Annotated in this window: 40 protein-coding genes (1 of these 40 running past the window's edge); 18 read left to right on the forward strand and 22 right to left on the reverse strand. The window is 43.5% G+C overall.

Annotation, left to right across the window (positions count from 1 at the left end):
- The 4 genes from CKV74_RS03315 to mutS form a co-directional block, all read right to left on the reverse strand.
- On the reverse strand, nucleotides 1–1057 hold the start of the coding sequence (locus tag CKV74_RS03315) for a two-partner secretion domain-containing protein (RefSeq protein ID WP_007242396.1). It extends 3260 nt beyond the left edge of the window; the window shows 1057 of its 4317 coding nt (coding positions 1–1057); its start codon is at nucleotides 1055–1057; the stop codon falls past the left edge of the window.
- 194 nt (nucleotides 1058–1251) lie between these two features.
- Nucleotides 1252–2847 (reverse strand): ShlB/FhaC/HecB family hemolysin secretion/activation protein, encoded by a 1596-nt coding sequence (locus tag CKV74_RS03320; protein ID WP_007242379.1) that lies wholly within the window; start codon nucleotides 2845–2847, stop codon nucleotides 1252–1254.
- A 226-nt stretch (nucleotides 2848–3073) separates the two neighbouring features.
- Nucleotides 3074–3703 carry a response regulator gene (locus CKV74_RS03325; protein ID WP_007242408.1) on the reverse strand — a complete coding sequence of 210 codons (630 nt, stop codon included), beginning with the start codon at nucleotides 3701–3703 and terminating at the stop codon, nucleotides 3074–3076.
- Between the two features lie 89 nt (nucleotides 3704–3792).
- The gene (gene mutS / locus CKV74_RS03330; protein ID WP_007242384.1) at nucleotides 3793–6366 is read right to left on the reverse strand and encodes a DNA mismatch repair protein MutS; all 2574 of its coding nucleotides are present in this window, start codon (nucleotides 6364–6366) and stop codon (nucleotides 3793–3795) included.
- 173 nt (nucleotides 6367–6539) lie between these two features.
- Here mutS and lptD point away from each other — a divergent pair, with 173 nt between their 5' ends.
- The gene (lptD, locus tag CKV74_RS03335) at nucleotides 6540–8882 is read left to right on the forward strand and encodes an LPS assembly protein LptD (protein WP_007242438.1); all 2343 of its coding nucleotides are present in this window, start codon (nucleotides 6540–6542) and stop codon (nucleotides 8880–8882) included.
- A gap of 49 nt (nucleotides 8883–8931) precedes the next feature.
- On the opposite strand, the gene CKV74_RS03340 is transcribed toward lptD, so the two are convergent.
- From CKV74_RS03340 to rimO, 4 genes are all read right to left on the reverse strand, one after another.
- On the reverse strand, nucleotides 8932–9873 hold the full coding sequence (locus tag CKV74_RS03340) for an alpha/beta fold hydrolase (protein WP_095176738.1): 942 nt from the start codon (nucleotides 9871–9873) through the stop codon (nucleotides 8932–8934).
- Nucleotides 9874–9927: 54 nt separating this feature from the next.
- Complete coding sequence (asd, locus tag CKV74_RS03345) at nucleotides 9928–11043, reverse strand: aspartate-semialdehyde dehydrogenase (protein WP_007242473.1); 1116 nt, start codon at nucleotides 11041–11043, stop codon at nucleotides 9928–9930.
- A gap of 147 nt (nucleotides 11044–11190) precedes the next feature.
- Complete coding sequence (locus CKV74_RS03350) at nucleotides 11191–13089, reverse strand: UDP-glucose:protein N-beta-glucosyltransferase (protein ID WP_007242414.1); 1899 nt, start codon at nucleotides 13087–13089, stop codon at nucleotides 11191–11193.
- A 20-nt stretch (nucleotides 13090–13109) separates the two neighbouring features.
- The gene (rimO, locus tag CKV74_RS03355) at nucleotides 13110–14447 is read right to left on the reverse strand and encodes a 30S ribosomal protein S12 methylthiotransferase RimO (RefSeq protein WP_039847809.1); all 1338 of its coding nucleotides are present in this window, start codon (nucleotides 14445–14447) and stop codon (nucleotides 13110–13112) included.
- Between the two features lie 134 nt (nucleotides 14448–14581).
- Here rimO and CKV74_RS03360 point away from each other — a divergent pair, with 134 nt between their 5' ends.
- Together CKV74_RS03360 and CKV74_RS03365 are read left to right on the forward strand one after the other, a co-directional pair.
- Nucleotides 14582–15295 (forward strand): MgtC/SapB family protein, encoded by a 714-nt coding sequence (locus tag CKV74_RS03360; RefSeq protein WP_007242464.1) that lies wholly within the window; start codon nucleotides 14582–14584, stop codon nucleotides 15293–15295.
- A gap of 426 nt (nucleotides 15296–15721) precedes the next feature.
- On the forward strand, nucleotides 15722–20176 hold the full coding sequence (locus CKV74_RS03365; protein ID WP_095176739.1) for a S6 family peptidase: 4455 nt from the start codon (nucleotides 15722–15724) through the stop codon (nucleotides 20174–20176).
- 187 nt (nucleotides 20177–20363) lie between these two features.
- Here CKV74_RS03365 and gyrB read toward each other — a convergent pair whose 3' ends face one another.
- Nucleotides 20364–22790, reverse strand: coding sequence for a DNA topoisomerase (ATP-hydrolyzing) subunit B (gene gyrB / locus CKV74_RS03370; protein ID WP_095176740.1), 2427 nt, complete (start codon nucleotides 22788–22790; stop codon nucleotides 20364–20366).
- 161 nt (nucleotides 22791–22951) lie between these two features.
- On the opposite strand from gyrB, the gene CKV74_RS03375 reads away from it, so the two are divergent.
- The 4 genes from CKV74_RS03375 to purT all read left to right on the forward strand — a co-directional run bounded on the left by CKV74_RS03375 (nucleotide 22952) and on the right by purT (nucleotide 26117).
- A complete protein-coding gene (locus tag CKV74_RS03375) occupies nucleotides 22952–23551 on the forward strand; it encodes a beta-phosphoglucomutase family hydrolase (RefSeq protein ID WP_095176741.1) in 600 nt (199 codons plus the stop codon).
- Nucleotides 23552–23597: 46 nt separating this feature from the next.
- Complete coding sequence (locus CKV74_RS03380; RefSeq protein ID WP_007242405.1) at nucleotides 23598–24080, forward strand: YqaA family protein; 483 nt, start codon at nucleotides 23598–23600, stop codon at nucleotides 24078–24080.
- Nucleotides 24081–24422: 342 nt separating this feature from the next.
- The gene (luxS, locus tag CKV74_RS03385; RefSeq protein WP_007242500.1) at nucleotides 24423–24926 is read left to right on the forward strand and encodes an S-ribosylhomocysteine lyase; all 504 of its coding nucleotides are present in this window, start codon (nucleotides 24423–24425) and stop codon (nucleotides 24924–24926) included.
- Nucleotides 24927–24935: 9 nt separating this feature from the next.
- On the forward strand, nucleotides 24936–26117 hold the full coding sequence (gene purT, locus CKV74_RS03390) for a formate-dependent phosphoribosylglycinamide formyltransferase (RefSeq protein ID WP_095176742.1): 1182 nt from the start codon (nucleotides 24936–24938) through the stop codon (nucleotides 26115–26117).
- Nucleotides 26118–26190: 73 nt separating this feature from the next.
- Here the strand turns inward: purT and pdxH are convergent, their stop codons facing one another.
- The 4 genes from pdxH to ansB form a co-directional block, all read right to left on the reverse strand.
- On the reverse strand, nucleotides 26191–26823 hold the full coding sequence (gene pdxH, locus CKV74_RS03395) for a pyridoxamine 5'-phosphate oxidase (RefSeq protein WP_095176743.1): 633 nt from the start codon (nucleotides 26821–26823) through the stop codon (nucleotides 26191–26193).
- Nucleotides 26824–26922: 99 nt separating this feature from the next.
- A complete protein-coding gene (locus CKV74_RS03400) occupies nucleotides 26923–27567 on the reverse strand; it encodes a hypothetical protein (RefSeq protein WP_007242359.1) in 645 nt (214 codons plus the stop codon).
- Nucleotides 27568–27672: 105 nt separating this feature from the next.
- Nucleotides 27673–28974 (reverse strand): anaerobic C4-dicarboxylate transporter, encoded by a 1302-nt coding sequence (locus CKV74_RS03405; protein WP_007242457.1) that lies wholly within the window; start codon nucleotides 28972–28974, stop codon nucleotides 27673–27675.
- A gap of 154 nt (nucleotides 28975–29128) precedes the next feature.
- Nucleotides 29129–30178, reverse strand: coding sequence for an L-asparaginase 2 (gene ansB, locus CKV74_RS03410; RefSeq protein ID WP_007242350.1), 1050 nt, complete (start codon nucleotides 30176–30178; stop codon nucleotides 29129–29131).
- A gap of 201 nt (nucleotides 30179–30379) precedes the next feature.
- On the opposite strand from ansB, the gene cpdB reads away from it, so the two are divergent.
- Nucleotides 30380–32350 (forward strand): 2',3'-cyclic-nucleotide 2'-phosphodiesterase, encoded by a 1971-nt coding sequence (gene cpdB / locus CKV74_RS03420; protein WP_095176744.1) that lies wholly within the window; start codon nucleotides 30380–30382, stop codon nucleotides 32348–32350.
- Between the two features lie 231 nt (nucleotides 32351–32581).
- Here cpdB and pckA read toward each other — a convergent pair whose 3' ends face one another.
- The gene (gene pckA / locus CKV74_RS03425) at nucleotides 32582–34198 is read right to left on the reverse strand and encodes a phosphoenolpyruvate carboxykinase (ATP) (RefSeq protein ID WP_007242443.1); all 1617 of its coding nucleotides are present in this window, start codon (nucleotides 34196–34198) and stop codon (nucleotides 32582–32584) included.
- A gap of 423 nt (nucleotides 34199–34621) precedes the next feature.
- Here pckA and CKV74_RS03430 point away from each other — a divergent pair, with 423 nt between their 5' ends.
- The 3 genes from CKV74_RS03430 (at nucleotide 34622) to CKV74_RS03440 (ending at nucleotide 40790) form a co-directional block, all read left to right on the forward strand.
- The gene (locus tag CKV74_RS03430) at nucleotides 34622–37615 is read left to right on the forward strand and encodes a TonB-dependent siderophore receptor (protein WP_197691644.1); all 2994 of its coding nucleotides are present in this window, start codon (nucleotides 34622–34624) and stop codon (nucleotides 37613–37615) included.
- Nucleotides 37616–37808: 193 nt separating this feature from the next.
- Complete coding sequence (locus CKV74_RS03435; RefSeq protein WP_007242433.1) at nucleotides 37809–39890, forward strand: TonB-dependent receptor domain-containing protein; 2082 nt, start codon at nucleotides 37809–37811, stop codon at nucleotides 39888–39890.
- Between the two features lie 42 nt (nucleotides 39891–39932).
- On the forward strand, nucleotides 39933–40790 hold the full coding sequence (locus CKV74_RS03440) for an alpha/beta hydrolase (RefSeq protein ID WP_039847825.1): 858 nt from the start codon (nucleotides 39933–39935) through the stop codon (nucleotides 40788–40790).
- Between the two features lie 44 nt (nucleotides 40791–40834).
- Here CKV74_RS03440 and hslO read toward each other — a convergent pair whose 3' ends face one another.
- The 7 genes from hslO to CKV74_RS03475 form a co-directional block, all read right to left on the reverse strand.
- On the reverse strand, nucleotides 40835–41698 hold the full coding sequence (gene hslO / locus CKV74_RS03445; protein WP_007242505.1) for an Hsp33 family molecular chaperone HslO: 864 nt from the start codon (nucleotides 41696–41698) through the stop codon (nucleotides 40835–40837).
- Between the two features lie 194 nt (nucleotides 41699–41892).
- Entirely contained in the window at nucleotides 41893–43002 is a 1110-nt protein-coding gene (locus tag CKV74_RS03450) for a porin (RefSeq protein WP_095176746.1), read from the reverse strand.
- A gap of 151 nt (nucleotides 43003–43153) precedes the next feature.
- On the reverse strand, nucleotides 43154–44113 hold the full coding sequence (rfaC, locus tag CKV74_RS03455; protein ID WP_007242313.1) for a lipopolysaccharide heptosyltransferase RfaC: 960 nt from the start codon (nucleotides 44111–44113) through the stop codon (nucleotides 43154–43156).
- Nucleotides 44110–45015 (reverse strand): DMT family transporter, encoded by a 906-nt coding sequence (locus CKV74_RS03460; protein WP_007242494.1) that lies wholly within the window; start codon nucleotides 45013–45015, stop codon nucleotides 44110–44112. The genes rfaC and CKV74_RS03460 overlap by 4 nt, the downstream gene beginning before the upstream one ends.
- A gap of 29 nt (nucleotides 45016–45044) precedes the next feature.
- Complete coding sequence (gene waaF / locus CKV74_RS03465) at nucleotides 45045–46088, reverse strand: lipopolysaccharide heptosyltransferase II (protein WP_007242347.1); 1044 nt, start codon at nucleotides 46086–46088, stop codon at nucleotides 45045–45047.
- Nucleotides 46089–46254: 166 nt separating this feature from the next.
- On the reverse strand, nucleotides 46255–47100 hold the full coding sequence (locus CKV74_RS03470) for a 23S rRNA (adenine(2030)-N(6))-methyltransferase RlmJ (RefSeq protein ID WP_007242367.1): 846 nt from the start codon (nucleotides 47098–47100) through the stop codon (nucleotides 46255–46257).
- Nucleotides 47101–47157: 57 nt separating this feature from the next.
- Nucleotides 47158–49776, reverse strand: coding sequence for a penicillin-binding protein 1A (locus tag CKV74_RS03475; RefSeq protein WP_095176747.1), 2619 nt, complete (start codon nucleotides 49774–49776; stop codon nucleotides 47158–47160).
- A gap of 99 nt (nucleotides 49777–49875) precedes the next feature.
- Between CKV74_RS03475 and pilM the strand changes: the two genes are divergently transcribed.
- From pilM to nfuA, 7 genes are all read left to right on the forward strand, one after another.
- Complete coding sequence (pilM, locus tag CKV74_RS03480; protein ID WP_007242451.1) at nucleotides 49876–50631, forward strand: pilus assembly protein PilM; 756 nt, start codon at nucleotides 49876–49878, stop codon at nucleotides 50629–50631.
- Between the two features lie 8 nt (nucleotides 50632–50639).
- On the forward strand, nucleotides 50640–51152 hold the full coding sequence (locus tag CKV74_RS03485) for a hypothetical protein (protein WP_007242358.1): 513 nt from the start codon (nucleotides 50640–50642) through the stop codon (nucleotides 51150–51152).
- Entirely contained in the window at nucleotides 51149–51676 is a 528-nt protein-coding gene (locus CKV74_RS03490; protein ID WP_007242489.1) for a hypothetical protein, read from the forward strand. Before CKV74_RS03485 ends, CKV74_RS03490 begins: the two co-directional genes overlap by 4 nt.
- Nucleotides 51673–52038, forward strand: coding sequence for a hypothetical protein (locus CKV74_RS03495; RefSeq protein ID WP_007242378.1), 366 nt, complete (start codon nucleotides 51673–51675; stop codon nucleotides 52036–52038). Before CKV74_RS03490 ends, CKV74_RS03495 begins: the two co-directional genes overlap by 4 nt.
- A gap of 36 nt (nucleotides 52039–52074) precedes the next feature.
- On the forward strand, nucleotides 52075–53469 hold the full coding sequence (locus tag CKV74_RS03500; protein WP_408607456.1) for a type IV pilus secretin PilQ: 1395 nt from the start codon (nucleotides 52075–52077) through the stop codon (nucleotides 53467–53469).
- 72 nt (nucleotides 53470–53541) lie between these two features.
- The gene (locus CKV74_RS03505; RefSeq protein ID WP_007242316.1) at nucleotides 53542–54237 is read left to right on the forward strand and encodes a ComF family protein; all 696 of its coding nucleotides are present in this window, start codon (nucleotides 53542–53544) and stop codon (nucleotides 54235–54237) included.
- A 77-nt stretch (nucleotides 54238–54314) separates the two neighbouring features.
- Nucleotides 54315–54899 (forward strand): Fe-S biogenesis protein NfuA, encoded by a 585-nt coding sequence (nfuA, locus tag CKV74_RS03510; protein ID WP_007242387.1) that lies wholly within the window; start codon nucleotides 54315–54317, stop codon nucleotides 54897–54899.
- A gap of 223 nt (nucleotides 54900–55122) precedes the next feature.
- On the opposite strand, the gene hypF is transcribed toward nfuA, so the two are convergent.
- Complete coding sequence (gene hypF, locus CKV74_RS03515) at nucleotides 55123–57411, reverse strand: carbamoyltransferase HypF (RefSeq protein WP_095176749.1); 2289 nt, start codon at nucleotides 57409–57411, stop codon at nucleotides 55123–55125.
- Nucleotides 57412–57671: the final 260 nt, after the last annotated feature.

A 57671-nucleotide genomic window follows, 5' to 3' on the forward strand; every position in this document is an offset into this window, starting at 1 on the left:
TGCCAAGATGAACTTGTGCCCCCTGCAGTTTAGTTTCTTTGGCTTCAATATTGGCACCGGAAATCGCGATCAAGCCTTCATTTTGAATGGTCAATTTATCGGTTTTTACGCGGGTTGCACGATATTCTTCCTGGCTACCACCATTGCTTTCCATCACATTGACGGTACCTTGTCTGCCTTTGCTGGTTTGGCCTTGATTACGGTTACGTTGCACGTCGCCTTTCAAGACAGTATTCGCACCGGTGAATGCGACTTCTTTGGCTTCTAAGTCGGCTCCTTGGGCGGTGATGGTGGCACGGTCATCGGTGGAGTGAATGCGGATTCGACCGGCTTGCATACTTCCGGCGATTTTACCATCTAATACTTGGCCGGTTTTCTCAACGGTAGTAATGCTAAGAGCACCATCTTGGGCGCGGGCTAATTTATTGCGACCTTGAATTACATTAACGCCTTGTTCGGTTTTAATTTCACCGTTAATACTAACTTGTGGGGCGATAAAATCGATTTCACTACCTTGTGCGGTGATTTTGCCATTGGTAGTTAGGGCATTAGAACCGGTGACATCATAGCCTTGTAGTTGACCTTCGGCCACTTGTGGTTTACCGACTACCATGGAGGCGCGCGGAGTATTAATAAAGCCACCACCTTCTACGCTAATTCCGTTCGGGTTGGCTAATACATAATCCGCTTTATCACCAAAGATCTCTTGGGTTCCGGCGATTTTCGAAGGGTTGCGGCTGATGACTTCATTGAGGATAACTGTTGCGGATTGGGTTTGTAGGTGAGGGTTAGCTTTTAATTGACCGGCGAGTTGGGATTGGCCTGCTTGGCGGGAGTTATTGAGAACTGCCCCGGCTTTATCCACGTTGTACTTATTGTATTTATTGTGAGATAAGCCACTATCACTCGGTTTGGCGATATTGATAATTTCTACGCCCTGTTGTCTGCTTACCTGAGTTGCACCATCGGCTGGTGCAATTTCCGCCCAGCTTGTTTGTGCGGCGCAACCAAGAGCGATTGCCAAAGAGAGTTTACTAAGAGTGTGAACTTTAGACATTTTAGTCACCTTATATTTATGGATAGATATAAAACAGGCGGTGTGTCTTCTTTTATGGGGAGCGATGCACGCCGCCTGCGCTGAAAAAACGTTGAGTATTAAAGCAAAATTCACCTGGTTAGACCACTATAAGAAGGAATTTAAAAAGTGATCTATTTCACAAAAATGAAAATAAGTCTCAACTAAATATGGCGTTAGAATTTGTAACTGAGATTGAACAACCACAATCGTTGCTGCTTAACCCCTTGGGTTGGCGTAAATAAACGACCGTTTGCCCATTCCAAATTGAGTTGCCAATGTGATTGTTGCAAATTGAATCCAACGGCATAAGCCAGCGCCTTTTCACTATGTGAATCTGCTACCGTTGAACGTTGAATTCCCACATCGAAGCCGAGATAAGGACTGATAGTCAAGCCGTTAATTTCTTTTACCCAGGCAAGATTATTATGCAACACCAGATTTTTTTCGGCTGAGGTGGAATAATCATTGAGCCCTCGTACCCGATAACGGGAGGTTAAATCTTCCTGCTTAACGGATGGTAAATAATCTCGGCTATATTGTCCGGTGAGTTGATGGGTATGGCGAAATAGTTGTTTACCAATGGCTTGATAACGGTCGAATTTGAGTTCGCCATTCCAGCGCGAAAAATAGCGTTGTAGCGGTTCTGTGGCGGTATCTTTGCTACGTTCATAACGTAAATCGGCCACTAGCGAAGCTCCGTTAAAGAGTTGTAAATGGTTTAGGCCAAGGGAAACGGAAGTCAGTTTCGGGCTTTGTAATTCCAAAACCTCACCGGCCAAGCGATTTTTGCCATCGATGCGTTCTACTTGTAGCGATGCCGTTGAAATATGGTTTTCGCCCCGATGAATAACCCGTTCAATGGACAATCCGGCCTGTACGGTACGGCCCTTTTGTTGCAAGCTGAGCGATTGCAATGGCAATTGGTTTTTAAATTGGGAAAGGGAAATAAAGCTATTAAACGTCCAATAGCCGTAAGGTAACGAATAATAAAGCAGCGCCGAACGGCTGAATTTGTGACGGGATTTTAAGGTAGTAGCGAGATTCAGATAGAGTACATCGGATAGTCCAAAAGGATTGCCCAACACAATATTGGCTTTACTTTGGAATCGATCATAGGTTTTGGAGGCAAAGTTATCCAAGGCGAGGGAGGCGCTGATTGGAGTACTGCGCTGATTATCAAAGGCTAGCGCAATTTCACCATTTTTAGCCGGCAACACATCCACACTGACCTTATTGCCAACGATTCGATTTGCCTGATCCAAGGCTTGATCCAAATCCTGAATACGTAATGGCTGGCCTAATGCATTTGGCATTAATTGATTGATCCTAAAACCATTATCCGGACTTTCAAGCTTCGCGATTCGTCCTTCAAACACATGTACTGTAAGGGCCCCTGAATGATCGTCTTCAAACTGCAACGGATTATGCACATAACCGGCAGCCAAATAAGCAGCGGTCAGATCGCGGCTGAGTTGATTAAGTCGTTGTTCGTTAAGGCATTCGCCGGCCTGTGGTGTGAAAGGTGTCGGATCAATCAGGGTTACTCCGACAAAGCGTACGCGTTGATAATCTAAACAAACCTGTGATAAATCTTCGCTGATGGCTTGTTGGTTGGTGGTTTGGTGTTGGTGTTGGCTCAGCCAACGTTGTTGGGTATGTTGTTGGAGTTCCCAAAATTGATTGCGCGTCTGTTGCAGTGCTTCACTGCTATCATCTGCCCAAGCAGGCAAAGCGGCAAGTAATAATGTACCGATGAGAATTTTATTCATGATTTTCCTTTATTATAAAAATAAGTCGTTCCTTGGGTCGCTAAGTTTAGTGAAAAAATCAGAGTGAGAAAATCGGCTTTTTTAGTTTTTTTGACACTTCTAATAAAATCAATAACTTAGCTGTTATTTTTGGACAAACTCGAGAAATCTAAGGGGCGTTTATATTCGCTAGAGAGATATTTGGACAAAAAGAAAGGGTGCCTTAGGCAGGCACCCTATGAAAAGATTAGCGACCGTTACGCTCGAAATAAAGCACGGTAGCTGCAACACGGGAATGTACGTTAAGTTTGCGCAATAGGTTGCGGATATGAACCTTAACGGTTTCCTCAGAAATAAATAGTTGGCCGGCGATTTGTTTATTGGAAAGGCCGGTGGCGATTAAGCGCAATACATCCATTTCACGCTCGGTTAGAGTGTCAATTGGATCCTGAACTTGCTTGCGTTCCAATAGCAAGTTTTTAATCGAATCGCTTAAAATTACCTCGCCTTGTGCGATGCGTTTGATTTGTGACAATAGTACATCCGGTTCGGTATCTTTCAATAAATAGCCGTCCGCACCTGCATCAATTAAGGTATAAATATCGTTTTTTGCATCGGAAACGGTGAGGATGAGAATTCGCGCATCCACCTCTTCCGCGCGCAAGCCTTTCAGGGTATCCAAACCGGATAGGCCTTTCATATTAAGATCTAAAATGATTAAGTCCGGCTGGGTTTGTAATGCTACGGTAATCCCTTCCGCACCATTTCCCACATCGGCGACCACTTCAAAACAATCATCTAACTCAACCAATTGTTTAATGCCGCGACGCATTAGCGGATGGTCATCAATAATCAATACTCTTAATTTCTCTTGCATAATATCCCCGACGGTTTGTCGGCTCCTCATTTTGGGTTAGCAGCTGCTATTCTAGCGATAATTAATGGGGGTTCCAAATAGATTTTCGGCTATAGCAATTTTTTTAGCTGATATAAATAAGCCAAGGCCTGTTTGGGACTGAGCTCATCAGGATCGAGCTGTTCAAGGGCTTCGCGTAAGGCATCCGGTTCGCTGTATAGCGCCAGCTCACCCTGTTCATGTTGCAATTGGCGCAACTCTTGTAATTGTTTATCGCCTTGGTGGGCGCTGAGGCTTTCCAGTTGATGCAGTTTTTGTTTGGCTAATTTCACTACTTGTGGTGGTACACCAGCTAAAGCAGCTACCGCCAAACCATAGCTTTTACTTGCTGCGCCTTCTTGTACGCTGTGTAAGAACGCGATGGTATTGTTGTGTTCTAGAGCATCCAAATGAATATTGGCAACCCCCGGCAGACTCTCCGGTAAGGCCGTCAGCTCAAAATAATGGGTAGCAAATAGGGTGAGCGAGCGGATTTTACGAGACAACCATTCTGCACAGGCCCAAGCTAAGGAAAGCCCATCATAGGTTGACGTACCTCGTCCAATTTCATCAATAAGCACCAAACTTTGAGCGCCCGCCTGATGCAAAATATTAGCCATTTCTGTCATTTCTACCATAAAGGTTGAGCGTCCAGAGGCCAGATCATCGGAGGCTCCGATGCGTGTGAAAATACGATCGATTGGACCCAAGCATGCACTGTCCGCCGGTACATAGGAACCGATATGAGCTAATAAGGCAATCAGTGCGGTTTGTCGCATATAGGTACTTTTACCGCCCATATTGGGGCCGGTAATAATGAGTAAATGGCGTTCGTTATCGAGTTTCAGCGGATTAGCGATAAAAGGTTCTTTGATTACCTGTTCTACGACCGGGTGACGCCCTCCCTCAATATGTACACCGATGACATCACTAAATTGTGGTGCCACGTAATTTAAGGTTGCCGCCCGTTCCGCCAGATTGCTTAATACATCCAGTTCGGCTAAGGTTTGTGCGGCCAATTGCAAGGCACCTAAACGCGGTAATAGTAAATCGAATAATTCATCGTACAGTTGTTTTTCCAAAGCCAATGCTGCGCTTTTGGATTTAAGTACTTTATCTTCATATTCCTTTAATTCGGGAATGATATAACGCTCGGCATTTTTTAAGGTTTGCCGACGCACATAATGAATTGGTGCCTTATGGGCCTGTCCGGCACTAATTTGAATGTAGTAGCCATGTACTGCGTTGAAGCCAATTTTTAAAGTATCGATACCGGTAGCCTGGCGTTCACGCAATTCTAATTGTTCCAAGTATTCTGTGGCTCCGGTTGCCAGACTACGCCATTCATCCAATTCTGAATGATAGCCTGCGGCAATTACGCCACCATCACGAATTAACAGCGGTGGATTTTCGCCAATCGCCCGTTGTAGCAGATCCCATTCTGCGGAAAAGTCTTCAATTCGGGCAAACAATCGTTGGCTTTGTGGGGCATCAACAGCCTGTAATGCTGTAGCAAGATGTGGTAATTGGCTTAAGGCGGCCCGTAATCGGGTGAGATCCCGTGGGCGGGCACTACGTAACGCCACACGAGTTAGAATTCGCTCCATATCCCCGACATTGTGTAGTAATGGTTGAAGCGTATCGGGTAAATCTGCTGCAATTAGCTCGCCGATTGTTTGTTGGCGTTGTAATAGGGTTTGCCGTTGACGAATTGGTTGATGCAACCAGCGTTTCAGTAGTCGGCTACCCATAGGAGTGACGCATTTATCCAACACCGAAGCAAGAGTATTATCGGTTCCACCGGCAAGATTTTGGGTGAGTTCCAGGTTGCGTCGGGTTGCAGCATCCAATTGGATAATATCCTGTTTGGCCTGCAGACTGATGGATTGAATATGCGGTAGCGCACCGCGTTGGGTTTCTTTGGCATATTGCAATAAACATCCTGCGGCAGATAAGCCTAGCGGTGCTTTTTCTACTCCAAAGGCGCGCAAGTCTTTTGTGCCGAATTGACGATTTAGCTCGTTGATAGCGGTGGATAATTCAAATTCCCAAATTGGTCGTCGCCGTAGCCCTGAATAAGGGGTGAGTAACGCCATTTCTTGAAAATCTTCACAATATAGTAATTCTGCCGGGCGTAGCCGTTGTAATTCAGCCGCAAGTGTGGCGGTATCGGCAGGTTCGCATAGTTGAAAGCGCCCTGAAGCCATATCTAAGCTAGCTAAGCCGAATTTATCGCGTTCTTGATATAACGCCACAATTAAATTATCCGTACGTTCTGGCAAGAGCGCTTCATCACTGACTGTCCCAGGAGTGACAATGCGCACGATTTGACGTTCCACCGGGCCTTTAGCTGTAGCAGGATCACCGATTTGTTCGCAAATGGCCACGGATTCACCCAATTGCACCAATTTTGCCAAATAGCCTTCTACTGCATGATAAGGTACTCCTGCCATCGGAATAGGCTGTCCGGCAGATTGGCCACGTTTAGTTAGCGAAATATCTAACAAGGCTGCAGCTTTTTTGGCATCGTCATAAAATAATTCATAAAAATCCCCCATCCGATAAAACAGTAAAATTTCCGGATTTTGTGCTTTGAGTTGCAAATATTGCTGCATCATTGGCGTGTGTTGGGCGAAATTATCCATGGCGTCCTCGGCTGACATTTGAAAGGGCGGTATTATACCCGCTTTTGCTTTTTTGGGAAAAAACCGTATTGGGAGGAATTTAGTGGGCATAAAATCGCCCTCTAACACGCTAGGATTAGTACGTTTTTTCCAGTATAATTCGCGCCACTTTTAGCCAACTCCAGAACCGAATTATGAAGACTAAATACACTCTCATTTCGCTCTCCATTTTTACCGCGCTCTATAGCCAAGCGGGCTTTGCAGACTTGCGTGAGCAGTGTTTGTTGGGCGTTCCGAAATTTACCGGCGAACCGGTTCAGGGCTCCATCAATGATCAACCCGTTTATATTGAAGCCGATGATGCTTTGATTAATCAACCAACTTCAGCAGTTTATCGTGGGAATGTTGATCTTAAACAGGGTACTCGTCATTTGGTTGCCGATTCAGTGGAGGTGACGCAACAGGGTGATGCTAATAATTTGCAGAGAATTGCCCGTTTGCAAGGCGGCTTTGATTTCAAAGATGATCAAATTAATTTAAAAGGACAGGATGCGGAATTTAATTTAAATAGCCGTGACGGTAATGTGACCGGCGCTGATTATCAGTTGGTAGGTCGTCAAGGGCGCGGTACCGCACAGGATATCGAATTGCGTAATAATTATCGCCTGTTCAAAAATGCGACCTTTACTTCTTGCTTACCAGGTGACAATGCTTGGACAATTGATGCTAAGGAAGTGAAACAACACATCCAAGAAGAATATGCCGAGATGTGGCATGCCAAATTCAAGATTTTAGGCGTACCAGTATTTTATACACCATATTTGCAATTACCGATTGGTGACCGTCGCCGTTCCGGTCTATTGGCTCCATCTGCCGGTTCTTCTAGCCGTGATGGTTATTGGTATGCTCAACCAATCTATTGGAATATTGCACCGAATTATGATGCGACCTTTACACCGAAGTATATGTCCCATCGTGGTTGGCAAATGAATGGTGAATTTCGTTATCTGACCCATCTGGGGGAAGGCAAAATCGCCGGTGAGTATTTAAATCGCGATCGCTATAAAGACTACGTAAGTGAAAATCGGAAACGTCATTTATTCTATTGGAATCATAGTTCAGCATTTTTAGAAAACTGGCGATTGAATATCGACTATACCAGAGTTAGTGATAAACGTTACTTCACCGATTTTGACTCCGAATATGGTTCCAGTACCGATGGCTATGCCGATCAATATGCGCGTATCGCCTACTATCAGCCACACTGGAATTTCGCCGTTTCGGCTCGTCAATTCCAGGTATTTGATGAGGTGGATATCGGACCTTATCGGGCTCTGCCGCAAATTGACTTTAATTATTATAAAAATGATTTGGCCAACGGTTGGTTGGATTTCAAATTATTCTCTCAAGCGGTGCGCTTTGATAATGACAGTGCTTTAATGCCGACTGCGTGGCGTTTCCACGTAGAGCCAAGTTTAAACTCGAACTTATCGAATAATTACGGTAGTTTAAATATTGAAACCAAACTTTACGCGACCCATTACAATCAGAAAAAAGGTAATGGCGCTGGCGCTGAAGATGTTCAAAAATCGGTAAATCGGGTACTTCCACAATTGAAAGTGGATTTACAAACGGTGTTGGCGACTGAGAAAACATTATTTGAGGGATATAAACAAACTCTTGAGCCACACGTGCAATATTTATATCGTCCGTATCGTGATCAAAGTAATATCGGCTCTAGCCAAGTAAGTGATTATTTAGGTTATGGTTACGATTCTGCATTAGTACAGCAGGACTATTATTCACTGTTCCGTGATCGCCGTTTCAGCGGATTGGATCGCATCGCCTCAGCAAATCAGGTAACAGTTGGCGGTACGACCCGTTTCTTTGATAAAACAGCGGCCGAGCGTTTTAATTTCTCTGCCGGACAAATTTATTATTTAACGGACTCACGGATCGATGATAATTCCAATAATGATGCGCCGAAAGGTTCTTCAGCTTGGGCGTTGGAATCTAATTGGCGTATCAGCGACCAATGGAATTGGCATGGTAGTTATCAATATGATCCGCAAACTCGCCATGCGGCATTAGCGAATAGCAGCATTGAATTTAATCCGTCGAAAAATAACTTGATACAGTTAAATTACCGCTATGCTAGCAAAGATTATATCAACCAAAACTTAGGTGCTTCAGCGAACCGTTACAATCAGGATATTAAGCAAATTGGTCTGGTTGCCGCTTGGGAAGTTAACGATAATTGGGCGGTTGTGGGGAAATATTACCAAGATATCGCTTTGAAAAAACCGGTAGAGCAATATCTAGGCGTGCAATATAACAGCTGTTGCTGGTCGGTTGGAGTTGGTGCCCGTCGCTATGTAACCAGTCGCCAAAATCAACAGCCTAATGAAGTGCTATACGATAATAGCTTTGGTTTTACCTTTGAATTGCGTGGTTTAGGTAATAATGATCATCAAAGCGGTATTCAAGAAATGCTGAGAAAAGGTAAACTACCTTATATTCAGGCTTATAGTTTATAAATAGAAAATAAAAACCGTATTTGTAAAAATACGGTTTTTTTGCTTTGGATTAAGTGTTAAAAAAATCGTGGATTTGCTGCATCACCGAAGCACGGATTTCATCCCGTTCAAATAAAATCTCATGCTTGGCATGTGTGATTAAGCGATACTCCGCTTGTGGAAATAGTGTTGTCAGCATTGGTAAATGTTGATTATTCACAATCTTTTCTTTTTCTGCTTGTAAAATCAGTACCGGGATTTCAATTCTTGGAAGGATTTTCGGTAATCGTTTAATTGCATTTAAACATAGGTGTACCCAGCGGAAAGTTGGGCCGCCTAAGTGAATTTCCGGATATTTGCGATTAATTCGATTCATCCATTTCATACGGGTTCGACAATGGCTGAGTTCGTTGTTGTCCAAGTGTGTTGGTCGATATGCGCCCTTGCCGAATACATAACGACGCCCTTGACCTGCGGCTATCATTAGACCAATTAGCAACTCATCGCGCAATGGACTTTTCAACGGTACACCGAAAAATGGTGAGGACAGTACTGCTTTATTGATGCGATGATCAAAATCGGCCAAGTAATAGGTGGAAATCAGTGCTCCTAGTGAATGGGCAAGTAGGTATTGCTGTTGGTAGTGTCGGCTTTGAACGGCTTTATCGATAATCTTAGCCATATCTGCTGCATAAAAACGAAATTCGTCCAGATGTCCTCTGTCACTGCCAATAATGAGGCGTTCCGAATACCCTTGACCTCGATGATCAAACAACAATACATCAAAGCCTTGTTGGTAGAAGTCATGAGCCAGTTCTGTCCATTTCAACATATTTTCTGCTCGACCATTAACCAAAATCATTAATTTTCTGACCGCGCTTTCGGGATGAACCAAATGACGATAAGCCAGTTTGATATTTCGCTCACCATAAAGATATTGCGTAGGAAATTGTTCAAAAAAAGGCAATAATTCTGCTAGGGCAAATTGATGAAAACAGGATTCTCGGCTCATGATTTTTCTAATGAAAAGGGCGTAGTGAATACGCCCTTGTGGAGAAAGTAAAGCTTACGCTACCAATTGTTTTAAGATACGGCGAACAGGCTCAGCCGCGCCCCATAATAATTGGTCACCTACAGTAAAGGCAGCTAAGTATTCCGGACCCATTGCCAGTTTACGTAAACGACCAACCGGTACGCTTAATGTACCTGTTACTTTAGCCGGTGTTAATTCACGTAATGTGGTTTCTTTGTCGTTTGGAATTACTTTCACCCATTCGTTGTGAGCTGCTAAAATTTGTTCGATTTCTTCTAATGGTAAGTCTTTTTTCAGTTTGATGGTGAACGCTTGGCTATGGCAACGTAATGCACCAATACGTACGCATAAGCCATCGACAGGGATTGGGTTGTCGCTTAAACCTAAGATTTTGTTGGTTTCTGCATAGCCTTTCCATTCTTCTTTAGTTTGCCCGGTTTCTGGAAGAAGTTTGTCAATCCAAGGAATTAAACTACCACCTAATGCCGCACCAAAGTTATCTGTTGGGAAGCTATCAGAACGCATTTCTGCAGTCACTTTACGTTCAATATCTAAAATTGACGAAGCAGGGTCTTTTAATTCGCTTGAAACTGCTTGTTCTAATAAACCCATTTGTGAAAGTAATTCACGCATATTTTTTGCGCCTGCACCAGAAGCCGCTTGGTAAGTTGCGACAGATACCCATTCCACTAAATCTTTCTCAAATAAACCACCGATAGCCATCAACATTAAGCTCACGGTACAGTTACCACCTACGAAGGTTTTAATGCCTTTTTTCAAGCCTTCAGAAATCACGTGTTGGTTTACCGGATCAAGTACGATAATTGCATCATCTTTCATACGTAGTGCGGAAGCAGCATCAACCCAATACCCGTCCCAACCTGTTGCTTTTAATTTTGGATAAACTTCATTGGTATAGTCGCCACCTTGGCAGGTTACGATAATGTCTAATTTTTTAAGTTCTTCAATGTCGAATGCATTTTTAAGCTCACCAGCCTCTTTACCTGCAAATACAGGCGCTTTTTGACCTGCTTGAGAAGTGGTGAAGAAAACAGGATTGATATTGGCAAAATCTTGCTCTTGCACCATACGATCCATTAATACGGAACCGACCATTCCGCGCCAACCGATAAAACCGACGTTTTTCATATTTTTTCCTTCTTTAATGTTGTGTTAAACGGCTCTATTAATTACAAGATAGCGCCTGCAAAAGCAAGTGTTTTGTCTACAGGCTAGAGAGAAATTTGATTTTGCTTAGGTGTTTAACAAAAAAATCCCCTATTCGGGGATTTTTATTTATTTTTTAGCTTTTTTCTTTGTGGATGATTGGGTTTGCAAATTGGTTACTTTCCATTCATCAACTTTAGCTAACAGGACTTTACCTAGTGGGCTTGGATCACCGGTAAATAGTGTTTTCAGACCATTATTTTCAATAATATGGCGGCGTAATTGCAAACGCTCTTGGTGATTTTCCGCTAGACGGATTGCGCGTTCCACGTATTCATCAACGGTTTGTGCGATTAGCCATTCCGGTAAACCAAGACGTTTAAATAGTCCTTCATCGATATGTTCATGTACTTCCGGCCCAGTTTTACACACACCAACTAAACCTAAAGTCACCATGTCGATAATACCGTTGGTGTTACCGAATGGGAATGGATTCACCATCATGTCACAATTTTGGAGGATGCTTAAATATTGGTGATAAGGCTTATGTGGATAAGCGGTAGCATCATCCCCCAAATAAGACTGAATAAAACGAGCCACATACGGATGGGTAACCCCGCTAGATTGGCCAAGGGCAAAATGGAAATGTACTTTTACTTTGGCTCGATCGCGAATTGCTTTTAACGCCTCTAAGAAATACGGGTTAAGTTTCATCGTAGTAGACGCGATACCGATATTGACCACTTCCGGATTTTCACGCAGTTGGTACGCTATATTTTGCGGTGCTAATGAAGATGGTACATAAGGCAAGGCATCCTTTGGCAAGCGCAGTAAGGTTTCGCTAAAACATTCTTCGGAACCAACATAATCGTCTTCAACGATAACGTATTCGATAAAATCGGAATAGGTGGTTGCTGGGTGGCCAAGGGCTATGACTTGTACTGGGGCTAAACGGGTATTGCTGGCAAAGATAGTAAGCATATCCATCCCGATACTTGGCATATAAAACACCGCTGCACCATTTTCTTCACAGATGGCTTTGAGATTATTGAGTCTCTCAAAAATGTTATTACCCTTGATGAGATGAAATTCATCAAACACAGCTCGGCCAGCCTCATCTACTGCGTCATTACCAATACCGATTAAATGAAAGCGCTCACGGGCGGCAATCATTGAGGTGGAATGGGTACGATAAATGGAATGGGAGGAATGGAAATGCTCTAACAGCACGACCATCACCGGTTTACCATTACGCTCACCCAATTTACGCACATCGCGGTCAGTCCAGTCGCCGGCCAGTAAATGACGACGAATGACTTGGTTTAATGCATGTTTTACCTGATGTTTATTAGCGGCGATATCATAGCTACAATGCATGTAGACATCGTGGGAAATCGCACTCGGTAAATTATTAAGGTTTTCGATTTGCGCCAAGTATTTCGGAAACCATTGTAAAAGAGTTCCACGTTTGCCAAACGCCTCAGAGGTACCGATAAAGCGTGGTGATTGCAGCGCAAAACAGAGGGATGCACATAATTCCGGATCCAGATTCCATAATGCATCAAGATTCAAGGACACATTAGATTCCGGCAAATACATAATACAGAATTTAATCAATGAGGATTTGCTTGGATCAATATGGATATCCAATGGGTTTTCCGGATTTGGATTACGATTGTAGGTTTGTAATATGTGGTCAGCATTAATGTAAGGTGAGCTGGCAAAAATCATGCACAGCCAGCGTTGCAATGTAAGAAAACGTAGTGCCCCGGATTCAGAAATCTCCAATTTGGGATCACGGAATAATTCGCTGGTGGCATTAGCCATACGGGTACAAAAATGACGGATTTGTTCCTGCGGTAAATTATTAAGTTGTTGCGGAAAGTCGATCTCAATACCTTCAATACCTCCGAAATTGCTATCGACCTGAGTCAAAATATCCAATAAAGCGACACAGGCTGCTTCGTAGTTTCGGGCAGCGACCTCTTTTTCAAACTGGATTACGCTTGGATTTTGTTGTTCCGTCATAATGGATTTCCTCTTAATTATTAACAATGACCCCAGAGATCATATTCATCTGCATCGGTAATGGTGACTTGAATAATATCGCCCGTTTTTACCGGCATGCTGCTTTGATTATCAACATACACCACACCATCGATTTCCGGAGCATCAGCTTTGGAACGGCCGATAATACCTTCTTCATCAATTTCATCCACAATCACATCAAGGGTTTTGCCAATTTTTTGTTGTAGGCGTGCGGCGGAAATTTCTTGCTGTAATTGCATAAAGCGATGGAAACGTTCTTCTTTTACTTCTTCCGGCACTTGGTCGGCCATGGTGGTAGCATCGGCACCTTCCACCGGGCTAAATTTAAAGCAGCCTACGCGATCTAGTTGTGCTTCCTTCAAGAAATCCAATAGCATTTGGAAATCTTCTTCGGTTTCCCCAGGGAAACCGACAATGAATGTGGAACGCAGGGTTAAATCCGGACAAATTTCCCGCCATTGCTTAATGCGCTCTAAGGTGCGCTCGATTTTACCCGGGCGTTTCATCGCCTTTAAGATTTTCGGACTGGCGTGTTGCAATGGGATATCCAAATAAGGCAGCAATAGCCCCTCTGCCATTAGTGGAATTAAATCATCCACATGCGGATATGGGTAAACATAGTGCAAGCGTACCCAAATGCCTAATTTACCGAGCTGTTTGCAGAGGGTCATTAGGTCATTTTTAATCGGCATACCGTTCCAGAATGCAGTTTTTACGCCACCTTGCTGGCGTTGCGTATCCATTGCATAGGCGGATGTATCTTGCGAGACCACCAACAATTCTTTTACACCGGCTTCAGCCAAGCGTTTGGCTTCATCCAGTACTTGGGTAATGGAACGGCTTTCCAAATCACCACGCAATGATGGGATAATACAGAAGGTGCAACGGTGATCACAGCCTTCCGATATTTTCAAATAGGCGTAATGTTTCGGGGTCAGTTTTATCCCCTGTTTTGGTAGTAATCCCAAATACGGATTGCTCGCTGGTTTTGGCACATATTTGTAGACTTGTGCCATTACCGTTTCATAACTGTGTGGCCCGCTGACTTCCAATACTTTTGGATGCACTTGACGGATTTGATCTTCTTTCGCGCCAAGACAACCGGTTACGATAACCCGTCCGTTTTCTTGCAAAGCCTCACCAATGGCTTCAAGGGATTCCTGTACTGCGCTATCGATAAAGCCACAGGTGTTGACGATGACTAAATCGACATTTTCATAACTGGGTACGATGTTATAACCATCGGCACGCAGCTCGGTTAAAATACGTTCGGAGTCCACCAAATTTTTAGGACATCCTAAACTCACAAAGCCGATATTCGGCGTTGAATTCGACATAAATTCTGTTTCCAATCAGTAAAAAGCGCTAGATTTTACTCAATTTTTAAACAAAAGGCGATAAACAAAGGCAACCCAAGCGAATTTAGCGTAAACTACAGCGCTCTTTATTTTGTAGCTAAACCAAGGACCCAATGGACAATTCTCTTTTTTTGCAATTTCTTAGTAATTCCAATCACGCCATTATTCTCGGCAAAATGGCAATGGCATTAACCCTCGGCTGTATCATCGGCTTAGAACGGGAACTGAAAAGTAAACCCGTAGGGGTGAAAACCTGTGCAATTATTGCAGTAACGACCTGCGTGCTGACCATCGTTTCGATTCAGGCGGCAGAGCATTATGCGCAGGTTTCAGATAATATTCGTACCGACCCAATGCGACTAGCCGCTCAAGTAATTAGTGGTATTGGTTTTTTAGGCGCGGGGGTAATTTTGCACAAGAAAAATGATGCAATTTCCGGTTTAACCACCGCGGCAATTATTTGGGCCGCTGCAGCCATTGGCGTGGCTACGGGCGCGGGTTTTATGTTCGATGCGATTATCGCGACTCTGATGATTTTGGTGGCTATTCGTTTAAGCCCATTGGTACAACGTTTTGTGCGCCGTAAACGGCATAAACGCCACACTCGTCTGATCATTCAGCTATCTAGCGTACAGGCTATTGGCAAGGTCACAGACTTATTGCTAAACCACCAATATCGGATTGAAAACTTAAATCTTAAGGATTTAGAAAATGGCGAAGTGCGCTTACAGGTGCGTTGCCAACCGATGGATAACACGATGCTGAAGGAAGTCTATTTGTTACTGAAATCGGAAGCAGAGGTGTTGGCTATCGAGCTGGAAAGTTAAGCTACAACGCCCTATCGAAAATAGAAGTTTTTGTAGAAATCAACCCTAAGTTATTGATTTTATTAGGGTTGGTTTAAAAATCCAAAAATCAGCCTATTTTTTCTCACTCCAGTCACAGTTCTGCTTAAGTGACACCATTCCTACACCATCAGGATTGCGATTCCTGACCTTCTTAAGAATTATTTTTATTTTCATTGTGGGTATTTTTTCTTTTTGGGATCAGTTACTTATCTTTATTTTTTATTTGCTGTCGGCGGTTAAATGCGCAATAATGCCAAGGCTGCTTAAGTTGTTTGGGCGGCTTTTTCGTTTTATCGGCAAAATGCCTGAAAAACAACATAAGCATAATTATAAAAGTCGAAGGCGGCCTTTAGGCTGACACTATCGGCAATAAAAATAAATTTTAATCTCTAAGGTAATAAACAAATGAAAGGACTTAATCTCTTAAAGCCTTCCTTGGCTGCACTCGCAGTTTCTGTAATTTGCGCTTCCGCGCAGGCCTCAATCGTGCGTAACAATGTCGATTATCAGTATTTCCGTGACTTTGCCGAAAACAAAGGTATTTTCCGCGTTGGTGCGAGCAATATTGGTATTTATAACAATCAAGGACAGTATGTCGGTACGATGTTACCGAATGTACCAATGCCGGATCTTGCGGTTACCAACCGTCGTCAAGGTATTGCCACCCTGTTTCACCCGCAATATGTTTCTAGTGTTAGACACATCAGCGGCTATTATGGCGAGGTGCAATATGGTGCAGATAGCAATAATCCGGACAATCATCACTTCGATTATTTAGTAGTTGAGCAAAATAACCACCCAGGATTGGATTTCCAAACGCCACGTTTACATAAACTGGTTACCGAAGTGGCACCAATTGCGGTGAATACGGTAGAGTCCCGTCAAAATGCGTTTTTAGATAAAGCGCGTTATCCGTATTTCGTGCGTGTTGGCTCCGGTCTTCAAAAATCCCGTAATCAATATGGACAAAACCGTGATGTAGCCAGTTTCTACCAGTATTTAATTGGCGGTACCCCGATGCGTCCGGTGAGTTCCGACATTTCCAAAGCACAATTTGATGGCAATCTCTTTAATGATGGATTATCAACCTATGCCCTACCAGGAGATAGTGGCTCCCCGTTGTTTGTCTATGATGCGTGGGAAAAGCGTTGGAAATTGGCGGGTAATTTGGCCACTTATTACGGCGAGAACGATTCCCGCAATGATTATACGGTTGCTCAAAACATATATATGGCAAATGCCATTAAAGATGATGAAATTGATTTTCCTATTCGTGCCCAAACGATTTACTGGAAAGGCGATGGTGCTTCAAGTTCAAAATTAAAATTAGCGGATCCGGCGAAAAAACATCTGGATACCAATACCGATCGCCCGTCTCTTGCCAACGGTAAAAGTGCACACTTTAGCGGTGTAGATGGCAGTGAAATCGTTTTACAAAACACTATTAATCAAGGAGCCGGCGCACTTTATTTCAACAACAATATGACCGTGCGTGCCGAGAATAACAATGATACTTGGACTGGCGCAGGTGTGGTGGTTAACGCTAATAAAACCGTTGACTGGCAGGTTAAAAATCCACAAGGTGACCGTCTCTCTAAATTAGGGACTGGTACTTTATTGGTAAATGGGAAAGGCAAAAACCTTGGCGATATTAGCGTGGGGGAAGGTACCGTAATTTTGGATCAAAAAGCTGAAAACGGTCAGCAACAAGCCTTCAATCAAGTGGGTATCACCAGCGGTCGTGGTACAGTCGTGCTAGCCAATGATAAACAGGTTAATCCGAATAATATTTACTTTGGTTTCCGTGGTGGACGTTTGGATCTGAATGGTAATGCCTTGAACTTCAATTACATTCAGAATGCTGATGAGGGTGCCAAAATTGTCAACCATAACCGCAATCAAGCAGCTTCCGTTACCATTGGAAAAGAGTTAACTGAAAACGAATTAGAATGGGTAAATTGGAGTAAAAAACCACAGACTGCATTGGGAATTTATGAGTATGTGAATACCCATAGAAATAACCGTACCGATTATTTCCGCTTGAAACCAAACGGTAATCCAAATCAGTTTTTCCCACTTGATCAAAATTCCAGCAATGATTGGGAATTCTTAAGTAGCGATAAAGCTGAAGCAATTAAAAAACTCAGTGCCGCTCACGCATTGGCAACATTCAGTGGTAGTTTTGGCGAAACCGATGCTAATCGTCCGAATGGTGCCTTGAATGTCACCTTCAATCCAAGCAATTCAAATAATTTATTATTGCTAAATGGTGGTGCGAATTTAAACGGCAATTTGAGTGTTGCCAATGGCCACATGGTACTTGCCGGTACTCCGGTAGAACATGCTTACGACTATTTGCAAAATCGCGAAGTGATTCGTGAAAACGAATGGACGGATCGTCAATTTAGTGCCCGCGAATTTAATGTTAACGGCAATGGTGTGTTGGAAAGCGGCCGTAACGTGACTCAATTAAACGGTAACTTTAATGCCAAGGAACAAGGTCAAGTGAAATTAGGCTTTGTGCGTGGTGAATCGAAAAATTGTTATCGTTCAAGCCATAGTGGAGAAACCCGTTGCGAAAATAATGCTTCTTTGAGCGATGGTGTATTTAATCAATTGCCGACCACCCAAGTGAAAGGTAATGTAAATCTTCAAGGCCAAAGCCAATTACAATTAGGCAAAGCTCATTTACATGGACAAATTCATGCGGACGATAACACTCGGGTGAATTTAAAACCGCAAGCCCAATGGACTCTAACCGGCGCAAGCCAAGTGGGTCATTTAGCTCTTGCGGCCGGTAGTCAGGTAACCCTCAATGCCCGCTATGATGAAGTTGCCAATAATTACAAAGGTCATGTGGATTTCAACCAACTGACGGTTAATGGCAATTTATCCGGTTCCGGACATTTCCGTTTCTTGACCAATGTGGCTGCGCATCGAGGCGATAATATCGTAGTCAATGGCTTAGCTAGTGGTGCATTCTTACTTACGGTGAAAAATACTGGTCTTGAACCGAACGAAGTTAGCCCATTAAGTTTGGTGAAATTGAATAATCCGCAACAACGCCAAGAAAGCGTGCGCTTTGCCTTGGAAAATGGCTATGTGGATTTAGGGGCTTATCGTTATATTTTAGCGAACAACAATAACGATTATCGCCTTTACAACCCATTACGTGATGCGGAATTACACAACAATCAATTGCCGCAACGTAGTCAGCAGGAAAGTAAGGCTGAGTTTGAGGCTGTGCGTAAGGAAATTCAGGAAAAACAACGTGAGTTGAATAGCTTGAATGCGCAGTATGAACGGGCGAAAAGAGAGCATAATGCAAATAATGCGGAAATTACCCGTTTGCAAAATAGCATTAATCAAACCGATGCCAAATTACGTAAGGTGGTGAATGAATACAACAATATTAACCACAAACGTACTGCAAGACGTAATTGGTTGTATAGTCAATACAATCAATTACAGGCTAATTTAAGTCAACAAAACAGCAAGTTGGCTACTGCTAAGGACAAAGCAGCAGCTTCACAAAGCTCGCAGGATAGTGCGATGGCCTTGGTGACTAAATTACGTCAGGAAATCAGCGGTTTGACTGAACAACAAAACAGCTTGCGCCAAGAAATGGCAGGTCATGGCAACAATAACTATGCGGCCAGCATTGCGAAGGCGCGTGAATTGTGTGCTGCTCAAGGGTTAAATGATGAGATTTGCCGTAAAGTTGCAAAATTGGCCGGCCCGGGCGATGCCAGCTCCTTTGAGGAGGCCTTAGATGCGGCAGTTAGCCAATTGGAGGCTGCCGATCAGGCGCTTAACGTAGCGAATAGTCAAGGCAACCCACTAGCGATTGGTGATGCAGAGAAAGCGGTAGAACAAGCGGCACAAGCTGTATTGGCAAATTTGCACAAAGCCTATTCAAGCTTGGCTGAAATTGAGCAATTCCTAGCCGCCCAAGCCAACTCGGTGAGTATGCCGGTACAAGCCGCGTTAATCAGTCGTTACTCTAATACGGCACTATCCGAAATGTCGGCTAACGTGAATGCCGCGTTACAAATCGGACGTAACCTGGATCGTCACTTGTTAAGCCAAGACAAGTCCAATGTTTGGGTGAATACAGAATCGACCAAGCAAAATTATCATTCCGATTTCTATCGCCCATATAAACAAACCTTAACACTCACACAAATCGGTGTGGCACAAGAGGTTAATGACAATGTTCAAGTCGGTGCAGTATTGTCTCATTCCCATGCATCCAACCGTTTTGATGAGAATGTCAGCGGTAAAGGTCGTTTGCTCAGCTTAAATGGTTATGTGAAAGGTCATTGGGATAACGGATTGTTTGGCAGTCTTGATCTTGGTTATGGCCGTAGCCGTAACACCATCGACTTTGATGGTCAAAGCAACGTCTTCCACCGTAATATTTTTAGCGTGGGTGCGAATGTTGGCTATCAATGGCAAGGTTGGGTGAATATTCAACCATCGGTAGGCGCACGTTACTATCGCATGTCAAAAGCGAACTACCGTTTATCGGAAGCAAATATTGAAAGTCGTGCGCTGAATTTGATGACCTATCATGCGGGATTACAATTAAGTAAAACCCTTGATTTGGGGGGCTTCAAATTGACTCCAAGCATTGCCAGCTACTATAACGATGCTCGTCAACGTAAAATGGCCGTAGATGGTGCATTAGCGGTGAATAATGTGGCATTGCAACAACAATTCGGGCGCTATTTCAGCCACGAAGTTGGGGTTGGCGCACAATGGAATCAATGGCAGTTAAGTGCTCAAGTTGGCATGCTGAAAGGTTCTGATATCACCCGTCAACGCTATGCTGCAGTTAAACTCGGCTACACTTGGTAAGACAGAAGGGGCATTGACCGGCGTTAATGCCCATTTTTAAAACACCTCTAATAAAATCAATGACTTACGTTTGGTTTTTAGAAAAACTTTGTTTTTCCTGAGGGCGTTGATAAAGGCCTGAAAGAGCTATCACAATAAAAATAAAAAGCCGCATTATTTAGTCATGCGGCTTTTTTGTTGGCTAGAATTAAATATCTAAATTCGCGCGTAATGCGTTGAGTTCGATAAATTCACGACGTGGTTCCACTTCATCGCCCATGAGGGTCGTGAATAATTGATCGGCGGCCACGGCATCCTTAATCGATACTTTCAACATGTTACGGGTACTTGGATCCATAGTGGTTTCCCAAAGTTGCTCCGCATTCATTTCGCCCAACCCTTTATAGCGTTGGATTTCCAAGCCACGACGGGATTCTTTCATCAACCATTCAACCGCTTGTTCGAAACTCCCAACTGGTTGAACTTTTTCTCCACGGGTAACGTAGGCGCCAGCTTCTAACAATCCGTTGATTTGGCTACCAAAAGCCATAATTTTGGCGAATTCGTTACCGCTGATGAAGTCGAAATTCAGGAAGTAATCGGTATCGATACCGTGTTTGCGTACGGTGATCACCGCTTCATAAAGTTGACGTTCCGCGTTGAATTGGGTTCTGGCGGAATATAAATTGGCGTTAGTTTCTTTTTCACCGAGGTAAGCCACAAAGGCATTTGCCCAGTCGGCCACGGCACTTTCCTGACGCATTAATTCAACATTTAATGGCGCTTGATATACTAAACCTTGTAATAACGGCTCTGGATAATAACGGCTTAAACGGTGAATGAGTTTTTGTACCGCATTATATTCAGCAACCAATTTTTCGAAGGCTAAATCATTCATAGCCGGTGCATCAGCACTGATATGCAAACTCGCGCCGTCCAAGGCAAGCATTAATTCATATTGCACCATCTCATCGTTATCTTTGATATAACGCTCCTGTTTGCCTTTTTTCACTTTATACAATGGCGGTTGTGCGATATAGACGTAACCGCGTTCGATAAGCTCCGGCATTTGACGATAGAAGAAGGTCAATAACAGGGTACGGATGTGCGCACCATCGACGTCCGCATCGGTCATGATAATGATGTGGTGATAACGCAGTTTGTCTGGGTTGTATTCATCACGACCAATACCGCAACCAAGGGCAGTGATCAAAGTGCCAACCTCTTGTGAGGATAACATTTTGTCAAAACGGGCTTTTTCTACGTTTAGAATTTTCCCTTTTAACGGCAAAATTGCTTGGGTTTTTCGATCCCGTCCGGATTTTGCACTACCGCCCGCAGAGTCACCCTCCACCAAGTAAAGTTCGGAGAGCGCAGGATCTTTTTCTTGGCAATCGGCTAATTTTCCCGGTAGGCCGGCGATGTCCAATGCGCCTTTGCGGCGGGTCATTTCACGCGCTTTACGGGCCGCTTCACGAGCTCGGGCTGCAGTGATAATTTGGTTCACGATGATTTTCGCATCGGCCGGATTTTCCAATAGGTATTCCTGCATCCGTTCATTCATTGCCGATTCCACCGCACCTTTTACTTCGGAGGAGACTAATTTATCTTTTGTTTGTGACGAGAATTTTGGATCTGGCACTTTTACCGAAACGATAGCAACCAAGCCTTCACGGGCATCATCACCAGAGGTGGTAATTTTTTCTTTTTTAAGCAACCCTTCAGTTTCCATATAGCTGTTCAGGCTACGGGTTAAAGCACCGCGGAAACCGGCCAAGTGGGTACCACCATCACGTTGTGGAATATTATTGGTAAAGCAATAAACGTTTTCATTGACACCATCATTCCATTGCAGAGCAACTTCTACACCAATGCCATCTTTTTCACCGGAAAAATAGAATGGTTTAGGATGGATCGGGTTTTTGTTTTTGTTGAGATATTCCACGAAGGCTTGAATTCCCCCCTCGTAGTGGAAATGATCCTCGGTACCATCACGTTTATCGATTAGGCGGATAGATACACCGGAATTTAGGAACGACAATTCCCGGAGGCGTTTGGCAAGGATTTTATAATCGAAGGTGGTAACAGCGAAGATTTCTGAACTTGGCCAGAAACGTACGGTAGTACCGGTCGCCTCGGTGTCACCAATTACCGCAAGCGGTGCTTCCGGTTCACCCAAGTGATAGATTTGTTCATGCACGTGACCTTGACGGCGAATAGTTAGCTGTAATTTATCGGATAGCGCATTCACTACGGAAACACCCACGCCATGTAAACCGCCGGAGACTTTATAGGAGTTATCATCAAATTTACCACCGGCATGCAATACGGTCATGATAACCTGTGCCGCCGAAACGCCTTCTTCAGGGTGAATATCGACCGGAATACCGCGACCGTCATCTTGCACGGAAACGGAATTGTCGTCATGAATCGTAACGATAATATCGGAACAATGGCCGGCAAGGGCTTCGTCGATAGCGTTATCTACGACCTCAAACACCATGTGGTGCAAACCCGTTCCATCATCGGTATCACCGATATACATTCCCGGACGTTTACGAACCGCATCAAGACCTTTCAAAACTTTAATACTGGATGCGCCATAAGCATTTTCGGTAACCGGAGTCTCTGACATATTTTCTCTCTGTTTTTTATACTCAAAAGTGCGCGAATTATAGCAAAAGATGGGCGCTTTAGCGAACCAAAAGTAAGGGCGGTTTGCATTGCTTTTTTGTCATTTCGCTTTCGGAGTCTGCCAATTTAATGCACAATAGCGCAAATTTGAGGAAATAAATTATGTTTGAAAAGACCATTCTAGACGGATATGCAGGATTAATTTTTGATATGGACGGTACACTGATTGATACCATGCCGGTACATGCGCGTGCGTGGGGCTTGGTGGGAGAACAGTTTGGTTACCGGTTTAATAGCCAAATTATGTATGATTTAGGCGGTGCCACGGTGCGAACTATCGCTGCTGCAATTATGCAGGAGGCCGGTATGCCACAGCAGCATTTGGATGAAGTGGTGTTGGCTAAACGTAAATTATCTTACGAGCTGCTTCCGAAGGAATCTAAATTACTACCAACATTTGATATCGTTCGTCATTATCATCAACAAAAACCAATAGCTTTAGGTTCGGGATCCCATCGTCAGATGATCAATATGTTGATGCAGAAACTCGATATTGGGCATTACTTTGATGCGATTGTGAGTGCGGATGATGTCGCACACCACAAACCTCATCCGGAGACCTTTTTACGTTGTGCTGAACTTGCTAAGGTAGAGCCTACCCGTTGTATTGTATTTGAAGATGCAGATCTCGGCGTGCAGGCCGGATTAAGTGCCGGTATGGATGTGTTTGATGTAAGAACACAAGAAATTATTAAGGCATAATGATGACCAGACTTATCCATTGCTTAGTTACGCATATTAAATTTTAATGTGGGATATATTTTCCTTTGATTTTTGGCAAACCTTAGCGGCGCAACATAGTTTATGGCTGATGTTTGTTGCTGCCTTTCTGAGTGCAACAGTGCTTCCTGGTAATTCAGAGGTCGTTTTTATTGCTTTAGTGACGCCGAAAGTGATAGACGGTAGTTTTTGGAATGGCGATTTATTGGAATTGTTGATGATGGCTGCGGTGGGAAATACTTTAGGTGGCCTGACCACCTACTGGCTTGGTCGTTTGCTTCCGGCTCCTTCCCTGAGTACTGAAAAGCGATCCTTTGCTTGGGCAATTGAAAAGCTGCAGCGATTTGGCATTTGGATGTTGCTATTGAGTTGGTTGCCGGTAGTCGGTGATGCGCTTTGTGCAATGGCCGGTTGGTTAAGATTGAATGGATTGTATGCTGGAATACTGATATTTCTTGGTAAGACTTTGCGTTATATTGCTTTATTATTGATTACTTTCCCTTTTTTATGATGTTGAATTAATTATGAGCAAAAAAAAGCCCTTCAAGAAGAAGGGCGAATAACCTAAGGAACCAATTTTATTAAAACAACTGCAAGTTGCTTGCCCTATGAGACTAGCTCTAACAAGAAAAGTTCAAATTTTTTCTAAAAAATAGAAAAAATTCTAAAAAAAAGCCCTTCAAGAAGAAGGGCAAATAACCTAAGGAACCAATTTTATTAAAACAACTGCAAGTTGCTTGCCTCATAAGACTAGCACGAAAAAGAAAAGTTCAAAGAAATTGTAAAAATATGTAAAAAAATTTACAAAAATTTGCAATCAATTTACAACACACTGATTTTAAAGGAAATTAATATGCCATTGCTCGATAGTTTTAAAGTGGATCACACTCGTATGAACGCCCCTGCCGTGCGCGTTGCCAAGACTATGCGTACGCCAAAGGGCGATAACATCACCGTTTTCGACTTGCGTTTTTGCATTCCCAACAAAGAAATCCTACCACCTAAAGGAATTCATACCTTAGAGCATTTATTTGCAGGTTTTATGCGCGACCATTTAAATAATGATAGTGTAGAAATCATCGATATTTCGCCAATGGGCTGTCGTACAGGTTTTTACATGTCATTAATAGGTACGCCAAAGGAACAACAAGTCGCTGATGCATGGTTAGCCTCCATGAAAGATATTTTAACTGTACAAGATCAAAATCAAATTCCTGAACTAAATGAATACCAATGTGGTACTTACACCGAGCATTCTTTAGAAGAAGCACATGATATTGTTAAAAATGTGATTGCTCGCGGTGTGGGGATTAATAAAAATGACGATTTAGCACTTGATGAATCTTTCTTAAAATAAGGACACAACATGACAACCCTAGGTACAGCATTAACTCCGAACGCCATCAAAGTGATGATGCTTGGTTCCGGTGAATTAGGCAAAGAGGTGGTGATTGAATTACAACGTTTAGGCGTGGAAGTAATTGCCGTCGATCGTTATGAAAACGCTCCGGCACAACAAGTCGCACATCGTGCTTATACGATTTCTATGCTAGATGGTGCAGCACTTAAAGCCTTAGTGGAAAAAGAGCACCCTGATTACATCGTGCCGGAAGTGGAAGCCATCGCCACCGATACGCTGATTGAACTAGAACAAGCCGGTTTTAATGTTGTTCCTACCGCCAAAGCCACCAAGCTGACGATGAATCGCGAAGGCATTCGCCGTTTAGCTGCCGAAGAGCTTGGCTTACCAACCTCACCTTATCAATTTGTCGATAACTTTGCTGACTTCCAAAGTGCGGTTGAAAAAATCGGTATTCCTTGCGTAGTGAAACCGATTATGTCTTCATCCGGTCATGGTCAAAGTATTTTGAAATCTAAAGATGATTTACAAAAAGCCTGGGATTATGCCCAACAAGGTGGTCGCGCAGGTGCGGGACGCGTGATTGTAGAAGGGTTTGTTAAATTCGATTATGAAATCACCTTACTCACCGTTCGCCATATCAACGGCACCAGCTTCTTAGCGCCAATTGGCCACCGTCAAGAAGATGGCGACTATCGCGAATCTTGGCAACCACAAGCCATGTCTGATGTCGCTTTGAAGAAAGCACAAGAGGTGGCAGAAAAAATTACTACCGCATTAGGTGGTCGCGGTATTTTCGGGGTGGAAATGTTTGTATGTGGTGATGATGTTATCTTCAATGAAGTCTCCCCACGCCCACACGATACCGGCATGGTGACGCTAATTTCTCAAGAATTATCCGAATTCGCCTTACACGCCCGTGCGATTTTAGGCTTACCCATTCCTGAAATTACCCTCATTAGTCCATCTGCCTCAAAAGCGATTGTGGTAGAAGGCCAATCGCAAAACGTACAATTTGGTAATATTGCAGAGGTGTTGGCTGAACCGCATACTAATATTCGCATTTTTGGTAAAGGCGAAGTCAATGGCCATCGTCGTTTAGGTGTGCTACTCGCTCGTGATATTTCCGTGGAAAAAGCATTGGAAAAAGTGGCTCGTGCTTATGCGAAGTTAGAGGTGAAATTATAAAATTTTCCATATATTCCATATAGAAGAAAGGCATACTTGTTGAAAGTATGCCTTTTTTATTATTTAGCATTGCTTAGGGCGATAGTCGTTCTTTAATCCACTGGTTATCCTGAAGTTGATAGCAAATGCGATCATGCAGACGGCTTGGGCGACCTTGCCAAAATTCAACGCGATCGGGGATAACCAGGTAACCGCCCCAGTGTGGGGGGCGAGGCACATTTAATGGATGTTTGGCAGCAATCAGCGCAGCCCTGGCGAGTAAAGCTTTATGGCTTTCAATAACTTCACTTTGGTGGCTGGCCCAAGCGCCAATGCGGCTAGTGTAGGGTCGCGAAGCAAAGTAGGTATCAGATTCAGCTTCCGGCAATTTTTGTGCTCGGCCTTCAATCCGCACTTGACGTTCCAATTCCGGCCAGAAAAAAGTCATTGCCACAAAAGGCTGATGGCCAATGGCGCGGCCTTTACGGCTGTGATAATTGGTGAAAAAAACAAATCCCTGCGCATTTACTTCCTTGAGCAACACAATTCGACTGCTTGGGCGGCCATCTTCATTCACCGTCGCAACATTCACCGCAGTTGGTTCATTCACTTGCGCCTTGATGGCTTCCTGCAGCCATTGTTCGAATTGTGTCAAGGGATCTGCAGCGCAATCCTCTTTGGAAAGCGACTGTTTACTGTAATCTTCACGAATATTATGTAAATCCATCTGCTAACTCCTGCTATGCAACGCCCCTTTAATTTGAAGAGTTTTCTTAAAAATAAACTCTAAGTCATTGATTTTATTAGGGTTGGTTTAAAAATCAAATTAGGGCTCAAAAGCATCAAAGGTGAGCTCGTAATTATCGCCATCACGCGTGTATTTAATGTAGCGCGGGAACTGTTCACCAACATACTTACGCACCAAAATGTCTTTATCCCCGGTTTTGAAGGTATAGGTAATTTCGGTGATTTTTTGACCATTGTTAACGACTTCAGCCTGTGATTTATTTACGTGCACGTTTTCCATTGGGTAAAGTTTTTTACCGTTGGTGATTTGAAAGCTGTTCGGTAATTTATCGTAATAGCTTAATTGGAAAGCCATGGTAAATAAATCGAAGGTTGGTAGTTTGAGTTCTTCGGTTTTCAGACTGTCTTTGACTTTACCAAATTCAATGCTATTTGGTGAAATTTTAGCGGTGGCATAAAGTTTGCCGTTGCGGGAGTCTTGATAATTCACCATTTTGAATTGGTCGGCAGTTTGTGCACCGCGTGAAGCAAAAATAATGTTGTACAGCGGAATATTAATTTTTGCATTTACCGAATATTGACTGCCGGTAGCTTTAAAGTGCACGTAGGCCGGCATTAAATAATTTGAACTGTATTTAATGTTGTAATCCACTGCCGCTTGGCTAAATGGTGCATAAGCCAGTAGGGCAAGAAAGGTGCTTTTAAGTAGGGTTGTGAATTTCATCTGTTTTCCTTCTGGTTTAAAAGTCTTTGTTAGAGTGATTATAGTGGATTTAGTTCGCCATAAAAAAACCATCCCCAAAGGGATGGTTTTGCGTAAGTCTTAAAATTAGAGTACTAAACCTGCCACAAAGAAACCAAGAGCCACAGACAAGCTGATAGCAATAATACCCGGAATCAAGAATGGGTGGTTGAATACATATTTACCAATACGAGTGGAACCAGTGTCATCCATTTCAACCGCGGCAATTAGAGTTGGGTAGGTTGGTAGGATAAACAATGCAGAAACCGCTGCGAAGGCTGCCACTGCTGCTTCCGGAGAAACACCCAACAATAAGGCGGTCGGATAAAGGGCTTTGGCGGTAGCTGCTTGAGAGTAAAGCAAGGTACTAGCAAAGAATAAGATAACAGCCAAGCTCCAAGGGTATTTAGTCAAGAATTCAGAAGCCACTTCTTTGATTTCATTGATATGGCCTTCAACGAAGGTATTACCTAACCAAGCTACGCCTAACACACAAATAACCGCGGACATACCGGATTTGAAGGTTGCCGCGTTAGTGATGTTACCCGTATCGACTTTACAAGATAAAGTGATGATAGCGGCAGTTGCCAACATGAAAGAAATGATCGCATTATCACGGGAAAGAATTGGATTTTCGATTAAACCCACGGTTTTACTGATAGCTGTTGCATAAAGCATAACTACCACGATGGCGGCGATAAAGATCCCAACGGAACGTTTTGCATAAGGTTTAATTTCGATTTTCATTTCACCGCGCATGGTGATTAAACCTTTAGCTAAGCGCTCTTGGTAAACAGGATCGTCTTTCAATTCTTTGCCTAAGAAGTTACAGAACACGGCTGTAATCATACAGGCCACATAAGTGGTTGGGATCCAAATACCGAGTAATTGTAAGTAGCTTAAACCGAAATGTTGCTCCAATGAGGTGGAAAGGAATACCACTGCAGCGGAAATTGGTGAAGCGGTAATCGCGATTTGTGAAGCAATAACTGCGATGGATAATGGACGGGAAGGACGGATACCTTGTTCTTTAGCGACTTCGGCAATTACCGGAAGGGTTGAGAACGCAGTGTGTCCGGTACCGGCCAATACGGTCATAAAATAAGTGACGGTCGGCGCTAAGAAGGTGATGTGTTTTGGATTTTTACGCAAAATGCGCTCAGCAACTTTAACTAAGAAATCCATACCACCGGCAACCTGCATTGCGGCGATAGCCATAATTACAGACATGATGACCGAAATAACATCGAAAGGAATTGCACCCGGTTTTAAGCCTAATAGGGAAAGTGCTACAACACCCATACCCCCCATAAAACCGATACCGATTCCGCCTAATCTGGCCCCTAGGTAAATGAAAAATAGGACCACTAACAGTTGAATCCAAATCATAATTTTCTCCTAAATTTATTATTGGTTTTCAATACCGTGGCTATACTACCAATAAAGGCTTAGCCCCGCTATAACTTAGATCAAAAAACCACTAGGCAAACCTGTGATTCAGTCGAAGAAAGGGCCGTTCCAAGGAACGGCCACAATGTTTTGTTTAGAAATCTTCGAAATATTGTTGGATGACTTTCGGGTCTTTGGTTTGGGTGAGTGCTAATTGCAACAATACCCGTGCTTTTTGCGGATTAAGTGTACCTGAAGCAACGAAACCATATTGGGAATCATCGACTTCCGCATCACGGGTAGTATAACCGGTTGGTACACGGGAAGAACGAACTACAGCGACTCCGTTTTTCGCAGCATTGGCTAATAATTCAAAGTTACCTGCATTGACGTTACCATTGCCAACCCCGGCTGAAACGATACCTTGATAACCTGCATCCAATAAGGCTTTAAGTGGCTCGGTAGGTGCATTGGAATAAGCATAAACAATACCGACTTTTGGTAACGCATCTAATTTATCAACATTAAATGGCGTATTCACGGTATGTTTGCTTTCCGGAGCACGTTCGTAATCTACTTTACTGTTATGTACATAACCTAAGGTACCAAAATTCGGTGAATGGAAGGTTTGTACTGCCGTGGTACTCATTTTGGTAACATCACGAGCGCCTAATACTTCGTCATTCATCGCAACCAATACCCCGCGGCCAGCTGATTTTTTGTCAGTTGCAACAACGACAGCATTATAGAGATTTAATGGACCATCGGCACTTTTTTCAGTAGCCGGGCGCATTGCCCCAACTAATACAATCGGTTTTTCACATTTAGCGGTGAGATCTAAGAAGTAGGCGGTTTCTTCCATGGTATCTGTACCATGAGTAATTACAAAGCCATCAGTATTTTTACATTGTGCATTGATGGCTTTGGCTAATTTTAACCAAACTTCATCATTCATATCCTGTGAGCCAATTTTAACGATTTGCTCGCCCTTTACATTGGCAATTTGTTTGATTTCTGGTACAGCCTCAATTAGCGTATCCACACCTAAAGCACCAGCTTTATAAGCCGAGGATACCGCTGTTTCACCGCTGCCGGCAATAGTGCCACCGGTGGCTAAAATAGTGATGTTTGGTAACTCTGCAGCATTAGCGGTTGCCATGCCTAAGCCTAAGATCACGGATAATGCCAATTTCTGTAATTTCATCGTTTGTCTCCTTGATGTGAAAATAACGCCCAGTATCTTCTAACTATTTTAAAGTAGAATAAATACTGATTCACAACAAGTATGATCAGGATCACATTTTTTAAAATCAATTGTTGAGCCTTTCGCCAAGCATCAAAAGACGGACGATTTTTATTGCTATTTGTCTTAAAATACTGCCGTTTTACCAACCGGAGAATGAACATGAACAGACGAAATTTTATTCAACTTGGCGCCACCAGTATTTTAGCGTTAAGTGCTAGCCGTTTTGCTTTTGCGAAAAGCGACACACAAGTCGATTTACGTATTGTTGCAACAACCGATATTCACAGTTTTTTAACTGACTTCGATTACTACAAAGATGCACCAACCGAAAAATTCGGTTTTACTCGTGCGGCAAATTTAATCCGTCAGGCTCGTCAAGAAGTAAAAAACAGCGTATTAGTTGATAACGGTGATTTAATTCAAGGTAATCCAATAGCTGACTACCAAGCAGCAAAAGGCTATAAAGAAGGTAAGCCAAATCCGGCGATAGATTGCTTAAACGCAATGCATTACGATGTGGGAACTTTGGGTAACCACGAATTTAACTATGGTTTGGGTTATTTGGCCGATGTCATTAAACAGGCAAAATTCCCAATGATTAATGCCAACGTGGTAAAAGCCGGTACAGCAGAACCTTATTTCACGCCTTATGTGATTCAAACCAAAGAAGTGGTGGATAGCCAAGGTAAAACACATAAACTAAACATCGGTTATATCGGTTTTGTGCCACCACAAATTATGGTGTGGGATAAAGCAAATTTACAAGGCAAAGTTGAAACGCGCGATATCGTGAAAACCGCACAAAAATATGTGCCAGAAATGAAACAAAAAGGCGCAGATATTATTGTGGCACTTGCGCACACTGGCCCATCTGATGAGCCATATCAAGAAGGTGCAGAAAACTCAGCATTCTATCTTGCAGATGTTCCGCACATTGATGCAGTTATCTTTGGCCACTCCCATCGCTTATTCCCTAACAAAGAATTCGCGAAATCACCAAATGCCGATATAGCTAAAGGTACGGTAAAAGGCATTCCGGAAAGTATGGCGGGCTATTGGGCAAACAACATCAGCGTAATTGACTTAACCCTTGCTCAACACAATGGAAAATGGTTAGTGGCTGATGGTAAAGCAGTACTTCGTCCAATTTACGATGCAGAAAACAAAAAAGCGACCGCGGAAAGCGATGCTGAATTGGCTACATTGTTAAAACCAGTGCATGAAGCAACCCGCGAATTCGTGGCACAGCCAATCGGTAAAGCCACTGATAACATGTACAGCTACTTAGCCTTAGTGCAAGATGACCCAACGATTCAAATTGTGAACCAAGCACAAAAAGCTTACGTTGAAAAAGTAGCACCAAGTGTTGCGGCAATGGCTGGCTTACCAATTTTAAGTGCAGGCGCACCATTTAAAGCGGGTGGACGTAAAAATGACCCAACAGGCTATACTGAAGTTAACAAAGGTGAATTAACGTTCCGTAACGCAGCAGATTTATACCTCTATCCAAACACATTAGTTGTGGTGAAAGCAACCGGTGAAGAGCTGAAAGAATGGTTAGAATGTAGCGCAGGTATGTTCAAACAAATCGATCCTGCAAGCGACAAACCACAATCTTTACTTGATTGGGAAGGTTTCCGTACTTATAACTACGATGTAATTGACGGCGTAAACTATGAATTCGATCTCACTCAACCAGCACGTTATGACGGCGAATGTAAATTGATTAACCCGAACTCACACCGTGTGGTGAATTTAACTTACCAAGGTAAACCAGTTGATCCAAAAGCAGAATTCTTAATTGCGACTAACAACTATCGTGCTTACGGTAATAAATTCCCAGGCACTGGCGATGCGCATATTGTTTACGCTTCTCCTGATGAAAACCGCCAAATTCTTGCCGATTACATCAAAGCAGAAAGCGAAAAAAATGGCCATGTAAACCCTAGCGCGGATAAAAACTGGCGTTTTGCACCGATTAAAGGTAACGATAAATTAGACGTGCGTTTTGAAACCTCGCCAAGCGAACAAGCGGCGAAATTTATTCAAGACAATGCACAATATCCAATGAAGAAAGTCGGCACCGATGAAGTTGGCTTTGCGATATATCAAATTGATTTATCGAAATAATTTCTACTGATATCTTTTGTAAGGACAGACTTTATGTCTGTCCTTTTTTATTCAATAAAAAATCTTACAAATATTGTTTTTTTATTATCTCTAAACATAAGCTAAATTTTTGTTGCTAAGGAGTTTTTGATAATTAAAAAGAAAATTAAGTATTAGATAGGCATAAACTTAATTTTACACTCAATAAAAAAGGGCGTGTTAAGCACGCCCTGTAATGGTTCATTAAAGCAATTAGGCTTTTGGACCCGCTGCAATTAATGCTTTACCTTCGGCATTAGTTGCATATTTTTCGAAGTTTTTCACGAAACGACCCGCAAGATCTTGTGCTTTAGCTTCCCATTGTGCTTTGTCTGCATAAGTATCACGTGGGTCTAAAATAGCAGGATCTACGCCCGGTAAAGCATTAGGAATTGCCAAGTTGAAGATTGGTAATTCGCTCATTTCAGCTTTTTCGATAGAACCATCTAAGATGGCATCGATAATACCGCGGGTATCTTTAATAGAGATACGTTTACCAGTGCCGTTCCAACCAGTGTTAACCAAGTAAGCTTCCGCACCTGCCTCCTGCATACGTTTAACCAACACTTCCGCATACTGGGTTGGGTGTAAGGTTAAGAATGCTGCACCGAAACATGCTGAGAAAGTTGGAGTTGGTTCGGTAATACCGCGTTCTGTACCTGCAAGTTTCGCTGTGAAACCGGATAAGAAGTAGTATTTGGTTTGTTCCGGAGTCAATTTAGATACCGGAGGTAATACACCAAATGCGTCTGCGGTTAAGAAAATAACTTTAGTTGCATGGCCTGCACGGGAAACCGGTTTAACGATGTTATCAATGTGATAAATCGGATAAGACACACGGGTATTTTCAGTTTTAGAACCATCATCAAAATCAACGGAACCGTCAGCACGAACAACCACGTTCTCTAATAACGCATCACGACGGATTGCACGATAAATATCTGGTTCATTTTCTTCAGAAAGATGGATGGTTTTCGCATAACAACCACCTTCAAAGTTGAAGATACCTACATCATCCCAACCGTGTTCATCGTCACCGATTAATTCACGTTTTGGATCAGTAGAGAGGGTTGTTTTACCTGTACCGGAAAGACCGAAGAAAATAGCAACATCGCCGTCTTTACCTACGTTGGCAGAACAGTGCATTGCGCCCACACCTTTAAGCGGTAGGAAGTAGTTCATCATAGAGAACATACCTTTTTTCATTTCACCGCCGTACCAAGTACCACCGATTAATTGAATGCGTTCGGTTAGGTTAAAGGCAACAAAGTTTTCAGAATTTAAACCTTGTTCTTTCCAATTTGGATTGGTGCATTTAGAACCATTCATTACCACGAAATCCGGTTTGAAGGTTTTTAATTGTTCTTCAGTTGGACGGATAAACATGTTTTTTACGAAATGCGCTTGCCAAGCGACTTCAGTAATAATACGTACTGCGATACGGTCTTGTTCGCTAGCACCACAGAATCCATCAACTACAAATAGACGTTTACGGGAAAGTTGTTGAGTAACCAATTCTTTCAAGCTTTGCCAAGTTGCTTGATTCATAGGTTTATTGTCGTTTTTCGCTGCATCAGAATTCCACCAAACAGTATCTTTAGTGGTCTCGTCTAATACGATGTATTTATCTTTTGGCGAACGACCGGTAAAAATACCCGTATCAACTGCAACCGCACCAGTTGTGGTAAGGGTTCCTTTTTCGAAACCTTCCAAGCCAGGCTTAGTTTCTTCTTCAAAAAGTAGTTCATAACTTGGGTTATAAACTACTTCTTTCACATCGTAGATACCAAGAGCTTCAAGATCTTTGATGAGTTTGTTTACGTCTGTCATAAGTCACCTCTGTGTGAAAAATTATAGAAAATTAGAATGCGAGCATTATAGAGAATAATCAGCAAAAAAATGTTAAGTAGATCTCATTTCTGAGACTTCTATCACAAAATATGCCTATTTTTAGTTAGTTGATTAGTTTGTATTCCAAAACACATTTTTATTTTAAATATCTCTTTACCATAAAAATGATAAAGATTATCATTATCAATGTTTTATTGATTTTATGACTAGCAACGACAGTTGCTCTTATATTTAGCCTTTTACTTGGAAACAAAAGCGAATAGAAAAATTTTTCTAGGGATAAAAAAACGCAATGCAATAATAAAGGAGCCAAAAATGCGTACTTTTCCAAGTAACCTAAAATTAATTCCCCATCATTTCAGCCTTCTTTCCAGCGCACTTTTTCTTAGCCTTCATTCCGCAATGACATATGCTTCTGAAATTGAATTAGAACAAATTAATGTTGTAGAGGAAAGTCCGACTAACAGTACGGAGAAAAGTCAAAGTTATACGATCAAATCAATGAATACCGCAACCGGATTACGTATCTCAGGAAAGGATACTCCGCAGTCGGTAAGTGTTATCACACAAAAACGTTTAAATGATAAAGCAATCCATACCCTTGAAGAGGCAATGCAAAATACAGCCGGAATGAATGTCGTTCGGGATTCTGGTTTACAAACCCGCTTTCTTTCTCGAGGGTTTTATGTGGATCAAATCGGTGAAGACGGAATTACCACAAATGTTGGTGGTCGTTCGGGTTATACCGCGAAAATAGATGTTTCGCCTAGCACAGATTTGGCTATTTATGACCATATTGAAGTCGTGCGAGGGGCAAGTGGCTTGACCCAATCAAATTCAGAACCCGGTGGTACGATTAATTTAATTCGTAAGCGCCCGACCGATAAATTTCAACATTTAGGTGAGATAGATTTCGATCATCGTGGCGGTTGGCGCACTATGTTAGATGTGTCAGGTAAGATGAATCCGCAAAATACGGTTCGTGGTCGGTTAATCGGTGTACAAGAAAAATCCCGTTCATTCAAGGATAAAGTGCATGGAAAAAAATCCATGATTTATGGGGTTACTGAAACTAATATTGGTGATATTGGACTCTTTACGCTGGGCGCAATGTATCAAAAGATCAGTGAAGTGCCAGACTTTGCCGGGGTAATTCTTCCTTGTGAAAACCCTCAAGTATCGGCATTTTCTTCCCGTCCCGCCTGTAATAATCCGCTTACTTTACCGCGTAATACCTATTTGGGAGAGGATTGGTCTCGCTTAAAAGGAGATAAATACAATCTTTTTACTGAAAGCAAATTTGTTCTAGATAATGGTTGGGAACTCAAAATAGAAGCCAGCTACAGCAAAAATAACTCGGACGCTAAGGTTGGCCAATTCTTTATTAAGGATGAACATGCAGCCGGTATTTCCGGTAGCGATGCCGATGCATTCTTAACGGAAAAAGGTGAAGTTATTCCTTTTTATCCAAAGGCTGAGGCCCTGGCTAAATTGAAAGGCTATCGACAAGAAGTTACTGCGCAATATGAAAAACGTAAAGCTGACTATCTTGCTCATCAATTTAATGCAGCAGAATTTGCCCAATATCGGGCGCAGCGGATGCAATCACGACAAGCTGGTTTTGCTCAGTGTATGGAAGAAGTGGGATTGGACTTTTTATGTGAACCCAATTGGGCCGATCCCGGTGAAAATGTTGATAAGAAAGAATATGTTGATAAGAAATTAGTGGAGGAGGGCATCATCAATAATGCCGCCAACCGTTTTTCCGACAGACTTTATGATAGTGCTTTCAATAATCGGGGCATAACCAATCGACGCTTTAACTATATGCCGATGCGACACCAGAAAAAAGATGAGCAATATGGCATAAAACTTAGCCTTAACGGTACCTATGAGCTGTTTGACCGTAGCCATGATTTTTATCTTGGTTACGCATTCAATAATGAGAATATTCAATCCCAATATTTAGAAATTTTCCAAAAACGTTATCGTCCGCGGCCTAGCACTGGTGCTATCCATTCCCAATATGACGGCCGTTGTGAAGAGGATCCTATTGGTAGTGATTCTTTACCAACGGAAACCGGTCGTCCGGAGCCGGCTTGGGATAAATATACGGAACATGGCAATGTTCGAGTTTATGAGCCAGGCTGTAAAGATGCGTTGATCACCAAATATAAACCTGTTTTGGATCAAAATGGCAAACAGGTCTATCGGGAAAATGATTTTGGCCGTCTAGTTCCGATTTATGAACCTGAATATGTACGAGATGCTAACGGTAATAAAGTGCAGGAAACTGATGCGGATGGGAATCCATTATTTGTCGGATTTAATGGCACTACACCGGTGTATAAAGAAGTCAAAATTCCCGATGATTATGTAGATGCACTATATAACTACGCCAAATATGTAAACAAAAATAAAACCCATACGGTTACCTTAAGCACCCGTTTTAATGCGACTGATAAATTACACTTTTTATTGGGTGGTAGTTTGGTGCATTACAACACCTCTCAAACCAAGGATATGCCGGTTCGTTACGGCCAACCACTAAGTAATTTCCAATTGGCGACAAATAATAAAATCGATCAAGATCATTATACCGCTCGTATGAAGGGACATAAGTTTACACCTTATGCCGGCGTGACCTATGACCTCAATGAAAATCAAAGCCTATACGCCAGTTATACGCAGATTTTTAAACAGCAGGACAATGTGGACGTCACCACTAAAACGACCTTACCCCCGTTATTGGGCAGTAATTATGAGATTGGTTGGAAAGGCAGTTTTTTCAATCAACGACTTAATAGTTCATTGGCATTATTTACCCTAGAACAAAAAAATCGCACGGTAGTTGATTTTACCTTTGTACCTGACTCAACAGGCTTACGCGGTTCTTTTCAAACTATAGCCAAACCTATCGGTAAGGTAGTTAGTAAAGGTGTTGAATTGGAGCTATCAGGTTCGCTTAGTGAGAATTGGCAATTGTTTTTAGGCTATACCTACAATAAGAGCAAATACAAAAATGCCGATGAAGTGAATGCGGCCCGCCTGGAGAAAAATGCCAAGGCCGATCCTTATAACTTTAGTAATTTTACTCCGGTCCAGATGTTACGAATTGCCACCAGCTATCACATCCCGAATAGCCATTGGACCATCGGCGGTGGAGTTAGCGCGCAAAGTCCAACCAGCAGTTTGTATGGTATCCGTCAAGCAGGTTATGCGTTGTGGGATGCTAATGTGCAGTATGAGTTGAATCCCCATGCCAAAGTTGGCCTGATAGTGAGTAACCTGTTTGATAAAACTTACTTTGAGAACAACTACAATCGAACTCGAGGTATGAATAACTTTTATGGCCGCCCACGGACTTTTTTGATGAAGCTGTCATGGGTATTTTAGAAAAAACGAGATTTTTAAACCAATATCAATAAAATCAATGAGTTACGTGTTATTTCGTGAAAAACTCCGATTTGCGTGGGGGCGTTTGTAACGGATTGATTTGCTAAATTTCTAAAGAAAGCGTAAATTTAGCAAGCTTTTGATGCAAATAGCTCTCATTACTAATAACCATTTAAAAACTAAGGATAAAATAATGAAATTAACCCGAATTTCCCCCGTCGCATTGGCAGTGTTGGCGTCGTTGAGTGCGAACAGTTTCGCTGAGGAAAAGAAAAATGCCGAACTTGATGCTATCGTCGTGACTGCCGCGGGTACCGCTCAGGATTTGCGGGATGCGCCGGCCAGCATTAGCGTGGTAGATAAACAACAATTAAAACAACATCCATCAAACCGTTTGGAAGAAGCGCTGCAGGATATTCCAGGGGTTAATGTCAGTGGTAGCAATGTAAATAAATCGGATATTTCGATTCGAGGCTTACCTGCAGATTACACCTTAATTATGGTGGATGGGCGTCGTCAAAATACCCGAGAGTCGCGGCCAAACGGTAATGGTGGTTATGAAGGTGCTTTTATTCCACCGGTAAATGCGATTGAGCGTATTGAAGTCGTGCGCGGCCCGATGTCCTCGCTGTATGGTTCCGATGCTATGGGCGGTGTGGTGAATATTATCACCAAGAATGCTACCGAAAACTGGACGGGCTCCCTTTCCGGTGGATTTACCGCCCATGATAAAAGTGATTTCGGCGATGGCTACCACGGTAATTTCTTTGTTTCCGGCCCCTTAGTAAAAAATATCTTAGGTATTCAGGTATATGGTGGTGGTAATTATCGCCAAGAAGATAATATTATCGGTGGTTCCAATAAAAATAAAAATCGTGATATCAACAGTAAGTTGACCTTCACTCCGACTAAAGGACAAACCTTTATTTTTGAAGGTGGCCGTCATTTGTTGGAAAAAGACGAAACGCCGGGAAAATCCTTGGCACTCACTACCACCCGCGGCTCTAGCACGACGCGTAACTCAGCTACTGCAACCCGCGCATCCCGTACCCATTGGTCGGTTACCCATCAGGCCGATTGGAATTTCATGACATCGGAACTTTCCCTATACCAAGAGAAAGCCAAACGTGAAGTATTAACTAATGATGTAATGAACAGTCGTAAACCGGAAATTACTAATACGGTTTTCGACGCTAAATTTATGTTACCGGTTGCCAATCATTTCTTCGTTTTTGGCGGACAATATCAATGGGCTAAATTACAGGATGACTCGGTATTACGTGTGAATACCCGTAGCCGCACTGTTGGTGGGCGTACGGTAACCAGTTATAGTCCGGTATTCCAAAATACTCAAAACAAAATTAAGCAGTATGCATTTTTCTTAGAAGATGAAATCAATTTCTCCGATAAATTCCTACTCACATTAGGCTCCCGTTTAGATCACCATGAAAAATTTGGTTCTCACTGGAATCCAAGAGCCTATGCGGTATATCACATCAATCCGAGCTGGACGATTAAAGGCGGTATTTCCAAAGCGTTCCGCGCACCAACCATTCGAGAGTTAAGTGAAAGCTATGTAACTTCAACGCAGAACGGCGCCGGGGTGATTTATGGTAATCCTAATTTAAAACCGGAAACCAGTATTAATGAAGAGTTAAGTTTGGTCTATACCTACGACAACGATAATCATGCGACTATTACGCTGTTTAATACGGATTTCAAAAATAAATTAACCAGCTTCTATACCGGCACAGCGGATCCGCTTACTGGTGCTCGATTGTATCAATATGCTAATGTGGGTCGGGCGAATATTAAAGGAGTGGAATTTGGTTCTCACCTGACCTTTAACGATCATTGGAATTTGGATTTGAGTTATACCTATCAACATTCCAAACGTAAATCTGATGAAGATTTATCCGCTTCGGGTGTTAGCTTGCGCGGTTTGCCTCTGGATAATACACCGAAACATGCCGCCTCAGCCAAACTCAATTGGATTGTGAACGATGCCTTCAGTGCCTACACCCGTGTTGCCTATAAAGGCAAACAAATTTGGGCAAATCCGCGTAACGGCGATAATAAAAACGCCTATCGTACCCGTGGTGCGTATACAACCGTGGATATCGGTACTACCTACAAATTCAATCCGAATGTCTCACTTAACTTTGCAGTGTTAAATATTGGCAATGAAATCGGTGAACGGGTGGATACCAATGGCGGTAGCTGGACGGTGGAAGACGGTCGTCGTTTCTGGACTAATTTGAATATCACCTTTTAATGCTTAACGGCACGGGTAACCGTGCCGTCTTTAGATGTGATCATGTTACGTGTGTTATTGTTCGGTTTGATGATGTTATTGCATCACCAAGTGTTTGCCGAGCCAGATTTTTCTATTCCTCCAATTACACCTGAAATGAATGCCCTATACCAAGTTAAACAAACCGATTTGACCTTTGAGGGAAAAAATTATCGTCTGTTTATCGGCGAGCCGAAAAGTACACCAGTTCCTTCAGCCGTGCTCTATACTACGGATGGTAATGCGCAGTTTCCGTTAGCCATCAATGCGGTGGCGGCAGATAAACCACTACCGTTAATTGTTGGTATTGGTTATGTCTCCGATAAGGCCTATGCACTTGCCGAGCGTACCCGTGATTATACCTTTGCGGCCGAGGGTGAGGAATTTGCCAAGGGCGGCGGTGTGGCGGATTTTCTACGCTTTTTCACCCAACGGGTAAAACCCTATATTGCGGAAAAGTATGCTTTGCAGCAGCCGCAAGAGACTTTTTTTGGGCATTCCTTTGGTGCGCTATTTGGTTTGTATGTACTGTTACAGCAAGGCGATTTATTTAATAACTATTGCTTAGCCAGTCCTTCCCTTTGGTGGGGGCATGGTGCGCTGTTGCCCACACAAAAACCTTGGCTGCAGCATTCACCGCAGCGTATTTTACTCACTTTGGGGGAATATGAAGCCGAGCCGGAGAAAGATCCCACAATGAATCCGGAGCAGCTTGCCAAAATTAAAATGCGTCGGGAGATGATGCCATTAGATGCCCGTGGATTAGCGAAAGAATTGCAAGCGCAAGGACAAGCCGCGGAGTTTTTGTTGATTCCGCAGAAAAACCATGGGGGTTCGATTGCCAATGCATTGCAAGCCTGTATGGCAATAGTGCAGCCATAAATAAAAAATCTCCGCTAAATTGGCGGAGATTTTTTTATTGAGATTTAAGCCTGCTTTAATTTATCAATGGTTGCTTTATTAAAGAAGTAATGCGTACCACAACATTCACATTGCATATCGATGCTGCCGTTATGTTCGGCGAGAATCTCTTCTATTTCCGCGTCGGGAATTAATAGTAATGCCGCGCCGGAACGTTCTGCCGAGCAACCGCAGAAGAAGGAAAGGGCTTGCGGTGGATATACTTCCACGGTTTCTTCATGATACAAGCGATAGAGCAATTCCTCTGCTGTGAGGCCAAACAATTCTTCATCCTTAACGGTGGCGGCTAAGGTGGTGAGATGCTCAAAATCTTCCGGTGTACCTTGGCCATCCGGCATCACTTGTAACAGCATTCCCGCCGCGGTTGGTTGGCCTTCATATTCGCCAGTGCGAATAATTAATTGAGTTTGCAGTTGTTCTGAGCGCACAAAGTAGTCTTCCAGGCACTCGGTGATGGTCGGTTTATCTAAGGCGATGACACCTTGGTAGCGTTCCCCTTCGGTTGGTGCAATAGTGATCACCAATACGCCTTTACCGATCATTTGTTGCAAACTCATGTTGTCATCAATTGCGCCTTCCACACGGGCTAAGGCTCGTAGTTGCTGCTGGTCGTTGCCGTTAACCAAGGCTAAGCGCAATGGGCCATCACCTTGAATTTGTACGGTGATATTGCCGTTAAATTTCAACGTAGCCGTTAATAAACTGGTAGCCACCAACATTTCCCCTAATAAATTGCGCACGGCAGTTGGATAGTGATGGGTGTTTAGGGTATCGACAAAACTTTGATTGAGACGCACCCATTCACCACGCACAGCGCGGTTTTGGAAAAGGTAGCGGTAAAGTTTGTCGTTGTCTTGGGTATAAGTCATGAAATTTTCCTCAGTCATTGAAAACGCCCCCTCGAAAATTGGAGTTTTTCCTAAAATCGATGCTAAGTCATTGATTTTATTAGAGGTAGTCTAAAAAGCGTTTTATGTGCTCCTATAATGGGGATAAATTCGCTAATTGCAAGGGATAAAAAAGCGGGAGTTAAAACTCCCGCTGAGAAATGATGGGTAACGGATTACCAGTAAGCACGTAAACCTACAACCATTTTGTAATCGCGTTGTGTATCGCCGGCAACATTATTTAGGTTGCGGGTGCGTAGCACTTGGCCTTCAACAAATGGTTTCACTTTTAAGGATTGGTTTTGATACACATAGTATTCAGTACCTAACATCACATCAGATTTTTTTTCTGTTGCAGTCGCGTAAGTCGCGTTTTTCAATTTGTTGGTACGATAGGCATACATCGCATAAACATTCCAAGCATCGCTTAATTTTTGATGCACGACAGCGCGAGCTTCGTATTTAGAACGTTCAAGACCTTCAATACCTTTCACATTGCTGATTTTTTTGTGTTCTAAGTCTAAACCAAGGGTGGTGTTATCAAAACGGTATGCGTTATCGAAAGCATAAGCGGTTTCTTGTACGCCGTTAGCAAAGGTTTGACGGGTAAAACCTAAACCGGTGGTCACATCTTGTAGACTGTCGATTTCGAATTTATATACCGCACCTGCACCCCACACGTGGTTACGGTTGACCGCTAAATCTAAACCGGTTGCACCACGTTTGCTGGTGGCACCATAGAATGCACCGAATTTTAAGTTAGGTACTAAGCCACGGTTCACGTATTGCACCGCACGACGAGCATTGCCTACGAGTAAGCCATCACTGAGGCTGTAGATGTTGGCTAAGTCGGTTTGTTTGATTTCATCGGTGAAAGTAGTCATGTTACCGTAGGTTAACTCACCGAAGGTTTTATGGCCAAAACCGCCGAATAGTTGACGGGTGTAGATGTGGCCGAAATTATTGTGACGGTTGCTCGCTAAGTTGCGGGCATCGGTGTCACGGAAGCGCCATTCGATTTTACCTAATGCGTAGAAATCGTTACCTAAGTTTTGTTTGATACCAAAACCAAAACGAGAGCCGTTATCATCGATATCGCCATGTGCGATTTCTCTGTTGCTATCACCGTTGGCATCTGTGGTTTTAGAATTGATGTGTTCCCATTTCAAACGTAAGGAACCGTAGAAATTAACATCGGTACCGGTTTGATCGATATGGAAGTTATAGGCGTTTGCAGAGCCGGCTGCGGTTGCAGCAACAACTAAAGCAAGAAGTGTTTTTTTCATTTCGCTTTCCTTATTGTGAAAAATAAATCAAAAAAAGTATTGAACTTCTTGGAGTTTATCGGCTGAAGGTGAGTCAGGCAAGCCAAAACAAGCCATTTGCGCAAAACACAACCGTTGATAATGCTTGATGAGATGTTAAAAGGATCTTTTTTTAGCGTTGATTTAATAGCCTCAAGAATTCGTTAAATGCCTGATTTGGCTGGATTTCTTGCATGGAGTCGGCTTGTAGATAATGTTGATTTTGACCATAGGCGCCGATCAAGGTCGGATCTGTTGCCCCATACAGAGTTATTGCCGGTTTATCGAGCGCTGCTGTTAAGTGTGCCAGTCCGGTATCCACCGAAATGACGGCCTGTGCTCCGGCAATTTGTGAGGCTAATTGGCTTAAGGTTAATTTAGGTAAGACCTGTACATCATTATAACCGGCGGCCAAACGTTCAGCGCGGCCGTGTTCTTGAGGGGTACCCCAAGGTAGTCGTACGGCAATTTGCTTTTCTACACATGCTCCAATGAATTCATGCCAATAGTTTTCCGGCCAATGTTTTTCGGCACGGGTCGTGGAATGAAAGAGTAGCACATAGGGAGTACTTTCTTGCTGCGCGGAAAAATGGCGGGCTAGAGCGTAATCGCCTAGGCCTGTGGGCAAGGAATACCCCAATGCTTGAGCAAATAATTGACGAATTCGTTCAACGGCATGCTGTTGGTAGGAAATGGCGTATTTTTTATCGTAAAACCAGCTGGCGAGGGGTTCACGGATGCTTTTGCGATCGTATCCGTGTTTTTCGCCGTGGGCTAAGCGGGTGGCAAAAATAGCGCTCTTCAGCAAGCCTTGTGCATCAATTACCGCATCATACTGTGTTTGTTGTAACAGCTTGCGATAATTCTGCCATTGGTGACGGGTTTCGGTAGCACATGGGGCTTTGCGCCAACGTCGTAAAGCAATCGGAATCACTTTATCCACGGCAAAATGCCAGCGTGGAATTTCTGCAAAGTTTTCTTCAACGACCCAATCCACCGAAAAATCTTTCAATGCCTGTGCAGCATCGGTTAAGGCCGGCAAGGTATGGATTATATCGCCCATGGAAGAGGTTTTGACTAAACAGATTTTCATCGTAATTGCATGCGCCCCCAGTGCATAATCCCCAGCCCCGAAACTGCCAATAGACCGCCCAACAGCAACGATGCATCTAAGGGTTCATGCAACCACATGGCGGAAAATAAAATGCCTAAAATTGGCACGATAATAATATAGGCGGCGGCATTGCCTGCACCCAAATATTTTACTCCGTCAAAATACCAAGCGTAGGCAAGTACCGTAGCACCAAAGGCCAAACCAAGTAAACTAAACCATTGTGCGCCGTTCAATTGTAGTACGCTTGCCCATCCTTCGGCATCTTCCGTACAAATAGCCGCCAGGGCTAACATAAAAAATCCAAAGGTAGAGGAAATAGTTGTGGCGGTAAGAGAATCAATCCCGGTTAGCACTTTGCGTGCCAATAGGGTGTAGGCTACCCAACAGACTAAAGCGCAGAGCAAGAGCATTTGCCCAAAGCCGAAATGTTGCAATAAGTTCGCCGGATTGCCCTTGGTCATCGCCAGTAAGGAGCCGCTTACGGCAATCGCCATGCCTAAAACTACCCAACGATTCCATTTTTCCTTAAAGAGCAGAATAGCGAAAAACATAGTGAACACCGGATTGGAGGCAACTACCATGGTACCTTGTCCTGCCGGTACGTATTTCAAGCCCCAAATAAAGAAAGTGGAATAACCGAAAATACCCAATAGCGCGGTCAAAAATAACCCGAACCATTGATTTGGGCGTAGCTTTTTCGCATATGTGAAACGATTGGCGGCATATAGCCAAATGAGTAACGGAATGATTGCAAACAAGAAACGCATTGCCGAGGCGACAAAGGTTGGCATTGCCTGTGCGACAACCCGTCCCCAGGGCCAAGAGGCTCCCCATAGGATAGCCATGCCAACCATTTGGAGATGTATGCGAAGTGGATTCATTACTGTTATTTCCCGTTATGTTTTATAAATTATGCCTGCAATAGAGTGGTTAGCTTTTCTGCCACCATGGCCGGCGTGATATCAATCAAACTTTGATGATAGCCTTCTTGGCTATCGGTACTTTTACGCACTTTAATTAAATCGCCTTCGATTAAACGGATAATCACTGCTTTATCGGATAATGGCGGGGTGTAAGTTGGACTGGTTGGGCCGTATAACGCCACTAAAGGGCGAGCGGTCGCAGCCGCAATGTGCATTAAGCCACTATCGTTGCTAACCACCGCGCGGCAATTGGCAATCAGATCCACCGCTTGATTTAAATCGGTTTGTCCCGCCAGATTCAAGCAGAACGGTTGTAAATCAGCAGGCAGAGCGGCACGAATTTGTTCGCCGGCCTCAATATCCTTGGGGGAACCAAATAATTCCACCGCATAGCCTTGTTCGATCAGCATTTTGGCTAATTCAGCGTAATGATAATGTGGCCATCGTTTAGCCGGACCGAATTCTGCGCCCGGACAGAAACCAATAATTGCCCGCTCACCCAATACTGCCGTTTGTTTTTCAAAATGTTTGAGAGTGAGCGCTTGTTGTGCGGGATCGACGCTTAAATAGGGTTTTAACACGGGCATTTGCGCGGCAGCCGGTACTGCATCTTTAGCAAAGGCTAACGCCATATAGCGTTGCACCATCATCGGATAGTCGCGTTTGTTTTGGCGTAGGTCATTTAGCAAAAAATAACGGCTTTCGCCTTTCCAACCGCGGCGTTGGGGAATTTTGGCAAACAATGGAATTAGCGCCGATTTTAGAGAGTTCGGCAACACAATGGCCAAATCATATTGGTCGCGTAAAGCTTTCCCTAAGCGATAGCGCATACTCAATTCAAGAGCTCCGTGTCCCAAGGGCATTTCCAAGGCTTGTCGCACTTCCGGCATTCGCGCTAACAGCGGTTTACACCAATTTGGCGCCATTACATCGATATTGGCATTGGGATATTGGATTTTTAACTGTTGATACAGACTTTGCGACATCATCATATCGCCCACCCAAGACGGGCCAATTACTAAAATATTCATCCGTTTATTACTCTTGCTCTGAAATGCCGTCATCTTATTATTGATAGGCGGGATTTACAATGCGGTGCGGCGGTTTGTGTCTTTAGGCAACGCCCCATCCAAAATAAAAGTTTTTCTTAAAATCAATGCTAAGTCATTGATTTTATTGATATTGATTAAAAACTGATTATTCAGGCACAATCCACTCGACCGACCAACTGCCACAGCCTTCCGGCACAAGGGTTTGACATAGATAAGGTAGAATTTCCCGCATTTGTTGTTCTAACTGCCAAGGTGGATTAACGACCACCATACCGCTTGCAGTCATGCCTCGTTGATCGCTGTCAGGGCGTACGGCGAATTCGATTTTCAGAATTTTGCGAATTCCACTGGCGACTAAGCCTTTAAAAATACGTTTGCTTTGTTGCCGCAATACTACCGGATACCAAATGGCATAGGTACCGGTGGCAAAGCGTTTGTGTCCTTCTTCGACGGCCTTTACAACTAAATCGTAATCTTCTTTGAGTTCATACGGTGGGTCGATAAGTACCAAGCCACGGCGTTCTTTCGGTGGCAGGGTGGCTTTGAGCAACTGAAAACCGTTTTCCGATTTCACCTGAATGTTTTTGTATTCTTTGAAATTATTGCGCAGTAGCGGAAAGTCGGCCGGATGTAGTTCACTTAAACAGGCGCGATCCTGTGGACGTAATAATTGTGCGGCAATCATCGGCGAACCGGCGTAATAGCGGAGTTCGCGGCCACCATAATTGAGTTTTTTAATTAATTCGACATAACGTGTGACGATTGGCGGTAGATCATCACGTTCCCATAAGCGACCGATACCTTCCTTATATTCACCGGTTTTTTCCGCTTCCGCTGAGGCAAGACGATAACGTCCAACGCCGGCATGGGTATCCAAATAATAAAAGCCTTTTTCCTTAATAGTAAGATTTTCTAGGATTAACATCAAAACGATGTGTTTGATCACATCGGCATGGTTGCCGGCGTGAAAACTATGGCGATAACTGAGCATTTTGCATTCCTCAATGGGGATAAAATAAAGGGCGAACCTGTTGTTCGCCCTGTCAAATTAGAATAAATCTTCCGGTTGTGCGGCCGGTGCGGCGCCACCGGAACCGCCTATGCCACCGCCATTTAAGCGCTGTTGCAACTCAGGCGGAACGTAATAGCCACGCTCTTGCATTTCATCGAGGAAGGTTCGTTTCGGTTCGGTTCCATCGATAAAGTATTCCTTACGGCCACCACCTTCGGAAAGTAAACCCGTGTTTTGATCGATGGTTTTTTCCACGATTTTGGCTGGGAGGTCGGTTTTGCGTTCCGGTACATCTGCTAAGGCTACTTTCATATAAGCAATCCAGGCTGGCATTGCGGTTTGTGCACCCGCTTCACCGCGACCTAAGGTGCGTTTGTTGTCATCGAAACCAACATAAGTGGTGGTGACGATATTGGCACCAAAACCGGCATACCAAGCCACTTTCGAACTGTTAGTGGTCCCGGTTTTACCACCCACATCGCCACGTTTGATGTCTTTGGCCATGCGCCAGCTGGTTCCTTTCCAGCCTAAACCTTGCTCACCATAGACCGCGGTATTTAGCGCACTACGAATTAGGAAGGCTAATTCGCCGCTAATTACGCGTGGAGCATATTCCACTTTAGAACTTGCATCCTTACCCGCTGCCATCAGAACCACGGCATCTTCATTTAGTGCTTTGGCCTGGCCTTGCAATTCCGGTAAATCCGGTACGTTTTCCGGTTGTTGGTCACCTTCTTCGGTGCTGTTGTTGTCAGCGGTTTTCAGGGTATTTCCGGCAGCTAACAATGGTGTGTCTTTAAAGCCATCGATTTTATCTTGGGTTTCACCGTAAATCACCGGAATATCATTACAGCTGATACAGGCAATTTTGGGATTGGCGATAAATAAATCTTTCCCGGTGTTATCTTGAATTTTTTCAATCAGATAAGGATCGATTAAGAAACCACCATTATCGAATACTGCATAACCACGCGCCATTTCCAGCGGAGTGAAGGAGGCAGCGCCGAGAGCTAATGCTTCACTGGCAAAATATTGATCCCGTTTGAATCCAAAACGTTGTAGGAAGTCGGCGGTAAAATCAATACCTGCGGTTTGTAGGATGCGGATAGCAATCATATTCTTGGATTGTCCCAAGCCGACCCGAACACGCATTGGACCATCATAACGATCCGGCGAGTTTTTCGGCTGCCACAAGCGTTGTCCCGGTTTTTGAATGGAAATTGGAGTGTCCTGTAAGACGCTGGAAAGGGTTAAGCCTTTTTCCAAACCTGCTGCATAAATAAAAGGTTTAATCGATGAACCAACCTGTACCAAGGATTGGGTGGCACGGTTAAATTTACTTTGTTCATAACTGAAACCGCCCACAATAGCTTCAATCGCACCATTGTCGGAGTTTAGGGAGACTAAAGCGCCATTGGCTGCCGGAATTTGGCCTAAAATCCATTCACCGTTGTCTTTTTTACGGATCCAAATTTGTTCACCTACTTTCACTGGATTAGCGCGACCGGCCCAACGCATGGCGTTGTTCGTCAAGCTCATGGTTTCACCGGAAGCCAACATTAATTTCGTGCCATTTTTTTCTATTGCGATGACAGCCGCCGGAATGAATGGAGTGGAGTCCGGTAATTTCTTCAGAAAACCGGTAATACGTTCGTCATCCCAAGCTGTTTCGCCTTTTTTCCATAACGGAGCACCACCACGATAGCCGTGACGCATATCATAGCTGATGAGGTTGTTGATCACTGCATTTTGTGCAGCCTCTTGGTCTTTGGATAGGACGGTTGTATAGACTTTATAACCACTTGTGTAGGCTTGTTCTTCACCGAAACGGCGGACCATTTCTTGACGCACCATTTCGCTGATGTAATCGGCACGGAATTCAAATTTCGCGCCGTGATAACTGGCTACAATCGGTTCTTTGATCGCCGCATCGTATTCAGCTTGGGTAATGTAATTTTCCGCTAACATACGGCCTAATACGACATTACGACGTTCTTCAGCCCGTTTTGGTGAATAGATCGGGTTCATGGTCGAAGGCGCTTTTGGCAGACCTGCGATGATTGCCATTTCGGATAGCGTTAATTCATTTAGGGATTTACCAAAATAGGTTTGCGCCGCGGCTGCAACCCCGTAGGAACGATAACCCAAGAAGATTTTATTGAGGTAAAGCTCAAGGATTTCCTGTTTGCTTAAGGCATTTTCAATTTCAATTGCTAACACCGCTTCACGAGCTTTACGGATAATGGTTTTTTCCGGCGTTAAGAAAAAGTTACGCGCCAATTGTTGGGTGATAGTACTGGCACCTTGAGAAGGTGAGCCGTGATTGATGAGGGCTACGTATAAAGCACGAGCAATACCGATAGGATCCAAGCCGTGATGATCATAGAAACGGCTGTCCTCGGTGGCTAAAAAGGCCTCGATTAATTTTTCCGGGACTTCATCGAGTTTTACCGGAATACGGCGTTGTTCACCCACCTCGCCGATCAGTTTGCCATCGGCGGTGTAGATTTGCATCGGCTGTTGTAACTCAACGGTTTTTAAACTTTCAACCGAAGGTAATTCCGATTTCAAATGCATATAAAAGATACCGCCCGCTACAAGTCCTAAAATACATAGGGTGAGCAGACTGCTGAATAATAATTTTGCGATACGCATCGTAAAATTCTCTCTTGATTAATGAATTGCCATGTCGTTTGACATAGGCTTCGGAGCGCTAAGTATAAAAGATAACTCCCCGAATAGATAGGAAAGAATATGCGCAGCGCTGTAAAAGCCAAGCAATCCAGCCCGATCGGTGTGCATGCCGATACCCAACAATTATATTTTGTGTGGTTTGAGAATGACCGGATTTGTAGCCGGGCACAACCGAAAGATTCCCCACTACCGGCGGATTTGACAGCCTTATTAAACACTAAGCAACGGCATCGCCGCGTGGTATGCGCGGTTCCTCCACAGCTTGTGTGGTCTAAAAGCCTGATTTTGCCACAGTCGCTGGATGCTGATGAATGTGAGCAGCAAAGCCGTTTTATTCTACAAAAATCATTGCCGGTCGCATTGGACGAGCTTTGGTTTGATTACCGGGCCAATAGTTTGCCACAAGGTTGTCGCCTGGAGATTACGGCGATTCGGCAGCGTTTAGCATTGGATTTTTTACAGCAATTTTCGCCTTGTCAGCCGAACATTTTAGACACTCAAGTGAATAGTCTTTTACGGGCATTCACGTATCTGTTGCAGCAATCCGTACAAAATCGGTTGTTAGTCTATATTCATGGGCAACAAAGCTTAATGCTTTGTGAACGGGCTCAGCAATGTCAAATACGGCAAGGTGGGGCGGATTTACAAGCGCTGTATCGGGATTTTCAACAGTATTTCAAAGAGCCCTGCGAGCAGATTTATGTGTATTCGGACATTGAACGCAAATTGCCGGCAGATTGGCAAAGGGTTGATTGTGTTTGTTCGCCAATTGCTTTAGGGAATGCCTTATGGCCTAAGTTTGAACAAGGTGAGTAGGAGATAATATGCAGGGAATAAATTTGTTTCCTTGGCGGCAGGTGCAATATCGGCGGGCATTAAAATATTTTTTACTACGTCTGTTGCTGTTGTTCTTGTGTGCACTAGGCGGATATTGGGGACTTGAGCAGATCAATCAACAGCAAAGGCAGTATTTAGCAGAACAGCAGGAACAACTAACCCTTTTAAATCAACAATTGATAAAACAGGAAATGGAAATTAGCCAACAACGTCGCACACTATTACCGCAAAGTGATGGGCTAACGCTGGCTTCTGCGAAGGCCATTGCAAGATTGCAGCTGTTACATGAACTGCCTTTGCTACAAGGTGAATTAACCGAGGTTCGATTGGATTCCGAACAATTGGATATGGCAGGGAATATTGATTCACAAAATGCATTTGCCGAATTACATCAGTTTTTACAACAGCGTTGCGGAGCAGTGAATTTATCTCAATTACAAAATGAAGCAACGAACATTGCATTTCGGCTACAGACGGCCTGTGATGGGGAGAATAAATGAGTTGGAATTGGCTTAACGACTACCATCATTGGCTGGGACGTTGGTTACGTAGTGCTTGGTATTGGCACCGTTTGTTTGAGGTGATGCTAGTGTTACTGGTTATTGCTATTCCGTTACAACAATTTTATCTGTTGCATACAGCGAAGATAGCCTTGATGCAGGAACAGCAACGATTAAATGAGGAGTTAAATCGTCAGCAACGCATTGTAATAGCGCTTCGACAGCAAAGTACCGTTAATCAAACGTCCCCACAGTTGGCGAATCAGCTCTTACCGATCAATCAACAAATTGAGCAATTGCGCGGGCAATTAGATGTGATGGATTTACGTTGGGAATTTCTGGCTACACCCCGTCTACATCTCTCTTTAGTTGGTGGATTTAACGAGTTTCAGCATTTTATCGACAAGCTACTAAACAACCGCCAACAACTGCGATTAGAACAGTTACATTTGCAAAAAGCAGCTGATTCTGCTGCTTTCATTCGGGCTGAATTAATTTTCCGTTTGCATAAGGAGTTGCAATGAAAATTTTGTATTTATTACCAATATGCCTGTTCACAGGCTCGCTTTGGGCAGCAGATCCTTTCTATCGTCAAGGTACTTCGACGAGTGCAACAACGGTTGTCTCAAATCAAAATGGTGCATGTGCTTTAACTGAGGGGACGGTTGCAGGAAATATTCCTTTTAACCAACTAAAGGTGGTTGGAGCGGTACTCTATAAAACGATGCCGGAAGCCTATTTTGTAGATACTCAGGGACAATTATTCAATCTCAAAATCGGTGAACGTGTGGGATTGGAGGGATATCGTCTAGGAAAGCTCGATAAGCGTGAGCTCATTTTTGATGATATTTGTGGACGACAAGTTTCTCAAAGCGTGCGTTTCTAAGGAGTAACAATGAAACAGGGACAGGTTTCTTTTGGTATAGCGAGGGCGCATAGGCTAGGAAAATGCATATATCGTGCCTTATTAGGGGGATTAGTGCTGTTATGCAGTACTCAGCTTGCCGCCGATGAGAATTCGGTGTTTTCGGTTCGTCTTAAACAGGCGCCATTAGTGGCGACATTACAGCAGCTGGCACTAACGCAAAATATCAATTTGTTAATTGATGATGAGCTAGAAGGCAATTTATCCCTGCAGTTGGATAATGTGGATGTGGATCGTCTATTACGTGCAACTGCCAAAATTAAAGGTCTTTCCTTTCATCAAGAAAACGGCATCTACTATCTCGGCAAATTATCGGAAAATGAAAAATATGCCGGACAAATGAGTACACCCAATACGCTCGAACCTGCGGATATAGCTGGAACTTCTGTAGCGGTGGAACCCAATTTGCAACATGCCACAATCAAATTACATTTTGCGAAAGCGCAGGATGTTCTGAAAACTCTTACCGGAGGTAGTGGTAGCCTGCTTTCAGCGAATGGTGCAGTAAGTTTTGATGAACGCAGTAATCTGCTATTAATTCAGGATGATGCGCGTTCCTTAAGAAATATTAAAAAATTAGTTGCCGAACTGGATAAGCCCATCGAACAAATTGCGATAGAGGCCCGCATTGTTACGATTACCGATGAAAGCCTGAAAGAATTGGGAGTGCGCTGGGGGATCTTTAATCCTGCGGCAGAGTCACATCGAGTTTCGGGCAGTTTGGCTGCCAATGGTTTCAACGATATTGCTAATCAGCTAAATATCAATTTTGCCGGAGCGATTAATCCGGCCGGTTCCGTTGCGTTGCAGGTGGCGAAAATTAATGGCCGCCTATTGGATTTGGAATTAACCGCTTTAGAGCGTGAAAATAATGTGGAAATCATCGCTAGTCCACGTTTGCTCACAACTAATAAAAAGAGTGCCAGTATCAAGCAAGGAACCGAAATTCCTTATGTGGTTACTAATGGGCGTAATGATACGCAGTCGGTAGAGTTTCGCGAAGCTGTACTTGGGCTTGAAGTGACACCTCATATATCCAAGGATAATACAATTTTGTTGGATTTATTGGTTAGTCAAAACTCACCAGGGAATCGGGTTTCTTACGGACAAAATAGTGAAGTTGTCTCAATTGATAAACAGGAAATTAATACGCAAGTGTTTGCTAAAAATGGTGAAACTATTGTGCTGGGCGGAGTATTTCATGACACCATCAGTAAGGGCGAAGACAAGGTGCCGTTGTTGGGAGATATTCCTGGGATAAAACGATTGTTTAGCCGACAAAGCGAACGTCATCAAAAAAGGGAATTGGTGATTTTTGTCACTCCGCATATTCTCACTCCAGGCCCCTTGCCGGCAGGATTTCATCCTGGCAAGCAAAAGAAATCGCAATAAACGCCCCTATGATTTGCAAAGTTTTTCTGGAAAACGCGTCTAAGTTATTGATTTTATTATGGTTGAGTAAAAATGCAGTTTTCTCCATCTTTTTGGCAGTTTAGTTGCGTGCATTGTGGCCAACCTTTGTATTTTGGTGCCCATGGACTTTGTTGTCGCTGTCGCCGAACAATCGTTGCGCCCGATTATTGTGGGCGCTGTGGAGCGCCCTTGAGTAAACCGGCAATGGGCTGCGGTCATTGTTTGGCGGCACCTCCGGCATGGGAGCAAATGGTGGTGGCGGGACGTTATTTGGAGCCGCTTTCGACACTGATTCATCGTTTTAAATTTCAGCATCAATTTTGGTTAGATGGAACGTTAGCACGTCTGCTTTATTTGGCGGTACGCGAAGCGCGCGCGAAGCATGGCTTGCTCTTGCCAGAAGCGTTAATCCCTGTACCTCTGCATCATTGGCGACAATGGCAACGCGGTTATAACCAAGCGGATTTATTGACGAATTGGCTGGCAAAAAAATTAGCGTTACCAAATGCCGGACAAATTGTGCAGCGGGTGAAAAATACTCCGACCCAGCGCGGCTTAACGCCGGGTGAACGAGCGCATAATGTCACCGATGCTTTTGCTCTGAATGAAAAAATGTCGTTTCCGTATCAACGCGTAGCTTTAATTGATGATGTGATTACTACGGGAGCTACTTTAAATTCCTTGAGCCAATTGTTGCGTCAGGCGGGGGTACAGCATATTCAAGTGTGGGGATTGGCGCGGGCTTAGCGGAAAAGATTGGTATTTTGTTGGCCAGAGGAGTATCATCTCCGACAATTTTTATCAAGTAAAGAAGAAGGGAATTTATGCAAAATATTTCAATTTCAGCAGCGGCTCAAGCACATTTTCGGAAACTCTTAGACACTCAGGAAGAAGGAACTAATATTCGAGTTTTTGTTGTGAATCCGGGGACGCCAAATGCCGAGTGCGGCGTTTCTTATTGTCCGCCGAATGCGGTGGAAGCCAATGATGTGGAAATGAAATACGATACTTTTTCCGCATTTGTGGACGATGTCAGCTTACCATTTTTGGAAGACGCGGAAATTGATTATGTCACGGAGGAATTGGGGGCGCAGCTTACCTTAAAAGCACCAAATGCAAAAATGCGCAAAGTGGCTGATGATGCACCGTTGATTGAACGGGTGGAATATGTCATTCAAACTCAAATTAATCCACAATTAGCCAGCCATGGTGGACGTATTACTTTGATCGATTTAACCGAGGACGGCTATGCAGTGTTGCAATTTGGTGGTGGTTGTAATGGTTGCTCTATGGTGGATGTGACTCTCAAAGATGGCGTGGAAAAACAATTGGTAAGCATGTTTCCAAATGAATTGAAAGGCGCACGCGATGTAACCGAACATCAACGTGGAGAACATTCCTATTATTAATTCACAACTCTAATAGCAATTTTAGAAAAAAACGCGGTGTTTTAAAGGCGTGCTAATAAAATCAATGACTTAGGGTTGATTTTAAGTAAAAGTCTGACAAACGATGCCGCGTTTTTTATTTGCCATTGCTAAAATCATTAGAATGTTTCAGCGCTACTTTAATTAAATTTCAATAAAATTGATTGAGTATTGTTTTGGCAAGCTCATCGCAATCAAGGGGCATTTATGCCTGTAATTTTGCTGCAGCGATCACCGCTTGCCCCAAACTTAAACCACCATCGCCCATTGGATATGCATGGGCGCTAAATACTTGAAAGTCAGCTAAAGCTTGCTTGCACAGGCGGCGTAGCAACTGATTATGCCAAACCCCGCCTGATAGTACGATGCGTTCGCATTGATATTGTTGTGCCATATTGCGCGCCAATTCGGCTAATCCTTGGGCAAGTGCGTAGTGGAAGGCGAATGCTAGCGCTTCAGGTGTTCCTTCGGCAGTTAAAAATGCCTGCCAAAAGACAGCTAAATCCAACCGATTACCTTTTAGCGGCATACGTATATTGCGTAAGAGTTCAGGTAAATTGGTGCTATCAAGCTGCTGTCTGGCAAAGCTTGAGCGGGCGGCCTGTGCTTCTAAAATACAGGCTGCCTCCCCTTCCCAAGAAAGTTTATGCGGTGCCAATGTTAAGGCAAAAGCAACAGCATCAAATAGTCGCCCGGCCGAGGAAATTGGTGGGCAATTGAGTTTTCGTTCAATTGCTTTTGCCAGTAGTGGCCAATCGGTGTTGATGCCGCGTCGTGTCATCCAATTTTGCCAATCGGGTACAAATTGTTGCAAATGTGCTAAAAAATTACGCCAAGGTTCTACTGCCGCACGATCTCCGCCCGGCAAGGCTACCGCAGGCAAGCCACCTAAGTGATAACAGGTTTTATCATCCGCCAAAAGGCATTCACCACCCCAAAGTTGCTGATTTTCTCCCATGCCGATGCCATCAAGAGCCAAACCGATCACTTGACCTTGTAAGTTATGTTCGGCCATAACGGAAACGATATGCGCATGGTGATGTAGTACTTCGACATAGGGCACTTGAAACTCATCTGCCAAGGCAAGGCCACTTTGGTGGGTAAAATAGCCGGCATGACAGTCAACTGCGATGGCTTGCGGGGCAAATTGATAGATTTGGCGGAAAAGTGCGAGATTATCAATTAATTGCTTTTTGACTAGTTCATTATTGGTATCACCGATGTGCTGACTGACGACTGCACGTTGGCTGCGAGCTAGGCAAAAGGTATTTTTAAGATCGGCCCCCAACGCTAATATAGGTTTCTCAATCGCTTGCGCAAGCGCTGTTTCATCGGGCACATAACCGCGAGCCCGTCGAAGAGTTTCGGTGCCATCAAAGGCAGCCCTTACTAGCGAATCATCAGCACGTTGCAATATGTCTCGATTGTGAAATAGGAAGTTATCCGCCAATCCGGCTAATTTGCTTTGTGCGTCTTCATTTTTTAATACTGGTGGCTCCCCCGAAGGGTTGGCGGAGGTCATGACTAATGGCCGATTCACAGCATGTAATAACAGATGTTGGAGCGGGTTTGAAGGTAACATGACGCCAATTTCATTCAGCCGCGGAGCGATAGCTTCAGTAACATGTGGCACTTTGTCCTTTGCCAGTAAAACAATAGGGGCAGCTGGGGAGCTTAATAAACGGATTTCGGCCTCGCTGAGAGCAGTAAGAAATTCCAAATTAGGAACCATTATGGCTAAGGGTTTGCTAGGACGATGTTTGCGTTGACGCAATGTGTGTACGGCATGTTCATTTCCTGCATCGACTGCAAGATGAAAGCCGCCAATACCTTTGATAGCAATAATTTTTCCATCTTTGAGTAATTGTGCAGCTTGTTCAATCGCCTCATCGTATTGGCTGAGTACTTGTGTTTGGTCGCTTAGCCAAATATGCGGGCCACAATCGGCGCAAGCATTGGGTTGGGCATGGAAACGACGATCGGCGGGATTTTGGTATTCGTTTTTACATTGTGGACAAAATGGAAATGCCGCCATGGATGTATTTGGGCGATCATAAGGAATGGCTTTGATAATGGTAAAACGCGGACCGCAATGGGTGCAGTTAATGAAAGGGTAGTGATAGCGACGGTTATTGCGATCAAATAATTCCCTTAGACAGTCTGGACAGGTGGCAGCATCAGGGACGATTTGGGTATCCATAGCGTTGTTTTCACTTTCACGGATTAGAAACTCATCATGTGGAATGTCTGATGCACTAATTTGCCGTTGGCTGAGCGCGGTAATTTTTGCCAACGGTGGTAATTCCTGTTGTAGTGCTTGTAGAAATTGCGTGAGCTTTTTTTCTTCCGGTGCATAAAAACGGACTAATACGCCTTGTCCATCATTATTGACATCCCCAAATAAGTTAAAGCGGTTGGCTAATAACCAAACAAAAGGGCGAAAACCAACGCCTTGAACCTTTCCTTTAATTCTTAATTCAATTCCGTTTTGCATAATTTAAAATAATAATTATTATCAAGTTTAAATTTATCTTGTTACTCATTGGAATAATAAAATTTCTTTTAAATTCAAATAAATATAACAAGTCTTATATTTACATTAGATAATTTTAGAGGAAAGTTACTAATTATTTAAATATATTTTTAAACAAAGCTAAATCCGTCCAAATATTTAATTCTTCCATGATCTTAATCAACAAAAATTAAAACTACCCTGGTTGAGGTAATTATGAAGGAGTATCCTCAGTATCGGAG

The sequence above is a fragment of the Haemophilus pittmaniae genome (genome assembly GCF_900186995.1).
Taxonomy (GTDB): Bacteria; Pseudomonadota; Gammaproteobacteria; order Enterobacterales; family Pasteurellaceae; genus Haemophilus_D; species Haemophilus_D pittmaniae.

Bases quoted from the DNA above. Each gene is read 5' to 3' on its own strand.
- CKV74_RS03320 (WP_007242379.1), bottom strand. From the start codon at position 2,847: ATGAATAAAATTCTCATCGGTACATTATTACTTGCCGCTTTGCCTGCT.
- CKV74_RS03325 (WP_007242408.1), bottom strand. From the start codon at position 3,703: ATGCAAGAGAAATTAAGAGTATTGATTATTGATGACCATCCGCTAATG.
- mutS (WP_007242384.1), bottom strand. From the start codon at position 6,366: ATGGATAATTTCGCCCAACACACGCCAATGATGCAGCAATATTTGCAA.
- lptD (WP_007242438.1), top strand. From the start codon at position 6,540: ATGAAGACTAAATACACTCTCATTTCGCTCTCCATTTTTACCGCGCTC.
- CKV74_RS03340 (WP_095176738.1), bottom strand. From the start codon at position 9,873: ATGAGCCGAGAATCCTGTTTTCATCAATTTGCCCTAGCAGAATTATTG.
- asd (WP_007242473.1), bottom strand. From the start codon at position 11,043: ATGAAAAACGTCGGTTTTATCGGTTGGCGCGGAATGGTCGGTTCCGTA.
- CKV74_RS03350 (WP_007242414.1), bottom strand. From the start codon at position 13,089: ATGACGGAACAACAAAATCCAAGCGTAATCCAGTTTGAAAAAGAGGTC.
- rimO (WP_039847809.1), bottom strand. From the start codon at position 14,447: ATGTCGAATTCAACGCCGAATATCGGCTTTGTGAGTTTAGGATGTCCT.
- CKV74_RS03360 (WP_007242464.1), top strand. From the start codon at position 14,582: ATGGACAATTCTCTTTTTTTGCAATTTCTTAGTAATTCCAATCACGCC.
- CKV74_RS03365 (WP_095176739.1), top strand. From the start codon at position 15,722: ATGAAAGGACTTAATCTCTTAAAGCCTTCCTTGGCTGCACTCGCAGTT.
- gyrB (WP_095176740.1), bottom strand. From the start codon at position 22,790: ATGTCAGAGACTCCGGTTACCGAAAATGCTTATGGCGCATCCAGTATT.
- CKV74_RS03375 (WP_095176741.1), top strand. From the start codon at position 22,952: ATGTTTGAAAAGACCATTCTAGACGGATATGCAGGATTAATTTTTGAT.
- CKV74_RS03380 (WP_007242405.1), top strand. From the start codon at position 23,598: ATGTGGGATATATTTTCCTTTGATTTTTGGCAAACCTTAGCGGCGCAA.
- luxS (WP_007242500.1), top strand. From the start codon at position 24,423: ATGCCATTGCTCGATAGTTTTAAAGTGGATCACACTCGTATGAACGCC.
- purT (WP_095176742.1), top strand. From the start codon at position 24,936: ATGACAACCCTAGGTACAGCATTAACTCCGAACGCCATCAAAGTGATG.
- pdxH (WP_095176743.1), bottom strand. From the start codon at position 26,823: ATGGATTTACATAATATTCGTGAAGATTACAGTAAACAGTCGCTTTCC.
- CKV74_RS03400 (WP_007242359.1), bottom strand. From the start codon at position 27,567: ATGAAATTCACAACCCTACTTAAAAGCACCTTTCTTGCCCTACTGGCT.
- CKV74_RS03405 (WP_007242457.1), bottom strand. From the start codon at position 28,974: ATGATTTGGATTCAACTGTTAGTGGTCCTATTTTTCATTTACCTAGGG.
- ansB (WP_007242350.1), bottom strand. From the start codon at position 30,178: ATGAAATTACAGAAATTGGCATTATCCGTGATCTTAGGCTTAGGCATG.
- cpdB (WP_095176744.1), top strand. From the start codon at position 30,380: ATGAACAGACGAAATTTTATTCAACTTGGCGCCACCAGTATTTTAGCG.
- pckA (WP_007242443.1), bottom strand. From the start codon at position 34,198: ATGACAGACGTAAACAAACTCATCAAAGATCTTGAAGCTCTTGGTATC.
- CKV74_RS03430 (WP_197691644.1), top strand. From the start codon at position 34,622: ATGACATATGCTTCTGAAATTGAATTAGAACAAATTAATGTTGTAGAG.
- CKV74_RS03435 (WP_007242433.1), top strand. From the start codon at position 37,809: ATGAAATTAACCCGAATTTCCCCCGTCGCATTGGCAGTGTTGGCGTCG.
- CKV74_RS03440 (WP_039847825.1), top strand. From the start codon at position 39,933: ATGTTACGTGTGTTATTGTTCGGTTTGATGATGTTATTGCATCACCAA.
- hslO (WP_007242505.1), bottom strand. From the start codon at position 41,698: ATGACTTATACCCAAGACAACGACAAACTTTACCGCTACCTTTTCCAA.
- CKV74_RS03450 (WP_095176746.1), bottom strand. From the start codon at position 43,002: ATGAAAAAAACACTTCTTGCTTTAGTTGTTGCTGCAACCGCAGCCGGC.
- rfaC (WP_007242313.1), bottom strand. From the start codon at position 44,113: ATGAAAATCTGTTTAGTCAAAACCTCTTCCATGGGCGATATAATCCAT.
- CKV74_RS03460 (WP_007242494.1), bottom strand. From the start codon at position 45,015: ATGAATCCACTTCGCATACATCTCCAAATGGTTGGCATGGCTATCCTA.
- waaF (WP_007242347.1), bottom strand. From the start codon at position 46,088: ATGAATATTTTAGTAATTGGCCCGTCTTGGGTGGGCGATATGATGATG.
- CKV74_RS03470 (WP_007242367.1), bottom strand. From the start codon at position 47,100: ATGCTCAGTTATCGCCATAGTTTTCACGCCGGCAACCATGCCGATGTG.
- CKV74_RS03475 (WP_095176747.1), bottom strand. From the start codon at position 49,776: ATGCGTATCGCAAAATTATTATTCAGCAGTCTGCTCACCCTATGTATT.
- pilM (WP_007242451.1), top strand. From the start codon at position 49,876: ATGCGCAGCGCTGTAAAAGCCAAGCAATCCAGCCCGATCGGTGTGCAT.
- CKV74_RS03485 (WP_007242358.1), top strand. From the start codon at position 50,640: ATGCAGGGAATAAATTTGTTTCCTTGGCGGCAGGTGCAATATCGGCGG.
- CKV74_RS03490 (WP_007242489.1), top strand. From the start codon at position 51,149: ATGAGTTGGAATTGGCTTAACGACTACCATCATTGGCTGGGACGTTGG.
- CKV74_RS03495 (WP_007242378.1), top strand. From the start codon at position 51,673: ATGAAAATTTTGTATTTATTACCAATATGCCTGTTCACAGGCTCGCTT.
- CKV74_RS03505 (WP_007242316.1), top strand. From the start codon at position 53,542: ATGCAGTTTTCTCCATCTTTTTGGCAGTTTAGTTGCGTGCATTGTGGC.
- nfuA (WP_007242387.1), top strand. From the start codon at position 54,315: ATGCAAAATATTTCAATTTCAGCAGCGGCTCAAGCACATTTTCGGAAA.
- hypF (WP_095176749.1), bottom strand. From the start codon at position 57,411: ATGCAAAACGGAATTGAATTAAGAATTAAAGGAAAGGTTCAAGGCGTT.